The sequence below is a fragment of the Actinomyces haliotis genome (genome assembly GCF_015355765.1).
Lineage (GTDB): Bacteria > Actinomycetota > Actinomycetes > Actinomycetales > Actinomycetaceae > Actinomyces > Actinomyces haliotis.
The window spans coordinates 1-56,867 of sequence record NZ_JACWNA010000005.1 but is presented as its reverse complement, the minus strand read 5'-3'; the positions used below and the strand labels follow the sequence as shown (position 1 = coordinate 56,867).

At 71.0% G+C, this 56,867-nt stretch carries 50 protein-coding genes, 2 tRNA genes, 7 pseudogenes and 1 riboswitch (1 of these 60 running past the window's edge); of the genes and pseudogenes, 20 read left to right on the top strand and 39 right to left on the bottom strand.

Annotation, left to right across the window (positions count from 1 at the left end):
• The 8 genes from trpB to ribH form a co-directional block, all read left to right on the top strand.
• On the top strand, positions 1–2,209 hold the 3' portion of the coding sequence (trpB, locus tag IXW69_RS04125) for a tryptophan synthase subunit beta (protein WP_194785102.1). 131 nt of this gene lie to the left of the window's left edge; 2,209 of the gene's 2,340 nt are visible here — the last part of the coding sequence; the start codon falls outside the window, past its left edge; its stop codon occupies positions 2,207–2,209.
• Between the two features lie 3 nt (positions 2,210–2,212).
• Positions 2,213–3,064, top strand: coding sequence for a tryptophan synthase subunit alpha (trpA, locus tag IXW69_RS04120; protein ID WP_194785101.1), 852 nt, complete (start codon positions 2,213–2,215; stop codon positions 3,062–3,064).
• A 151-nt stretch (positions 3,065–3,215) separates the two neighbouring features.
• Positions 3,216–3,935 carry a type II toxin-antitoxin system PemK/MazF family toxin gene (locus IXW69_RS04115; protein ID WP_194785100.1) on the top strand — a complete coding sequence of 240 codons (720 nt, stop codon included), beginning with the start codon at positions 3,216–3,218 and terminating at the stop codon, positions 3,933–3,935.
• A 230-nt stretch (positions 3,936–4,165) separates the two neighbouring features.
• Positions 4,166–4,426, top strand: coding sequence for a 30S ribosomal protein S20 (gene rpsT / locus IXW69_RS04110; RefSeq protein ID WP_194785099.1), 261 nt, complete (start codon positions 4,166–4,168; stop codon positions 4,424–4,426).
• Positions 4,427–4,609: 183 nt separating this feature from the next.
• Positions 4,610–4,738, top strand: a riboswitch (FMN riboswitch).
• Between the two features lie 100 nt (positions 4,739–4,838).
• Positions 4,839–5,912 (top strand): bifunctional diaminohydroxyphosphoribosylaminopyrimidine deaminase/5-amino-6-(5-phosphoribosylamino)uracil reductase RibD, encoded by a 1,074-nt coding sequence (gene ribD, locus IXW69_RS04105; protein ID WP_323745163.1) that lies wholly within the window; start codon positions 4,839–4,841, stop codon positions 5,910–5,912.
• Between the two features lie 14 nt (positions 5,913–5,926).
• Positions 5,927–6,586 (top strand): riboflavin synthase, encoded by a 660-nt coding sequence (locus IXW69_RS04100; RefSeq protein ID WP_194785098.1) that lies wholly within the window; start codon positions 5,927–5,929, stop codon positions 6,584–6,586.
• Entirely contained in the window at positions 6,583–7,842 is a 1,260-nt protein-coding gene (gene ribB / locus IXW69_RS04095; protein ID WP_194785097.1) for a 3,4-dihydroxy-2-butanone-4-phosphate synthase, read from the top strand. Before IXW69_RS04100 ends, ribB begins: the two co-directional genes overlap by 4 nt.
• Positions 7,839–8,327: a 6,7-dimethyl-8-ribityllumazine synthase gene (ribH, locus tag IXW69_RS04090; RefSeq protein WP_194785096.1), complete on the top strand. Its 489-nt coding sequence runs from the start codon at positions 7,839–7,841 to the stop codon at positions 8,325–8,327. Before ribB ends, ribH begins: the two co-directional genes overlap by 4 nt.
• Positions 8,328–8,364: 37 nt before the next feature.
• Here ribH and holA read toward each other — a convergent pair whose 3' ends face one another.
• From holA to IXW69_RS04070, 4 genes are all read right to left on the bottom strand, one after another.
• Positions 8,365–9,423 carry a DNA polymerase III subunit delta gene (holA, locus tag IXW69_RS04085; RefSeq protein ID WP_194785095.1) on the bottom strand — a complete coding sequence of 353 codons (1,059 nt, stop codon included), beginning with the start codon at positions 9,421–9,423 and terminating at the stop codon, positions 8,365–8,367.
• Between the two features lie 78 nt (positions 9,424–9,501).
• On the bottom strand, positions 9,502–11,223 hold the full coding sequence (locus IXW69_RS04080; RefSeq protein WP_194785094.1) for a ComEC/Rec2 family competence protein: 1,722 nt from the start codon (positions 11,221–11,223) through the stop codon (positions 9,502–9,504).
• Entirely contained in the window at positions 11,220–12,107 is an 888-nt protein-coding gene (locus IXW69_RS04075) for a helix-hairpin-helix domain-containing protein (protein WP_228524727.1), read from the bottom strand. Before IXW69_RS04075 ends, IXW69_RS04080 begins: the two co-directional genes overlap by 4 nt.
• 173 nt (positions 12,108–12,280) lie before the next feature.
• Positions 12,281–13,144: a DegV family protein gene (locus IXW69_RS04070; protein ID WP_194785093.1), complete on the bottom strand. Its 864-nt coding sequence runs from the start codon at positions 13,142–13,144 to the stop codon at positions 12,281–12,283.
• Positions 13,145–13,220: 76 nt separating this feature from the next.
• On the opposite strand from IXW69_RS04070, the gene IXW69_RS04065 reads away from it, so the two are divergent.
• Both IXW69_RS04065 and IXW69_RS04060 read left to right on the top strand, forming a co-directional pair.
• On the top strand, positions 13,221–15,194 hold the full coding sequence (locus IXW69_RS04065) for a helicase HerA-like domain-containing protein (RefSeq protein ID WP_194785092.1): 1,974 nt from the start codon (positions 13,221–13,223) through the stop codon (positions 15,192–15,194).
• Between the two features lie 39 nt (positions 15,195–15,233).
• A complete protein-coding gene (locus IXW69_RS04060) occupies positions 15,234–15,779 on the top strand; it encodes a DUF1648 domain-containing protein (RefSeq protein WP_194785091.1) in 546 nt (181 codons plus the stop codon).
• 316 nt (positions 15,780–16,095) lie between these two features.
• Here the strand turns inward: IXW69_RS04060 and IXW69_RS04055 are convergent, their stop codons facing one another.
• A complete protein-coding gene (locus IXW69_RS04055; protein ID WP_194785090.1) occupies positions 16,096–19,074 on the bottom strand; it encodes a leucine--tRNA ligase in 2,979 nt (992 codons plus the stop codon).
• A gap of 309 nt (positions 19,075–19,383) precedes the next feature.
• On the opposite strand from IXW69_RS04055, the gene nhaA reads away from it, so the two are divergent.
• A complete protein-coding gene (gene nhaA, locus IXW69_RS04050; protein WP_194785089.1) occupies positions 19,384–20,634 on the top strand; it encodes a Na+/H+ antiporter NhaA in 1,251 nt (416 codons plus the stop codon).
• A 104-nt stretch (positions 20,635–20,738) separates the two neighbouring features.
• On the opposite strand, the gene IXW69_RS04045 is transcribed toward nhaA, so the two are convergent.
• The 6 genes from IXW69_RS04045 to IXW69_RS04020 form a co-directional block, all read right to left on the bottom strand.
• Complete coding sequence (locus IXW69_RS04045; RefSeq protein WP_194785088.1) at positions 20,739–21,206, bottom strand: HIT family protein; 468 nt, start codon at positions 21,204–21,206, stop codon at positions 20,739–20,741.
• Positions 21,207–21,247: 41 nt separating this feature from the next.
• Positions 21,248–22,018 (bottom strand): metal-dependent transcriptional regulator, encoded by a 771-nt coding sequence (locus IXW69_RS04040; protein WP_194785087.1) that lies wholly within the window; start codon positions 22,016–22,018, stop codon positions 21,248–21,250.
• A 119-nt stretch (positions 22,019–22,137) separates the two neighbouring features.
• A complete protein-coding gene (locus IXW69_RS04035; RefSeq protein WP_194785086.1) occupies positions 22,138–23,898 on the bottom strand; it encodes a metallophosphoesterase family protein in 1,761 nt (586 codons plus the stop codon).
• Between the two features lie 191 nt (positions 23,899–24,089).
• Positions 24,090–24,920, bottom strand: a complete 831-nt coding sequence (locus IXW69_RS04030; RefSeq protein WP_194785085.1) for an HAD hydrolase family protein — start codon at positions 24,918–24,920, stop codon at positions 24,090–24,092.
• Positions 24,921–25,029: 109 nt separating this feature from the next.
• The gene (locus tag IXW69_RS04025) at positions 25,030–25,203 is read right to left on the bottom strand and encodes a methionine/alanine import family NSS transporter small subunit (RefSeq protein WP_194785084.1); all 174 of its coding nucleotides are present in this window, start codon (positions 25,201–25,203) and stop codon (positions 25,030–25,032) included.
• A 1-nt stretch (position 25,204) separates the two neighbouring features.
• Complete coding sequence (locus IXW69_RS04020) at positions 25,205–26,779, bottom strand: sodium-dependent transporter (RefSeq protein ID WP_194785083.1); 1,575 nt, start codon at positions 26,777–26,779, stop codon at positions 25,205–25,207.
• Between the two features lie 292 nt (positions 26,780–27,071).
• Between IXW69_RS04020 and deoD the strand changes: the two genes are divergently transcribed.
• The gene (gene deoD / locus IXW69_RS04015; RefSeq protein WP_194785082.1) at positions 27,072–27,788 is read left to right on the top strand and encodes a purine-nucleoside phosphorylase; all 717 of its coding nucleotides are present in this window, start codon (positions 27,072–27,074) and stop codon (positions 27,786–27,788) included.
• Positions 27,789–27,928: 140 nt separating this feature from the next.
• Positions 27,929–29,140: an alpha/beta fold hydrolase gene (locus IXW69_RS04010; protein ID WP_228524725.1), complete on the top strand. Its 1,212-nt coding sequence runs from the start codon at positions 27,929–27,931 to the stop codon at positions 29,138–29,140.
• Between the two features lie 50 nt (positions 29,141–29,190).
• Here the strand turns inward: IXW69_RS04010 and IXW69_RS12000 are convergent, their stop codons facing one another.
• The 5 genes and pseudogenes from IXW69_RS12000 to IXW69_RS03985 all read right to left on the bottom strand — a co-directional run.
• Positions 29,191–30,135, bottom strand: coding sequence for an alpha/beta hydrolase (locus tag IXW69_RS12000; protein ID WP_194785081.1), 945 nt, complete (start codon positions 30,133–30,135; stop codon positions 29,191–29,193).
• Positions 30,136–30,217: 82 nt separating this feature from the next.
• The gene (gene ppgK, locus IXW69_RS04000) at positions 30,218–30,967 is read right to left on the bottom strand and encodes a polyphosphate--glucose phosphotransferase (protein ID WP_194785080.1); all 750 of its coding nucleotides are present in this window, start codon (positions 30,965–30,967) and stop codon (positions 30,218–30,220) included.
• A 291-nt stretch (positions 30,968–31,258) separates the two neighbouring features.
• On the bottom strand, positions 31,259–32,560 hold the full coding sequence (locus IXW69_RS03995; RefSeq protein WP_194785079.1) for an ISL3 family transposase: 1,302 nt from the start codon (positions 32,558–32,560) through the stop codon (positions 31,259–31,261).
• 131 nt (positions 32,561–32,691) lie between these two features.
• Positions 32,692–33,033: pseudogene (locus IXW69_RS03990) on the bottom strand (ISL3 family transposase); the annotation flags it as partial.
• Positions 33,034–33,162: 129 nt separating this feature from the next.
• Positions 33,163–33,504: pseudogene (locus IXW69_RS03985) on the bottom strand (LysR family transcriptional regulator); the annotation flags it as partial.
• An 84-nt stretch (positions 33,505–33,588) separates the two neighbouring features.
• Between IXW69_RS03985 and IXW69_RS03980 the strand changes: the two are divergent.
• The gene (locus tag IXW69_RS03980) at positions 33,589–33,960 is read left to right on the top strand and encodes a CBU_0592 family membrane protein (protein WP_228524723.1); all 372 of its coding nucleotides are present in this window, start codon (positions 33,589–33,591) and stop codon (positions 33,958–33,960) included.
• 174 nt (positions 33,961–34,134) lie between these two features.
• On the opposite strand, the gene IXW69_RS03975 is transcribed toward IXW69_RS03980, so the two are convergent.
• Together IXW69_RS03975 and IXW69_RS03970 are read right to left on the bottom strand one after the other, a co-directional pair.
• Complete coding sequence (locus IXW69_RS03975) at positions 34,135–34,560, bottom strand: hypothetical protein (RefSeq protein WP_194785077.1); 426 nt, start codon at positions 34,558–34,560, stop codon at positions 34,135–34,137.
• Between the two features lie 51 nt (positions 34,561–34,611).
• Positions 34,612–35,349 carry a hypothetical protein gene (locus IXW69_RS03970; protein WP_194785076.1) on the bottom strand — a complete coding sequence of 246 codons (738 nt, stop codon included), beginning with the start codon at positions 35,347–35,349 and terminating at the stop codon, positions 34,612–34,614.
• 241 nt (positions 35,350–35,590) lie between these two features.
• Between IXW69_RS03970 and IXW69_RS03965 the strand changes: the two genes are divergently transcribed.
• A complete protein-coding gene (locus IXW69_RS03965; RefSeq protein WP_194785075.1) occupies positions 35,591–36,901 on the top strand; it encodes an ISL3 family transposase in 1,311 nt (436 codons plus the stop codon).
• Here the strand turns inward: IXW69_RS03965 and IXW69_RS03960 are convergent.
• Positions 36,899–37,063: pseudogene (locus tag IXW69_RS03960) on the bottom strand (transposase); the annotation flags it as partial. The gene IXW69_RS03965 and the pseudogene IXW69_RS03960 sit on opposite strands and share 3 nt — an antisense overlap.
• 69 nt (positions 37,064–37,132) lie before the next feature.
• Here IXW69_RS03960 and IXW69_RS03955 point away from each other — a divergent pair.
• Positions 37,133–37,792, top strand: coding sequence for an ethanolamine ammonia-lyase light chain EutC (locus IXW69_RS03955; RefSeq protein WP_194785074.1), 660 nt, complete (start codon positions 37,133–37,135; stop codon positions 37,790–37,792).
• A gap of 33 nt (positions 37,793–37,825) precedes the next feature.
• Here IXW69_RS03955 and IXW69_RS03950 read toward each other — a convergent pair whose 3' ends face one another.
• From IXW69_RS03950 to IXW69_RS03935, 4 genes and pseudogenes are all read right to left on the bottom strand, one after another.
• Positions 37,826–38,830 (bottom strand): NADP-dependent oxidoreductase, encoded by a 1,005-nt coding sequence (locus IXW69_RS03950; protein ID WP_194785073.1) that lies wholly within the window; start codon positions 38,828–38,830, stop codon positions 37,826–37,828.
• Positions 38,831–38,857: 27 nt separating this feature from the next.
• Positions 38,858–39,541, bottom strand: a complete 684-nt coding sequence (locus IXW69_RS03945; protein WP_047310894.1) for a type 1 glutamine amidotransferase domain-containing protein — start codon at positions 39,539–39,541, stop codon at positions 38,858–38,860.
• Between the two features lie 74 nt (positions 39,542–39,615).
• Positions 39,616–41,004 (bottom strand): annotated as a pseudogene (locus IXW69_RS03940) (aldehyde dehydrogenase family protein).
• 90 nt (positions 41,005–41,094) lie between these two features.
• On the bottom strand, positions 41,095–41,523 hold the full coding sequence (locus tag IXW69_RS03935; protein WP_129665798.1) for an organic hydroperoxide resistance protein: 429 nt from the start codon (positions 41,521–41,523) through the stop codon (positions 41,095–41,097).
• Between the two features lie 114 nt (positions 41,524–41,637).
• Here IXW69_RS03935 and IXW69_RS03930 point away from each other — a divergent pair, with 114 nt between their 5' ends.
• Both IXW69_RS03930 and IXW69_RS03925 read left to right on the top strand, forming a co-directional pair.
• Positions 41,638–42,069: a MarR family winged helix-turn-helix transcriptional regulator gene (locus IXW69_RS03930; protein ID WP_047310897.1), complete on the top strand. Its 432-nt coding sequence runs from the start codon at positions 41,638–41,640 to the stop codon at positions 42,067–42,069.
• A gap of 27 nt (positions 42,070–42,096) precedes the next feature.
• Positions 42,097–42,492 carry a DoxX family protein gene (locus IXW69_RS03925; RefSeq protein ID WP_194785072.1) on the top strand — a complete coding sequence of 132 codons (396 nt, stop codon included), beginning with the start codon at positions 42,097–42,099 and terminating at the stop codon, positions 42,490–42,492.
• Between the two features lie 563 nt (positions 42,493–43,055).
• Here the strand turns inward: IXW69_RS03925 and IXW69_RS12170 are convergent.
• The 15 genes and pseudogenes from IXW69_RS12170 to aspA form a co-directional block, all read right to left on the bottom strand.
• Positions 43,056–43,286 carry an acetamidase/formamidase family protein gene (locus tag IXW69_RS12170; RefSeq protein ID WP_225911277.1) on the bottom strand — a complete coding sequence of 77 codons (231 nt, stop codon included), beginning with the start codon at positions 43,284–43,286 and terminating at the stop codon, positions 43,056–43,058.
• A gap of 813 nt (positions 43,287–44,099) precedes the next feature.
• Positions 44,100–45,364, bottom strand: a pseudogene (locus IXW69_RS03915) (IS3 family transposase).
• 35 nt (positions 45,365–45,399) lie between these two features.
• The gene (locus IXW69_RS03910) at positions 45,400–45,792 is read right to left on the bottom strand and encodes a hypothetical protein (protein WP_228524721.1); all 393 of its coding nucleotides are present in this window, start codon (positions 45,790–45,792) and stop codon (positions 45,400–45,402) included.
• Positions 45,793–45,826: 34 nt separating this feature from the next.
• Positions 45,827–45,899 (bottom strand) — tRNA-Ala (locus IXW69_RS03905).
• A gap of 39 nt (positions 45,900–45,938) precedes the next feature.
• Positions 45,939–46,011, bottom strand: a tRNA-Ala gene (locus IXW69_RS03900).
• 134 nt (positions 46,012–46,145) lie between these two features.
• A complete protein-coding gene (locus IXW69_RS03895; RefSeq protein WP_194785071.1) occupies positions 46,146–46,790 on the bottom strand; it encodes a histidine phosphatase family protein in 645 nt (214 codons plus the stop codon).
• A gap of 10 nt (positions 46,791–46,800) precedes the next feature.
• Complete coding sequence (rsfS, locus tag IXW69_RS03890) at positions 46,801–47,196, bottom strand: ribosome silencing factor (protein ID WP_194785070.1); 396 nt, start codon at positions 47,194–47,196, stop codon at positions 46,801–46,803.
• 49 nt (positions 47,197–47,245) lie between these two features.
• Positions 47,246–48,082 (bottom strand): hypothetical protein, encoded by an 837-nt coding sequence (locus IXW69_RS03885; RefSeq protein ID WP_194785069.1) that lies wholly within the window; start codon positions 48,080–48,082, stop codon positions 47,246–47,248.
• The gene (gene nadD, locus IXW69_RS03880; protein ID WP_323745161.1) at positions 48,079–48,792 is read right to left on the bottom strand and encodes a nicotinate-nucleotide adenylyltransferase; all 714 of its coding nucleotides are present in this window, start codon (positions 48,790–48,792) and stop codon (positions 48,079–48,081) included. The genes IXW69_RS03885 and nadD overlap by 4 nt, the downstream gene beginning before the upstream one ends.
• A gap of 125 nt (positions 48,793–48,917) precedes the next feature.
• Complete coding sequence (locus IXW69_RS03875; RefSeq protein ID WP_194785068.1) at positions 48,918–49,850, bottom strand: MFS transporter; 933 nt, start codon at positions 49,848–49,850, stop codon at positions 48,918–48,920.
• On the bottom strand, positions 49,847–50,149 hold the full coding sequence (locus IXW69_RS03870; protein WP_194785067.1) for an MFS transporter: 303 nt from the start codon (positions 50,147–50,149) through the stop codon (positions 49,847–49,849). The genes IXW69_RS03875 and IXW69_RS03870 overlap by 4 nt, the downstream gene beginning before the upstream one ends.
• Entirely contained in the window at positions 50,124–50,726 is a 603-nt protein-coding gene (locus tag IXW69_RS03865; protein WP_194785066.1) for a hypothetical protein, read from the bottom strand. Before IXW69_RS03865 ends, IXW69_RS03870 begins: the two co-directional genes overlap by 26 nt.
• Before the next feature lie 56 nt (positions 50,727–50,782).
• Positions 50,783–51,789: pseudogene (locus IXW69_RS03860) on the bottom strand (IS481 family transposase).
• Positions 51,790–52,171: 382 nt separating this feature from the next.
• The gene (locus IXW69_RS03855) at positions 52,172–53,464 is read right to left on the bottom strand and encodes an anaerobic C4-dicarboxylate transporter (protein ID WP_194785065.1); all 1,293 of its coding nucleotides are present in this window, start codon (positions 53,462–53,464) and stop codon (positions 52,172–52,174) included.
• A gap of 10 nt (positions 53,465–53,474) precedes the next feature.
• Positions 53,475–55,007 (bottom strand): aspartate ammonia-lyase, encoded by a 1,533-nt coding sequence (gene aspA / locus IXW69_RS03850; RefSeq protein ID WP_194785064.1) that lies wholly within the window; start codon positions 55,005–55,007, stop codon positions 53,475–53,477.
• A gap of 175 nt (positions 55,008–55,182) precedes the next feature.
• Here aspA and IXW69_RS03845 point away from each other — a divergent pair, with 175 nt between their 5' ends.
• Together IXW69_RS03845 and IXW69_RS03840 are read left to right on the top strand one after the other, a co-directional pair.
• On the top strand, positions 55,183–55,914 hold the full coding sequence (locus IXW69_RS03845) for a FadR/GntR family transcriptional regulator (RefSeq protein ID WP_194785063.1): 732 nt from the start codon (positions 55,183–55,185) through the stop codon (positions 55,912–55,914).
• Between the two features lie 117 nt (positions 55,915–56,031).
• Complete coding sequence (locus tag IXW69_RS03840) at positions 56,032–56,202, top strand: hypothetical protein (RefSeq protein ID WP_194785062.1); 171 nt, start codon at positions 56,032–56,034, stop codon at positions 56,200–56,202.
• Positions 56,203–56,546: 344 nt separating this feature from the next.
• Here IXW69_RS03840 and IXW69_RS03835 read toward each other — a convergent pair.
• A pseudogene (locus tag IXW69_RS03835) lies at positions 56,547–56,744 on the bottom strand (transposase); the annotation flags it as partial.
• Positions 56,745–56,867: the final 123 nt, after the last annotated feature.

The following is a 56,867-nucleotide window of genomic DNA, read 5'->3' as shown; positions in this document are numbered from 1 at the left end:
GCCGCAGGACCTGCCGCGCTCCGAGCGCTCCTTCTCCGCTGCCCTGCGCACCCGCAGCGGCGAGAGGGCGAGCCGGCAGCCGGCGCTCATTCTCGAGTGCAAGTCCGCGTCGCCCTCGCTCGGGACGATCCGCGGCCAGTACGACCCCGCTGAGCTGGCCGCCACCTACGCGCCGCACGCCGCCGCCGTCTCCGTGCTCACCGAGCCGGACCGTTTCAACGGCTCCTTCGAGGACCTCGAGGCCGTGCGCGCCGTCGTCGACGTGCCGGTCCTGTGCAAGGACTTCATCGTCGACCCCGTCCAGGTGCTCGCCGCCCGCTCGCTCGGCGCCGACGCCATCCTCCTCATGCTGAGCGTCGTCCCCGACGACGTCTACCGCGAGCTCGCCGAGCTGGCCGCCTCGCTGGGCATGGAGGTCCTCACCGAGGTGTCCACCCACGAGGAGATGGAGCGCGCCAAGGCCCTCGGTGCCGAGGTCGTCGGCATCAACAACCGCGACCTGCGCACGCTGGCCACGGACATCGCCCGCACCGAGGAGTACGCGCCCCTCGCCCCCGCCGGCGTCGTCCTCGTGGGCGAGTCCGGCGTCCAGTCCGCCGACGACGTGCGGCGCCTGGCCGGCCTCGTCGACGCGCTCCTCATCGGCTCGTCGCTGGCCGCGAGCGAGGACCCGAGCGCCGTCGCCGCATCCTTCGCGACCGCCGTCACCGATGGGGACTCCGGGGCCGGCCAGCCCGGCTCCTCCGCCTACTTCGAGGGCGGCCAGGACACGGGCGCCGGCGCTGCCGCGGACTTCGCGACGACGACGCCGGACCCGACCCACGCCGTCGCCCGCGGAGACGAGGCCGCGCAGGAGAGGCTCGAGACCGACGGCTCCCCCGTGTCCGCCGGCTCCCAGCCCGCGGGCCGTGAGCACGGTGACCACCATCACCCGCGCCTGTCCGCGTACTTCGGCCCCTACGGCGGCCAGTACGTGCCTGAGCTCCTCGTCCCCGCCCTCGACCAGCTCGAGGACGCCTTCATCGAGGCGCAGGACGACCCGTGCTTCCACACCGAGCTCGACGAGCTCATGACGAGGTACCTCGGGCGTCCCACCCCGGTCACCGAGCTGCGCAACCTGCCCCGCGAGGGCAACGCCCGCATCTTCATCAAGCGCGAGGACCTCCTCCACGGGGGCGCCCACAAGGGCAACCAGGTCCTCGGCCAGGCCCTGCTCGCCAAGCGCATGGGCAAGCACCGCATCATCGCGGAGACCGGCGCCGGCCAGCACGGCACCGCCACCGCCATGGTCTGCGCCCTGCTCGGTCTGGAGTGCACGATCTACATGGGCGCCACCGACGTCGTGCGGCAGGCCGCCAACGTCGAGCGCATGGAGCTCATGGGCGCGCACGTCGTCCCCGTGGCGTCGGGCGCCGGCACCCTCAAGGACGCCGTCAACGAGGCACTGCGCGACTGGACCGCCTCCTTCAAGGAGACGCACTACCTCCTCGGGACGGCCGCCGGACCGCACCCCTTCCCGACGATCGTCCACGAGTACCACCGCGTCATCTCCACCGAGGCCCGCGCCCAGATGCTCGAGATGACCGGCCGCCTCCCCGACACGGTCCTCGCGTGCGTGGGCGGCGGCTCCAACGCCATCGGCATGTTCTCCGAGTTCGTCGACGACGAGGACGTCGCGCTCGTTGGCGTCGAGCCCGCCGGCGAGGGCCTGGACACCCGGCACCACGGCGCCGCCATCAACGCCGGCAAGGTCGGCATCCTCCACGGCGCCCGCTCCTACCTCATGCGCACCGACGAGGGGCAGGTCGAGGAGTCCTTCTCCGTGTCCGCCGGCCTCGACTACCCGGGCGTCGGACCCGAGCACGCGTGGCTCTCCGACTCCGGGCGCGCCCAGTACGTCGGCATCACCGACGACGAGGCCGTCGACGCCTTCGTCCAGCTCTCCCGCTGGGAGGGCATCATCCCGGCCCTCGAGTCCTCGCACGCCCTGGCGCAAGCGCTCAAGATCGCCCGCGAGACCCCCGCCGACGCCCCCACCCCGCACCTGCTCGTGTGCCTGTCGGGCCGAGGCGACAAGGACCTCGACCAGATCCGCATGCGCCTGGGCGGCTCCTTCTCCGAGGACGGCGCCGTGGCCCGCGCCGCCCGGATGGTCGAGGAGATGGGCAAGCGCACCGAGTACCTGGGCCTGGCCCAGAAGGAGGCCTGAGACATGTCCCGCTACCCGAAGATGTTCGAGCGCCTCACCGGCGCGAAGGAGGGCGCCTTCGTCCCCTTCGTCATGGTCGGGGACCCGGATCCGGAGCTCTCCGAGGCCGTCATCGAGGCCCTCATCGCCGGCGGCGCCGACGCCCTCGAGCTCGGCGTCCCGTTCTCCGACCCGGTCGCGGACGGCCCCACGATCCAGCGCGCGCACCTGCGGGCTCTGGCGGCGGGCGTCGGCTTCCGCGGTGCCCTCGAGGTCGTGGCGCGCGTGCGGGCGAAGCACCCCGACCTGCCGATCGGCATGCTCATCTACGGCAACGTGCCCTTCGCCGTCGGTCTGGAGACCTTCTACTCCGAGTGCGCCGCCGCGGGGATCGACTCCGTGCTGCTGCCGGACATCCCGGTGCGCGAGGGCGAGCCCTTCTCGAAGGCTGCCGAGCCGGTCGGGATCGACGCCGTCTACATCGCCCCGCCGTCGGCCAGCGAGGAGACCCTCGACGACGTCGCCCGCACGTCCCGCGGCTACGTCTACGCGGTGTCGCGCGCCGGAGTCACCGGCACCGAGACGGAGTCCTCGACCGTGGGCCTCGCCGAGTCGGTAGCTCGTCTGCGCGAGGACGCTGCCGCCCCGGTCATGCTGGGCTTCGGCATCTCCCGGCCCGAGCACGTCGCCGAGGCGATCGGGGCGGGCGCCGACGGCGCGATCTCGGGCTCCGCGACGGTGAAGATCATCGAGGCTCACGCCGCGGCGCTCCTGGCCACCGAGCCGGGTTCGACGGACCGGGAGCGCGAGGTGGCCGCCCTGAGCGAGGAGCTCGCCGCCTTCGTCGCCTCCATGAAGGACGCCACCCGGCGCTGACGCCGCGAGCCCCGCATCGCTGACTGGCGCTCTAGCCCGACCCCTCGCCGAGGCCGACACTTTCCCGCCCAGACGGACGTCCCAGGGGCCAGTCTCGGCGGGAAAGTGTTGGTCTCGGCGCCTGCGGGGTGCTGCCAGTAGGGTCAGTCGCATGGCCTCACTCCTGGACAGGATCCTTCGCGTCGTCGGCCGCTCCGCCCGCGACGCTGTGACCGACGTCGTCCGCGACGAGCTCGAGCAGCGCACCGGCACGAGTCGGAAGCGTTCCTCCAGTTCTCGCTCCACCAGCAAGGAGTCGGGCAGCTCAGCGGGCTCACGGTCCAGGAGCACCACGTCCGGATCGGCCTCGGCATCGCGCTCCAAAGGCGCGACCGGGCCCTCCACCTCTCCCTCCGGCTCAGCCTCGGGGCGCGACTCGGCCGGCCGGACCTCGCCGTCGAGCACCGGCGGGCACGCGCCGGTCGGCGTCTACGACGTCGCATCGCTCGGCCTGCCGCCCTTCCAGTACCAGCCCGACCCCGACGGCGACGCCGACCCCGGCGAGGTCGTGTGGACGTGGGTGCCATACCAAGAGGACGCTAGCAAGGGCAAGGACCGCCCCGTCCTCGTCCTGTCCCGCCAGGGCGGTGAGCTCGTCGTCGCCCAGCTCACCAGCAAGGACCACGACGTCGACGCCGAGCAGGAGGCCCGGTGGGGCCGCTACTGGCACGACGTCGGCACCGGCGCCTGGGACAAGCAGGGCCGCCACTCCGAGGTGCGCCTCGACCGGCTCCTCCTTGTGTCCCCAGCGGCGGTCAGGCGTGAGGGCGCGACGATGGACCGCTCGACCTTCAACGGCGTCGTCGCGGCACTGCGCGAGCACTGGTCCTGACGGGTCGGACCGCCCGGCCCGTGTTGACGCACCTCACGCCGTGGGCGCCGGGGCACCCCGGGACCTGCTAGGCGGTGGCTGGTAAAGTCCCTGCCTGGACCTCTGGCCTGGCCGGCTTCGGGGTCCGGCGACCGGGCCTCGCCGGGTGCTTCCACCACCTCACGTCAGCCCGTGGCGCGAACCCTCTTTCCGGCCATTGACCAATCACGATCGAGAAGGCAACTTTCACAGTGGCGAACATCAAGTCCCAGATCAAGCGCATCAAGACCAACGAAAAGGCCCGCCTGCGCAACAAGTCCGTCAAGTCCGAGCTCAAGACCTACGTGCGCCGCACGCGCCAGGCCGTTGAGGCCGGCGACAAGGCCGCCGCGGAGGAGGCCCTCAAGAAGGCCTCCCGCAAGCTGGACAAGGCCGTCTCCCGGGGCGTCATCCACAAGAACCAGGCCGCGAACCGCAAGTCGAAGCTGGCCAAGCGCGTCGCCTCCCTCTGAGACGACCGTTCGGACCCGACGAGGTCCGGACACGCACCACGCTGAGCGAGGGGCGCCTCCCGTTACGGGAGGCGCCCCTCGCCGCGTCTGCACGTCCGCGTCCGCCGGGCGCCCGTCCACGGCACGCCCGTCGAGGCCACATCGGCACGCCGGTCGGTGTACGGTGCTCGTGCAAGCAAGAGCTCGCGTGCTCTGGGGTCGGTGAAACTCCGAACCGGCGGTGAAAGTCCGCGACCCGGTCACATCGGTGGCCGGTTGACCAGGTGGAACTCCTGGACCGACGGTCAAAGTCCGGATGGGAAGCGCACGCGGGAGCTCGGCGTTCGTCGTCGGCCCACGGGTCGGCGCGAGCGCCGTCGTCCCGTGACCTCTCCGCCCCGGAACCGCACCGGCACGAGAGGCGGGACGGACCGTGGAACCCACGACGACGACGGAGCCGGTCACGGCGGCCGAGGCCGCGGCGATGCTCCTCGCGCTCGAGGCCGCACGCGCACCGGGCGTCCCACAGGGCCCCAACCCGCGCGTTGGCTGCACCATCCTCTCCCCCGGCGGAACGGTGGTCGCCGTCGGCCACCACCGCGGGGCAGGAACGCCCCACGCCGAGGTTGACGCGCTCGACCGGGTCGGCGACGCCGCCCACGGCGCCACCGCCGTCGTCACGCTCGAGCCCTGCGACCACACCGGCAGGACGGGCCCGTGCACCGAGGCGCTCCTGCGTGCGGGGGTCGCCCGCGTCGTGTACGCCCTGCCCGATCCCAACCCGGTCGCCGCCGGGGGCGCCCGGAGGCTGCGCGAGGCCGGCGTCGACGTCGTCGCCGGCCCGCACCAGGACGAGGCCCGTGACGTGAACCGGGGCTGGCTCTTCGGTCTCACCCACGACCGCCCGCTGGTCACGTGGAAGACCGCGACGACGCTCGACGGACGTGTCGCGGCGCGCGACGGCTCGAGCCAGTGGATCACCTCCGCGGTCGCGCGGCGGGACGGGCAGCGTCTGCGGCGCGAGTGCGACGCCGTCATGGTCGGCACGGGCACCGCCCTCAGGGACGACCCCTCGCTCACCGTCCGCGACGCCGAGGACCGCCCGGCCCCGCGCGAGCACCAGCCGCTGCGCGTGGTCGTCGGCTCGCGCGGAGTGCCCCAGGGGGCCCATCTGCGCGACGGCCGAGCCGAGCTCGTCCAGGTCACCGGCGACCTCATCGACGGCCTCGCCTCGCTCCACGACCGCGGGATCCGGCACGTCCTCCTCGAGGGCGGGCCGACGCTCGCCGCCTCGATGCTGCGCGCCGGGCTCGTGGACGAGGTCGTCGCCTACATCGCGCCGGCGCTCCTCGGGACCGGCCCGGGAGCGGTCGGCGACCTTGGCATCGGCTCCATCGACAGCATCCTCCGGCTCCACGACGCCGCCGTCGCGGTCCTCGGGGAGGGCCCCGAGCTCACGGTGCGCGTCACGGCCACTCTCCCCCACCAGCCCACCACCCAACGATGACCAGGAGGTCGCACATGTTCACAGGAATCATCGAGGAGCTCGGAGAGGTCGTCGCCACCCAGGTCGACGGCGACTCCGCACGGCTGACGATCCGCGGCGAGACCGTCACCGCGGGAGCCGCCACCGGCCAGTCGATCGCCGTCAACGGCTGCTGCCTCACGCTCACGACTCTCGACGACGGAGCCTTCACCGCGGACCTCATGGCAGAGACCCTGAGCAGGACGAGCCTGGGCGTGCTGCGTCCCGGGGACCCCGTCAATCTCGAGCGGGCCCTGCGCGCGGACGGCCGGCTCGACGGGCACGTCGTCCAAGGGCACGTCGACGGCACCGGGACCATCCTCGAGCGCCGTCACGAGCCTCGGTGGGACCTCGTGCGAGTCTCCGTCCCCGCACGGCTCCTGCGCTACGTCGCCGAGAAGGGCTCCATCGCCATCGACGGCACCTCGCTCACCGTCGTGGAGGTGCGCGACCCGGGGTCGTCGGCGGGATCGGAGGGAAGCCTCACCGTCTCGCTCATCCCGGAGACCCTCGCCCGCACCGTCCTCGGCACCAAGAGCGTCGGCGACCCCGTCAACCTCGAGGTCGACGTCATCGCTAAGTACCTCGAGCGCCTCACCTCGAGCCGTGCCACGGACGAGGCAGCCATCACCACGACGACGGAGGAGAACCGATGAGCACGATCACGACGAGCAGGCCCAGCTCGACGACCAGCCCGATCGACAGGGCGCTGGCGGCGCTCAGGTCCGGAGGGATGGTCGTCGTCGCCGACGACGCCACGCGTGAGAACGAGGCCGACCTCATCTGGTCCGCGGCGACGGCGACGACGGAGCAGCTCGCCCTCGCCATCCGCTACTCCTCCGGCCTCATCTGCGTCCCCATGCGCGCCTCGCGCCTCGACGCCCTTGGGATCCCCATGATGACGGCGACGAACACGGATCCGCACGAGACGGCCTTCACGGTGAGCACGGACGCGCGCGAGGGCGTGACGACGGGCATCTGCGCGGCGGACCGCACCCGCACGATCCGGCTCCTCGCCGACGCCCGGACGCGTCCCGGCGACCTCGTCCACCCCGGCCACGTCTTCCCCCTCCGTGCCCGCGAGGAGGGGGTCCTCGTGCGTCGCGGTCACACCGAGGCGGCCGTCGACCTCATGCGGCTCGCCGGTCTGCCGGAGGTCGGCGTGCTCGTCGAGCTCGTCAATGATGACGGGACCATGAAGCGCGGCTCCCAGGTGATCGACTTCGCCTCCGAGCACGACCTGCCGGTCATCTCCATCAGCGACATCGCGGCGCTGCGCTGGCGCCAGGAGCAGCTCGTCGAGGAGGTCGCGACGACGACTCTGCCGACCCGCTACGGCGTCTTCACCGCCCACGCCTTCCGCGACGTCCTCGGCACCGAGCTCGTCGTTCTCACGGTCGGTGAGGTTGACGGCACGGACGTCGTCACCCGCGTCCACTCCGGGTGCGTCACGGGTGACGTCCTGGGCTCTCTTCGCTGCGACTGCGGCTTCCAGCTCGACACGGCGCTCCAGCTCCTCCAGGACGAGGGACGCGGCGCCCTCGTCTATCTCCCGTCCCAGGAGGGCCGTGGCATCGGGCTCGCCTCCAAGCTCGAGGCCTACGCGCTCCAGGACGCAGGTCTTGACACCGTCGAGGCGAACCAGGAGCTCGGGCTGCCCGTGGACGCCCGCGACTACGGCGCAGCCTCGCAGGCGCTGCGGGCGCTCGGGGTGCGCTCGGTGCGGCTCCTCACCAACAACCCGGAGAAGGTGGAGGCGCTCGAGGCCCTGGGAGTGCCAGTGACGGAGCGTGTGGGTCGTGCGGCGCACGTGACGGAGGAGAACCGCCGGTACCTGTGCACCAAGCGCGATCGGATGGGCCACGATCTGCGCGGCCTCGAGGCCGTGGGCGCTGACGGGAGCCTCCGGTGAGCGGGGCCGGGGCACCGCGCGGTGCGCACGCGTCCGGCACCGTCGACGGGCGGCCGCTCGACGTCGTCGTCGTCGCCTCGACGTGGCACGAGACGGTCATGGGCGGTCTCATCGCGGGTGCCGAGCGCGCGCTCGACGAGGCGGGCGCCTCGCACCGGACGGTGCGCGCCGTCGGCTCCTTCGAGCTGCCGATCCTCGCTCAGGCCGCGGTGCGGTCGGGGGCCGACGCCGTCGTGGCGCTCGGCGTCGTCATCCGCGGTGGGACGCCGCACTTCGACTACGTGTGCCGAGCGGCCACGGACGGGATCAGCCGGGTCGCACTCGACTCCGGGGTTCCCGTGGGCTTCGGCCTGCTGACGTGCGATGACGAGGCGCAGGCGCTGGACAGGGCGGGGCTGCCGGGCTCGCACGAGGACAAGGGCTACGAGGCGGCGTGGGCGGCGATCGACACGACCGCGGCGCTGCGATCACTGGCGGGTCGCTGATCACCGGCCCCGTCGCCGCCGTGCCGGCGGCGGGGCCTCAGGCGCGTCGCGCGAGGGCGCCGCGCTGCGGAAGCCGTCCCCGGCGGGCGTTGCAGATCGTGAGGACGGCCCTCTCGACGGCGTGGACCGGGTCGCGGGACTCGCCCTTGACCTCGGCGTCAGCCCGGGCGACGGCCATGATGGCGACGGCGAGGGCGTCGTCGGACCAGCCGGACAGCTCGCGGCGGGCGCGGTCGACCTGCCACGGCGCCATGCCGAGGTCCTTGGCGGAGACGTTGCGGCGGCCTCCCATGGCCGCGACCCGGGCGAGCTGGCGGACCTTCATGGCGAGCGCCGCGACGATCGGCACCGGGTCGGTGCCGGTGGCGATCGCGTGGCGCAGCGCGGTGATGGCCTTGGCGACGTTCCCGGCGGCGGCGGCGTCCGCGACGGTGAATCCCGTGGCCTCGAAGCGGCCCGCGTAGTAGGTGTTGACCTGATCGAGGGTGATCGTGCCCTCGGTGTCGGCGACGAGCTGGGCGACGGCGCCCGTGAGCTCGCGCAGGTCGTTGCCGAGGGCGTCCACGAGGGCGCCGACCGCCTCCGGCTCGATGGAGCGTCCGGCGCGGCGGGCGTCCGCGGTGACGACGGCGGCCTTGTCCTTCGGGGACTTGACGGCCTCGACGGTGCACACGGGGTAGGGCGAGGCGGCGATCGCGTCGAGGAGCTTCTTGCCGCGCTGGCCGCTGTTGTGCCGGAGGATGACGGTGACGTCCGGGTCGGCGTGGTCGACGTAGGCGAGGAGGTCCGTCAGGAGCGCGTCCGTCATCTGCTCGAGGGCGGGGACGTGAACGAGCTTGGGCTCGCCGAACAGGGAGGGTGAGACGAGCGCGTCGAGCTGGTGCGCCTCGTAGGTGGAGGCCTCGAGCGTCGAGACCTCGGTGGTCGGGTCCTTCTTGCGCGCCTGCGCGATGAGGCGCGTGATGGCACGGTCCGCGAGGACCTCCTCCCCCGCGCGCACGAGCACGACGGGCGCGAGCTCGACCTTGTCCCAAGTGGGGCCGGTGGGCGCGGTGCGCCCGGACCGGGAGCCTCGGGAGGAGCGTGAGGGTGCCATGGCCCAAGACTGCCACGAGCCACCGACACGAACCGAGCCGGTACAGCTCCCGGTGGCTACGAGCACGACGGTCCCGGCTCACGGCACGGGCCCAGGACTGCCTGCGTGCATCCAGAGCCTGTGGCCCAGGAGCCGTGCGACCCGATGTCGAGCACGCCGCGAGCAGGCCACCACGAGGAGAACCTCGACGCCGGCCAGCAGGAGCGCGCCCCGGACGCCGCCCGGCCACGCGATCGTCGCACCCGGCAACCCTGCGAAGGTCCGGGCGACCATGACGAGCCACGCGCAGGACGCCGTCGCCGGCCACGCGACGACGCTCGCGACGCCGGGCCAGAGTGGCGCGAGCAGGGCCGCGACGAGTCCGCACACCGTCGCCACGGGCACGGGCGGCGCGGCGAGGACGTTCGCCGGCACCGCCCACAGGCCCACGACCGGCTGCAGGAGGATGAGGACGGGGGCGCACGCCGCCTGCGCGACGACGGGCAGCGCGAGCGTGACCGCGAGCCACCGCGGCACGTGCCGCGACAGCGCGACGGCGACCGGCCGAGAGCCGATCAGGATCCCGGCCGTCGCAGCGACCGACAGCGTGAAGCCGTAGTCGCGCGCCTGCCACGGGTCGATGAGCAGGAGCACGACGACTCCTGCGCACATGGCCGGGACAGAGGCGCTGCGGCGCCCGGCGGCGACGCCGGTGAGCATGACGGCGCCCATGGTCGCCGCTCTGAGCACGGAGCCTCCTGGTCGCACGAGGACCACGAGGGCCGTCAGCACGACGGCGCCGAGGACGGCGCGCACCCGCCGGGGCAGGACGCCGAGCCCGGTGAGGACGAGCCCGAGGACGATGGCGACGTGCTGCCCGGACACGGCCGTCAGGTGCGTCATGGAGACTGCGCGCATGTCGGCGCGGACGTCGGCGGGCAGGGCGTGGTCGTCGCCGAGCGCGACGCCAGGCACGAGGGCGCGCGTCCCCGCCGGCCATGCACCCGGTGACGTCGCCCCACCCGTCGGTTCCTCACCGACCGCGTCCGCGAGTGCCTCGCGCATGAGCGTCACGAGGCCGAGCAGGCCGTCCGGCTGGGAGATGACCCGCACGCTCGCCGCGGTGCCCACGAGGGCCCCCTCGCTCGCACCGGGCTCCGCCGGCTCGAGGGCGCCACGGACCCGGACTGTGGCGCCCATGGGTGCGTCGAGCCAGTCCTCGTTGCCGAGCACCGTGACTGACAGGCGCGAGCCGGCGCCGTCGACGGTGGTCACGTCGAGCTCCGTGAGGACGAGGGTCGAGCGCGCCGAGGCGAGGACCCGTGGCGTCGTCGTCACCGTTCCGACGAGCGTCACCGGCGTTCCCTCAGCGGAGGCGAGCGTGACGGGGTCCCGGGCGCGCTCGGCCACGCCGACCGCCGTCACGGCGAGGACGGCGGCGACCGTGAGCAGGCAGGCGAGCATCCCGGCGAGGACCGTTCCGACCGTCGAGGCGTCGGGGGCGTCGGCGCCGGGTCGGTCGTCCCGGCGGTGCCGTGGGAGGTGCTCGCGAAGGACGCGCGGAGCGAGCAGGAGCCCGGCACCGAGGCACGCGGCGGCCGCGGCTGCGGGCGTCTCCCAGCGCTGGGCCGCGACGGCGACGAGAGCCGCAGCCCACGCCGACAGCGCCGCCGGTGCGAGGCGCAGATCGAGCGCCTCAGGAGCCCGCTCCCGGGTCCCGTGGGCGCGCCGCCGAGCGGCCCTCCGCCGACGACGAGCCTTCCCGGCGTCCTCGGTAGCCGGAGTGCCGACGCGGTCCCACGGGGTCGGCGCTGCACTCATGACGCACCTCCGACGGTCGCTGAGTCCCGCAGGGCCTCGAGCTTGGCGTCGCCGATGCCGGGGACGTCGGTGAGGTCGTCGACGGAGGCGAAGGGGCCGTGCTCGTCGCGGTATGACACGATCCTCTCGGCGAGGGCGGGGCCGATGCCGGGCAGCTCCTCGAGCGCGGTCGCGTCGGCCGTGTTGAGGTCGATGAGCTCGCTCGTCCCGGCCCCACCAGCACCCGAGCCTTCGGACGCGTCTGAGCTCCCGTTAGCGCCCGTGCCGGTAGCTCCCCCGGCTGTGCCGTTCCCCTGAGTCCAGGTGGAGGCGTCGTCCCCCACGTGCGGCACGCGAACCTGCTCGCCGTCGGTGAGGACGCGGGCGAGGTTGAGCTGGTCCGGGTCGGAGTCCTCGAGCAGGCCGCCTGCGGCGTCAATGGCGTCGTCGACGCGGGCACCCGCGGGCAGGACGACGACGCCGGGTGCCCGCACCGCGCCGGCGACGTGAACCACGAGCTGCGTGCCCGCGCTCGACACGGTTCCCGGCCCCGCCGTGGCCGGCGCCGAGCGGGGATCGACTGGGGTGAGCGCGCCCGGCGCCTCAGTCGACCCTCCTGTGCCGACGTCCGCCGACGAGCCGGCGGTTGCTCCCGCAACAACGCCTGCGCTCGCGGTGCTCCGACTGCCGTGGAGGGCGTCGGACGACGGCGAGGCGAGCACCGAGCGGACTGCGAGGAGGACGGCGAGGACGATGAGCGCCGCGCCGAGCAGCATGGCGGCCCGCGGCGCGAGGGCGACCCGACGCGGACGACGCTCGGGCTCGAGCGGGTCGGTGGAGCAGGCGAGCCTCACGAGCTCGTCGAGGTTCCGCCTCCCCCGTGGGGCAGCCCTTCTGCCGGTCATGCCCGCGACGCTAGGCGAACGCGCTCACCTCCCGCCGTGCCTCAGGGACCGTCGGTGGACGTGCCCCGCAGGAGCGCGCCTGGGGAGCCGCGCCGTCGTCGACCCCGGGCCCGGGAGGCGCAGGCAGGCAAAACCTGGTGCCGCCCTGGACCGGCTCAGACAGCAGGAGCCTGCTAGACGGCCGGGGCCACGACGACGCCGAGCGCACCGGGGCCGACGTGGACGCGCAGGGCCTCATCGATCGGTGAGCGCAGGATCGAGTCGATGACCGCACCGGTCGCCGCCAGGGCGTCGGCGAGCTCGTCCTCGAGCTCCTGCCCGTCCTGCGGGTCGTCGGCGTAGTGAACGGCAACGCGCACCGGTGACGCGGGCACGCGCGGCCCGTGCAGGGTCGTTCCTCCCGCGGCGAGGGCAGCCTGGGCGATGAGGGCGCGGCGTGCCCGGGCCGCGCCGCGAACCGTCTCGACGACGCCGACCCCGCGCGCGTCCGCCCGGAGGATCGGTCGGATGCCGAGCGCGCCGCCGAGGATCGCCGTCGACCGGTCGACCCGACCGCCGCGGCGCAGCTCGGTGAGCGAGTCGACGACGAAGAAGAGGTACGAGCGCGCCGCGGACTCGCGGGCCAGCCCGGCGCCCCGGCGCAGGTCGTCGGCGCGCGAGGCGGCGAGCGCCGCGAGACCGAGTGCACCGGCCGAGACGCCGGAGTCGAGCACGAGGAGGCGGTCGCCGTCGGCCCCTCCAGTGGTCCCGTCAGCCGCTCCGTCCGCCTGGCCGAGCACCTGCGCGGCGGCGCGGCGCGCGTTCTCCACCGTTCCGGACAGGGCGCTCGTGAGGTGGAGGGCGAGCACCTGGTCGGCGCGTCCGAGGGCGGCCTCGTAGACCTCGGCCAGCGTCTCGACGCTCGGCCGCGACGTGGTGGCGGACGCGCCGCCGTCGTCGCCAGGCAGGACCGGCAGGGTGACGACGTCGATGCCGCGGTCCGCCGCGAGCGCGCGTGGCAGGCAGGCCGCAGAGTCGGTGACGACGGCGAGGGTCATGGGCACCAGCGTATCGCCGGGCTCGCGGTGCGGTTGCGCCCTCAGGATGCCGCGTTGCGCCCCTACGATGTGGGTCATGAGTGACTCCGCTGACATCGCCCGTCTCAAGGCCGAGGCGGCGCAGGCCGCCGCTGAGGCCGCCGCCGCGAAGGCCGCTGCTGCCCAGGCCGCACTGGACGCCGCACTCGCGGCGAGCGGTGGCTCCGACGCGGTGGCCGCCGCCTCACCGGACGGGGCACCCGCCAGCCCTGAGCCTGCTGCCACCGAGTCAGCCGCCTCTGCGCCCACCGGGTCCCCCGCACCCGCTGCATCCATCTCAGCGCCCTCGTCGTCGCCGAGCCTCTCGGCCGAGGTCACCGGCTACGCCGCCCAGGTCCAGTCCGGCTACGCCTTCTCCGGCGCGACGCTCCCCGTGGGCACCTACCTCGCCTACCCCACGGACGGGAAGGCGGCCACAGGAGACCCGGCCCCCGTCGCGGGCGTGCGCGTGGGGATCCCGCTCGGCCTCATGAACCGCCACGCCCTCGTCGCCGGCGCGACGGGCACCGGCAAGACCCGCACCCTCCAGCTGCTCGCCGAGGGCCTGTCCGCAGCCGGCGTGCCCGTCTTCCTCTCCGACGTCAAGGGCGATCTCACGGGCCTGGCGGAGGCCGGCACCTCCTCGGACCGTCTCGCCGCGCGCACGGCGCAGACCGGCCAGCCCTGGAAGGGCTCCTCCTTCCCCGTCGAGCTGCTCACCCTGGGCGGCCAGGGCACCGGCACCCCGATCCGCACGACCGTCACCGACTTCGGCCCGGTGCTGCTGGCTCGCGTCCTCGGCCTCAACGAGACGCAGACGAGCGCGCTCCAGCTCGTCTTCCACTGGGCCGACCAGCAGGGCCTCGCCCTCCTCGACCTCACGGACCTGCGCGCCGTCATCGAGCACCTCACCAACACCGACGACGGCAAGGAGGAGCTCAAGTCCATCGGCGGCGTCTCCGCGGCGACAGCCGGCGTCATCCTCCGCCAGCTCGCCACTCTCGAGTCCGAGGGCGGGGACCGGTTCTTCGGCGAGCCGGCCCTCGACGTGCACGATCTCCTGCGCACCGCTGCCGACGGGCGCGGCATCATCTCCTCCCTCGAGCTGGAGGACATCCAGTCCCAGGGCGTCCTGTTCTCCACCTTCCTCATGTGGTTGCTCGGCGAGCTCTTCGAGATCCTCCCCGAGGTCGGCGACCCGGAGGAGCCGACGATCGTCTTCTTCTTCGACGAGGCGCACCTGCTCTTCGCCGACGCCACCAAGGCCTTCCTCGAGGCCGTCACCCGCACCGTCCGGCTCATCCGCTCCAAGGGCGTCGGCATCGTCTTCATCACCCAGTCACCGACGGACGTGCCTGACGAGGTCCTCGCCCAGCTGGGCAGCCGCGTCCAGCACGCCTTGCGCGCCCACACCCCAGCCGACGCAGCGAGTCTCAAGAAGGCCGTCTCCACCTTCCCGACGTCGCCGCTGGACCTGTCCGAGGTGCTGACAAGCCTCGGGACCGGTCAGGCGGTCGTCTCCGTGCTCGACGAGAAGGGCCGTCCCGCACCGGTCGCCCCGGTCGTGGTGGACGCGCCCGCCTCCGTCATGGGGCCGGGTAGGCCGGAGACGGTGCAGGCGCTCGTCTCGGGCTCCGCGATCGCGGGCAAGTACGCGACCGCCGTCGACAACGAGTCCGCATACGAGCTCCTCGCGAAGCGCCTCACGGAGCAGAACGCCGCCGAGGCGGCCGCGAAGGCTCAGGCCGAGGCGGACGCTGCTGCCAAGGCCGCCGCGGAGGCGGACGCCAAGGACAAGGCGAAGGCCCAGGCGGCAGCGCAGAAGGCGGCGGAGAAGGCCGCCGCGGCCCAGCAGCGCGAGGCGGAGCGTCTCGAGCGGGAGGCCGCCAAGCGCGCCGAGGCCGAGGAGAAGGCCGAGGCCAAGGCTAAGGAGCGCCGCCAGCGGGAGATCGAGAAGACCATCGGGCAGGTCGGACGGCAGGTGACCCGTGAGATCACGCGGTCCCTGCTGGGCAACATCCTGCGCCGCTGACCGGCGGGGACCCGTGACCGCGACTGAGGGGGACACGCCATGCGCACGACTGAACACAGCGAGCCCATGAGCACGGCCAGGATCGACGGTCTCCGGACAGCGACGGCGCCGGTCGAGCCCGTGCGGTGGGTGTGGCACCTCGCCGCGTTCGCCGTCGTGCTCGGCGCAGCGGTACCCCTGATCCAGCGGTATGAGGCGCTGCCGGACCCCTACCCCATCCACTACGACCTCACGGGGACCGCGGACGGCTTCGCGCCGAAGAGCCTCGCGATGGTCCTGCTCCCTGTGCTCATCGGTGTCGCGACGACCGTGCTTTTCGCCGTCGTCGACGTCGCGCAGCGCCGTTCGGCCAGGCAGCGGCTCGCGCGGCCGCAGGGCAGGTACGACCACCTGGACTGGACCAGTCACCGTTCGGGACGGATCTTCCCGATGGGACCGGCGAGCCTGCTCTCCGCCGTGACGCTCGCGGGCGCCGCGCTCCCGACGGTCCTGGGGACGGCGGCTGCGATGACGCTCGTGTGGGGTGGCGTGGCCGGGCTCGTGGTGCTCGCCGTCGTCGGCGCGGTGCGCTCACGACGCTCCTGACGTCCGCCAGGCTCCGCACTCCAGGAGCTGGACCACGTCACTGATTCTGGACCACTCGAGCCACTGGCTCAGGTGGTCCGGACTCAGCCAGGTGGTCCACACCGCTGCTCGGGTCCGCACCCCGTGCTCCAGGACGACGGCGTCGTCCGCCACCCGCTTCTTGGTGGCGGCCGACGCCGTCGTGCTGCTGATGGGGCCAGCCCGTGAGAGCCGCACTGAACCGATCTCGAGGTCAGGACGTCCCGGTCTCGGCGAGACGGGGCCGGCAGTTCGGGGCCGGGCCGCGCTCAGCCTCGCGTGGCTCAGCTCGCGCCGGTCACTCGGGAACGATGCTGACCAGCTTCGGGGCGCGGACGATCACCTTGCGCACTCCCTTGCCGTTCAGGGTGCGGATGACGCCGGGCGCGGCCAGCGCGAGCCTCTCGAGCTCGGCGGGGTCGATGTCCGGGTCCACCTCGAGGCGGTCGCGGACCTTGCCCTTGACCTGGATGACGCAGGTGACCTTGTCCGCGGCGAGGAGCGACTCGTCGGTGACGGTCGGGAAGTCCTCGTGAGCCAGGGAGCCCTCGTGGCCGAGGCGCTTCCAGATCTCCTCCGCGATGTGCGGGGCGACCGGGGAGACCATGAGGGTGAGGGCCTCCATAGCCTCGCGCGGCACGGCGTCGAGTCCGGTGAGGTGGTTGTTGAGGACGATGAGCTTGGCGATGGCGGTGTTGACGCGCATGCCCTCGTAGTCGTCGCGGACGCCGACGATCGTCTGGGCGACGAGGCGGCGGGTGGCGTCGTCGGCCGGGGCGTCGGAGACCGTGGTCTCCCCCGTGGTCTCGTCGACGACGTTGCGCCACAGGCGCTGGAGGAAGCGCTGGGAGCCGGAGACGGCGCGCGTGTCCCAGGGGCGGTCCTGGTCGAGCGGGCCCATGGACATCTCGTAGACGCGGAAGGTGTCCGCGCCATAGGCCTCGTACATGTCGTCCGGGGTCACGATGTTCTTGAGGGACTTGCCCATCTTGCCGTACTCGCGGTTGACCGGCTGGCCCTGCCAGGTGAAGGTGCTGGTCCCGTCCTCGGCGACCGTCTCCTCGACCTCCTCGGCCGGGACGTACTGGCCGCGGGCGTCGGTGTAGGCGTAGGCCTGGACGTAGCCCTGGTTGAAGAGCTTGTGGTACGGCTCCGAGCTCGACACGACGCCGAGGTCGAAGAGGACCTTGTGCCAGAAGCGCGAGTAGAGCAGGTGGAGGACCGCGTGCTCGACGCCGCCGACGTACAGGTCGGTGCCACCGGAGGTGTTGCCAGCCTCGGGGCGCGGGCCCATCCAGTAGGCCTCGTTCTCCGGGGCGACCAGCTCGTTCTCGTCGGTCGGGTCGATGTAGCGCATCTCGTACCAGCACGAACCGGCCCACTGGGGCATCGTGTTCGTCTCGCGGTAGTACGTCTGGACGCCGTCGCCCCCGCCGAGATCGAGCTCGACCTTGACCCACTCCTCAGCCTTGCCGAGCGGGGGCTCAGGGGAGGAGCCGGCGTCGTCGGGGTCGTAGGACCGGGGCGAGTAGTCGGTGACCTCGGGAAGCTCGACGGGGAGCATGGACTCGGGGACGGCGTGGACGTGGCCCTCCTCGTCCCAGACGATCGGGAAGGGCTCGCCCCAGTAGCGCTGGCGGGAGAAGAGCCAGTCGCGCAGCCGGTAGGTGACGGCGCCGCGGCCGGTGCCCTCGGACTCGAGGAACGCGATCATCCTCGCCTTCGCCTCGTCCTTGGTGAGGCCGTTGACGTCGACGCGGTCGTTGGCGGAGTCGACGGCGACGCCGTCGCCGGTGTAGGCGCCCTGGGCGAGGTCGATGCCGTGCGGGTCGTCGGCCGGGCCGATGGTCTGGATGAGGTCGAGGTCGTACTTGGTGGCGAAGGCGTAGTCGCGGTCGTCGTGGGCGGGGACGGCCATGATGGCGCCGGTGCCGTAGCCCATGAGGACGTAGTCGGCGACGAAGATCGGCACACGCTTGCCGCTCACGGGGTTGACGCCGTAGAAGCCGGTGAAGACGCCGGTCTTGGTGCGGCCCTCGTCCGTGCGCTCGGCCTCCGTGGCGGCGGCGGCGTAGGCGCGGTAGGCGGCGACGGCCTCGGCCGGGGTGGCGTGGCCGTCCTTCCAGGCCTCGCGGGTGCCCTCGGGCCACTCGGCGGGGACGGTGAGCCCCTCGGCGCCGTCGACCTCGATGGAGCCCAGCAGCGGGTGCTCGGGGGCGACGACCATGAAGGTCGCGCCGAAGAGGGTGTCGGGGCGGGTCGTGTAGACGGTGAGGTCGGTGACCTCGGAGCCGGCCTGAGCGGCGCCGTCGACGGCGAAGGTGACCTCGGCGCCCTCGGAGCGGCCGATCCAGTTGCGCTGCATCGACTTGACCTTCTCGGGCCAGTCGACGGTGTCGAGGTCCTCGGCGAGGCGGTCGCCGTAGGCGGTGATGCGCATCATCCACTGGCGGAGGTTGCGCTTGAAGACGGGGTAGTTGCCGCGCTCGGAGCGGCCCTCGGAGGTGACCTCCTCGTTGGCGAGGACGGTGCCGAGGCCGGGGCACCAGTTGACGGGCGCGCTGGAGACGTAGGCGAGGCGGTGGGAGTCGACGACGTCGGCCTGCTCGGCCTTGGACAGCTCCGCCCAGGGGCGGCCGTCGGGGGTGGCGACCGTGCCTGCGGCGAGCTTCTCGATGAGCTCGGAGACGGGGCGGGCGGCGCCCTTCCCGCGGCCGTCGCGGCGCGGGGCCTCGGGGTCCATCCAGGAGTTGAAGACCTTGAGGAAGATCCACTGGGTCCACTTGACGTAGTCGACGTCGATGGTGGCCAGGGTGCGGCGCTTGTCGTGGGAGAGGCCGAGGCGGCGCAGCTGGCGGCGCATGTTGGCGATGTTGGCCTCGGTGGAGACGCGCGGGTGCTGGCCGGTCTGGACGGCGTACTGCTCGGCGGGCAGGCCGAAGGCGTCGTAGCCCATCGTGTAGAGGACGTTCTTGCCCGTCATGCGGGTGAAGCGGGCGACGACGTCGGTGGCGATGTAGCCCAGCGGGTGGCCGACGTGGAGGCCCTTGCCCGAGGGGTACGGGAACATGTCGAGGAGGAAGAACTTCTCCTTGGAGGCCTCCGGGCCCGCGAGCGCGCCGACGGGGTTGTCGGAGTAGAAGGTGCCCTCGGACTCCCAGCGGTCCTGCCAGGCGGTCTCGATGGTGTCGGCCAGCTGCGCCGTGTAGCGGTACGGCGTGGTCGACTGCGGGCTCCGGCCCGCGTTCTGCTCCGGGGTCTGCTGAGTCTGGCTCATCGACGGAGGGCTCTCTTCCTGCTCGTGGCGTGGTGGGAGCGCCGGGCCGCCGGGGTGAGGCGGAGACGCGCTCCTCGCTGAGGCCAGCCTATCGCCCGGAACGGCGCGGAACCGGCGCCGTCCGGCCCCCGGGCGGGCGACGCCGGTCACGTCGATGTCGCTCCTGTCAGCGTCCCCGCAGGCGTCCGCTCGCGGCGGGATCGCGCCGCGAGGCCGGTCGGCGCCACACCGCACCCAGGCCCCTCCCAGGAGGCTCCCGTAGCCTGCCCACTCTCCCGAACGCCCGATGACCGCCGACGAGAGGCCCTCATGACCCGCGCCGCCCGCCCGTCCCGCACGCGCAACCCCTTCGCCGCGCTCGCCCACCGCCTCGAGTCCGAGGTCTTCTCGGGCCTGCTCATGGTGACCGCCGCGCTCGCCGCCCTCGTCTGGGCGAACTCGCCGTGGCGCGACGCCTACGAGACGCTGTCGACCACCGTCGTCGGCCCCCACGCGCTTCACCTCGACCTCGACCTGGCCACCTGGGCCGCCGACGGCCTCCTCGCGATCTTCTTCTTCGTGGTGGGTCTCGAGCTCAAGCAGGAGCTCGTCGTCGGCTCCCTGCGCGACGTGCGCGAGGCCGCCCTGCCGATGCTGGCCGCCGTGTTCGGGATGATCGGCCCGGCGGCCGTGTACGTGTCCGTCCAGCTCGTCGGGGGCGGCGGCCTGAGCGGCTGGGCCGTCCCGACGGCGACCGACATCGCCTTCGCCGTCGCCGTCCTGTCGATCTTCGGCAAGGGCATGCCGCCGGCGGCCCGGACCTTCCTGCTCACCCTGGCGGTCGTCGACGACCTCCTCGCGATCGTCGTCATCGCGGCCTTCTACTCCTCGGGGCTCAACGCTCTCATGCTGCTCGGCGCGCTGGCGGTCATCGCCGTCTTCGGCCTGCTCGTCCAGCGCGGCGTCACGCACTGGTTCCTGCTCATCCCGCTGGGCGTCGTCGCCTGGTGGCTCATGCACTCCTCGGGCGTCCACGCCACCATCGCGGGTGTGCTGCTCGGACTCACCGTCCCCGCGCGGCCGACGCGCCGCGAGCCCACGGGCATGACGGCGCGCTTCACGCACCTCATCCACCCGGTCAGTGCCGGGCTGGCGCTGCCGCTCTTCGCTCTCATGGCCGCGGGGGTCAACATGGTCGACGCCGGTGGGCTCGGCCAGGTCCTCACCGACCCGGTCGCCGTCGGTGTGTACCTCGGGTTGCCGCTCGGCAAGGTCCTTGGGATCTGGGGCTCGGTCGTGCTCCTCACCCGCTTCACGGGGCTGCGCCTGGGGCACGGCGTCGACGCCCCGGACGTCCTGGCGCTCTCAGCGATCGCGGGGATCGGCTTCACGGTGTCGCTGCTCATCTCGAAGCTCGCCTTCGGGGCCGGCACGACGGCGGACCACGCGAGCGCCGCGGTCCTGCTCGGCACGGCCCTGTCCGCGGTGCTGGGCTCGGTTCTCCTGCAGCTGCGGGTGCGCACGCACCGGCGCGGAACGCCGTCGGCGCGCACCGGCACGATCCACGTGCACCGGCACTGAGCCGCCCTCACCTGCCACGGAGCCGGATGGCCGGAGGGCACGCTGGCACCGCTGAGGCCCCCACCGCGAGCGCGGTGGGGGCCTCAGCCGTGTCGGCGGACGAGTCAGACCAGGGCCGGCGAGCCGAGCTCGGAGGGCACGTTCGCGCCCCAGCCGTCCTCGGCGAGCGCGGTGCGCAGCTCGGTCATGGCGGCGTCGAGGTCGTCGGCAGGGGCAGCGGAGGCGCTGGAGGGGTTGACGTCGGAGGCGTCGTACAGCGGGAGGACGTGGACGTGGAGGTGGGGCACGTCGAGGCCGACGACGATGATTCCCGGGCGGACGGCGTCGAAGACACGGACCTGCGCGGCCGCGATCCGCTGCGCGACGACGGCGAGGTGCGCGACCGTCTCCTCGGGCGCGTCCACGTAGGACGCGATCTCCTCGCGCGGGACCACGAGGACGTGACCGCGGGTCTGGGGCTGGATGGTCGCGAAGGCGACGCACACGTCGTCGGCCCACACGAAGCGGCCGGGGATCTCCCCGTTGATGATCCTGGTGAAGACGGTCGGCTCGGTCGGCTCAGCGCTGCTCATGCCCTGAGCCTAGCGAGCAAGGCTGTGGTCGAACCGTCTCGTCAGCGGGCGCGCTCGTCGAGCACCCACACGGTGGCCGAGCCGACGATGGCGGTCTCGGTCTCGGGACGCCGCGCCCCGGCGGGGAGCACCGCCCGCAGGACGCTGGCACGCCGTCGCGCCGAGCGGCCGCCCCGGCGAGTGCTTTCTCCCTCGGGCCGAGCCGGCGCCGGCACCCGGTCGACGACGGTGACGGGCGTGTCGAGCCCGATCCCGGCCGCGGCGAGCTCGCGCAGCGTGTCGACGTCGTCGAGGATGCGTCCGACGACGCCGGTCTGCCCGACGCGCAGGGCATCGACGCTGCGAAGAGCGGGCTGGACGCAGGAGCCGTCCGGTGCGGGGACGGGGTCTCCGTGGGGGTCGCGCACGGGGTGGCCGAGCGCCTCGTCGAGCGCGGCGAGGAGGCGGTCGGAGACGGCGTGCTCGAGGACCTCGGCCTCGTCGTGGACCTCGTCCCAGCCGAGGCCCAGGCGCTCGACGAGGTAGGTCTCGAGGAGCCGATGGCGGCGCACGATGGAGGTCGCGAGCCCGCGCCCGTGCTCGGTGAGCGTGACCGCCTTGTAGGGCTCATGAAGGAGCAGCCCGGCCTCGACGAGCCGGGAGACGTTCTCCGAGGCGGTCGAGGGCGCGACGCCCATCCGGCGGGAGAGGCCCGTGATGGAGGCACCGGGTCCACCCCACTCGGAGGCGGACCAGACGGCCTTGAGGTAGTCCTGGGTGACGGTGGAGTCCCCGGCACCGGCAGGCGCGGGAGCGCGGGGGTCGACGGCCATGTCCCGTCCTCCTCGTGGTCGTGAGCGTGCGGGGCCATTGTGCACCTCGCGGCCGTCCGCGCAGCGGCCCGGGGCCGGCGCCGCCCCGGCAGCCCAGCGAGCCCCGCCGGCGGCCGCCGTCAGTCCGCCGAGGCGGAACCCGTCGCCGTCGTGGCGGCTCCCTCGCCGGCCGTCCCGACCGCGGGCACGGGCTCCCACGCCCCAACGGTCACCGAGGCGTCGGGGTGGACGACGATCGCGCACCAGGCGAGCAGGTCGCCGTCGGAGGAGAAGGACAGGACGTGGAGGTAGGCGTCCTGGGTGACGGCGCCCAGGGAGGTGCCGCCCTTGCCCGCCCCGCTGATGAGGCCGGCCACGGGGCCGTCCTTCCCCTGGGTGACGCTCATCCCCCGTTCCTGGTGGACGTGACCGGCCAGGAGGAGGGGCGTGCAGCCGGAGGCCTGCATGGGGTCGAAGGTGTACGGCTCGTGGATGAGCATGACGTCGACGCGGCGGCCGGCCGCGAGCGAGCGGCACGCGACGTCGTCGAGCCTCTCGCCGAGCTGCGCGACCGTCTCGTCGCCGCGCTGGCGGGTGCCGGAGGCGTCGGTGCGATCGGCGTCGACGTCGCCGAGGACGGTGAGGCCCGCGACCTTCTGGACGGTGCCGTCGGTGACGGTCCACCCCATGGCGCGAAGTCGGGCGGCGGTGTCGGCGGAGTCGTGGTTGCCGATCGTGGCGATCCGGGCGGTGCCGCTCGGGACCGCCCTGTTCAGCGCGTCGACGCAGACCTGCTCGGCTGAGGAGCCGGTCATCGTGAGGTCGCCGTCTTCCATGTGGACCGCGGCCCCGGCGACCTCGTCGAGGGTGCCGGCCAACGCGATCATGTCGAGGTTGCAGTGCAGGTCGGTGCTCATGACGGCGGTGACGGTGCCGTCCTGGGTCGTCGTGAGCGCCCCGGTGGTGCGCGGCGTCGAGCCCTGCGTCGCCGCGGCGGTCGAACCGGTGGAGGGCGTCGTACCGGATTCGTCGGTCGGCGCGGGCGAGACGACTTGGTCGGTGAGCCGCTCGCGCGCCAGGGCGGTGGCTGCCGCCGAGGCGACGGCGTCGTCGTCGACCGCGCCGTCCGCGGCGGTGACGGCAGTGGTGCCTCCGACAGCCTCGGAGGCGGACCAGGCGGCGCGCAGGTTGGCCTCGGCGGCCGTGTAGAAGCGCTCGTCCTTGTCGAGGAAGGTCTTGACGCGCGGTCCGTAGGCCTCGATGACGTCGGCGACGCGGCCCGACACCCGGGCGTCGGCGAGGGCGGTCCCCGACAGGACGTCGAGGGTGCTCTCCGCCGGGGTGGCGGTGGTCAGACGCGGAACGAGGAGCGCCGCGACGGCGACCGCGGTGGTGGAGGCGACGAGGGCGGAGGCCGGTCCGCGCGCCAGACCCGCCCGCACAGCGTCGCGCAGGCGCCCGGCCGTGGCCAGCCGCCCGGCTGCGACGAGGCACAGGACGACCGACTCGAGGAGCCCGGCGCGGCGCAGCGCGTCCGCGGCGAGCGCCCTCACCCCGGCCTCGATCGTGGGCTCGGGGTGGCTGACGAGGTTGACGTAGGCGGCGCCGTCCGAGGACAGGTCGATGCCGACGCTCTTCGAGGACACCGCGGAGGCGTCCGCCGCGGCCGGGATCTCGCCCAGGACGACGTCGACGCCGAGCGGTGCGACCGGCGAGTCCAGGGAGACCGATCCGAGAGGTCCGAGGTCGAGGGAGACCGAGGAGTCGAGCGTCGTCGACCACTCCGCCTGGTGCGGCCCGACCGGCGAGGAGGCGCTCGCCGTGACGACGCCGAGCAGGAGGCTGAGGACTCCGGTGACGACGAGCAGGACGGTGGTGCGCACCGTCCTGCGGAAGGTCACGGTGCGGGCCTCCCAGAACCGGGTGAGGGCACCGTGAAGCCGGGCGGCGCCGCCCCTCGTCGGACCCCCGCCGCCGCTCCCCTCAGCAGAGCACGTCGCACGGGCACGACGAGGCGACCCGGCGGCCGCCTCGGGGGCGGTCCGCCGCGTCGGGTACTCGTCTGAGCCGGGGGTCACCTGCTCGGTGCTCCTCAGTGGCGGGCCGCGGCGAGCCGAGCAGCGAGATCGGTGACGTACTCGGCGGTGTCCTCCCAGCCCGTGACGGCGTGGCAGGGGACGCCGAGCGCCTTGACCGGGTAGTCGTTGCCGGCCGGGTCGAGCCGGTCGCCGACGAAGAGCATGTCGTCCAGGGCGATGCCGGTGACCTCGGCGAGGCGACGCATGCCGTAGGCCTTGTCGACGCCCCTGAGGGTGATGTCGACGCTGGTCGAGCCGCCGGAGCGCACCTCGAGCTCGGGCAGGTAGGGGGCGACCGCGTCGCGCAGGGCGGACTTCTTCTCGCCCGTGGGGTCCCAGGCGCGCTTGGCGTCCACGGGGGCCTCCTGTCCGAGGGCGGAGAAGGTGATCTGGCTGCCGCGGTCCTCGAGGACGGGGCCCCAGGTCTCCGTCTCCCACAGGCCGAGCCGACGGGCCTCGCGCTCGACGATGGCGAAGCCCTCGGTGATCTGCTCGGGGGTGAGGTCGTTGGCGTACTCGAGGGTCCAGCCGGCGAGCGCGTCGTCGGAGGTCTCGGAGGCGGTGCCCTCGTAGCGGTAGTAGCGGGTGCCGCAGGTGGGCATGAGGTGGAGGCGCGTGAGCTCGGAGGGGCTCGCGCCGATGCGGGCGAGGACCTGGTCGCGGAACTGGTTGATCTGGCCGCCGGAGATGACGCAGACGGGCACGACGTCGAGGAGCGCCCGCAGCGCACGAGCCATCGGCTCGGGGACGGGCGACTTCGAGGGAGCGAGGGTGTCGTCCAGGTCGAAGGCGACGAGGGCGGGCGACGTCCGCTGGTCGGCGGGAGTGCTGGTCTGGTCGGTCATGGGCGTCATTCTGACGTACCCGGCCCGGACGGTGGGAGACCGTCCGGGCCGGGTACGTCACGTCGGGGCGCCCGACGCGGATGACCGTCCTCCTTGGAGGACGAGCGGGTCAGCTCGTGGGAGCACCCTCGTGCAGGTGGGCGTGCGCGGCCGCGGACGCGGCGGCACGCGCCTCACGGTCCTCCCGACGACCTCGCACGATGAGCGAGACCGCTGCGGCGGCGAGACCGCCCCAGATGATGACGATGGCGACGACCATGAGGGCGATGGCGGATCCGGTCACGTCAGTTCACCTCCTCGGAGGTCAGGCGCGGGTCCTCGAGGTCGAGCGGCGTGAAGTCATCGACGTCGAAGCGCCACGGGACGAGGGTGAGGACGACGGTGGCGACGGCGACGAGGAACAGCATGCCCCAGCCGAAGACGGCCTCGAAGCTGGTGGAGTAGCCGTATCCGTCGCGGGCGTAGGACCAGGCGGTCTGGACGAACATGACACCGAGCAGGATCGGGATGACGGCGGCGATCATGACGCGCCACCAGGTTCCGATGACACGCGTCTCGGAGACGACGTTGAGGTGGCGCTGGAGCTCCTTGAGACGACGCAGCACGAGGCCCACGCCGACGCAGGCGATGACGGCGGCGGAGACGACGCCGATGTTGTTGATGAAGGCGTCGACGACGTCGAGGTTGTACATGCCTGACGAGGAGCCGAAGAGGATGAAGGAGATGATCGCGGACGGGATGCCCGTGATGAGGGTGGCCTTGGGGGTGGACCAGGCGAACTTCTCGGAGAAGCCCGCGGCGACCACCTGGATGATCGAGATGAGGCTGGTCAGGCCCGCCATGAAGAACGACCCGAAGAAGAGGACGCCGAAGATCGCGCCGCCGGGCATCTGGCCGACGACCGTCGGGAAGGTGACGAAGGACAGGGAGACGCCCGCGATGTTGTCGAGGTCGGAGACCCCGACGCCCTGGGTGTGCGCCATGAAGCCGAGCGTGGCGAAGACGCCGATGCCGGCGAGGAGCTCGAAGGAGGAGTTCGCGAAGGCGGCGACGAGCCCGGTGCCCACGAGGTTGGAGCGCTTCCGCAGGTAGGACGCGTAGGTGAGCATGATGCCGAAGCCGATGGACAGGGAGAAGAAGATCTGGCCGAAGGCGGCCATCCACACGCGGGACTGACCCAGGTCGGACCAGTCCGGGGTGAACAGCGCGTTGAGCCCCTGAGCCGCGCCCGGGAGGAAGAGTGCCCGGATCACGAGCGCCGCGAACATGACGACGAGGAGCGGGAGGAAGAACTTGTTGGCCTTCTCGACGCCGTTGGCGACGCCGCGGGCGATGATGAACAGCGCGAGGATCCACACGATGACGAGCGGGATGATGACGCCGTGGACGGGCTCGTACGTGAGGGACGGGGTGCCGTCGGCGGAGAGCTCGGACAGCCCGATGAACTTGTTGAAGAAGCCTCCTGCGTCATCACCCCAGGCGGTGTTGACGGAGAAGAAGATGTACCGCAGCGACCAGGCGAGGATCACGGCGTAGTACGTCTGGATGACGAAGCAGATGAACACCTGGTACCAGCCGAGCCACTCGAAGCGTCGCGCGAGACGGCGGAAGACGGCCGGGGCCGAGCCGCGGAACCGGTGGCCGAGCGAGTAGTCCAGGAAGAGGAACGGCACGCCTGCCAGGAGCAGCGCGCAGATGTAGGGCACCATGAAGGCGCCCCCGCCGTTGGAGTAGGCGACGCCGGGGAAGCGCCAGATGTTGCCCAGGCCGACGGCGGAGCCGATGGCCGCCATGAGGAAGCCGAGCTGGCCGGACCACTGCTCGCGCCCGGTCTCGGACGTGCTGGGTGAGGTGGACATGGGGTGAACCTCTTGTGAGGGGTGGTCGTCGTACGCCGACCGAAGTGGTCGGGCGTCACTGACCTGCGCGGGCGCGCAGGGACGCTGATGGCTCGGGAAGGTAGTCGTGACCATGTGTCGTGCAGATGGTGTCCCATGATCCGAGACGCCTGTGCTGTGCGACACTGTGCCGGACTAAGGGTGCTCTTCCGGCACCCGACGCCGTCGCGCGTCCGCGCGCCCCGCAGGGCGCCCACGACGCCTCGGACGCCCCGCACCCCCGCGGGCGCCCCGCACCGCGAGAAGGAACCCCATGGCCACGCCCCACATTGCCGCCGAGCCCGGCGACTTCGCCCCCGCCGTCCTCATGCCCGGCGACCCCAAGCGCGCCCAGCGCATCGCCGATGCCGTCCTCGACGAGCCCCGTCTCGTCACCGACGTCCGCGGGATGCTCGGCTTCACCGGCACCCACGAGGGCAAGCCGCTCTCCGTCATGGGCTCCGGGATGGGCCAGCCCTCCTTCACCATCTACGCCACCGAGCTCTTCAGCCAGTTCGGCGTCCAGCGCATCATCCGCGTCGGGACGGCCGGCGGAATCAGCACGCACGTCCACGTCGGCGACGTCGTCATCGCCACCGGCGCCCACACCGACTCCGCGATGAACCAGCTGCGCGTCCCCGGCGTCAACTTCTCCGCCGTCGCCGACTTCCACCTCGCCCAGGCCGCCTGGGCCGAGGCCGAGGCCGCGGGCATGACGGACCGCGTCCACGCCGGGACGATCATCTCCCGCGACCACTTCTACTTCACGCCCGAGGGCCAGACCGAGGCCCTGGCCCGCTACGGCACCCTCGCCGTCGAGATGGAGGCCGCTGCCCTCTACGGCACCGCCGCCGAGCACGGCACCCAGGCCCTCGCCGTCCTCACCATCTCTGACCACCTCCTCGACCACTCCGGCGACATGTCCGCCGAGGACCGCGAGACCCGCTTCCAGGACTCCCTGCGCCTCGCCGTCGCAGCCGCGCTCAGCTGAGGCAGACGCCCACACCGAGCGACCAGGCAGGCCCTCGCGGAGCGCGACGCGCCGCAGGCAGGGCTCGGGGCGCGGCGTCGCGGCGAGCGTGGAGCGCGGCCGGCGCGCGGGTGCGCGCCCGGAGTCGTAGCCTGCGCTGCATGATCATGCGCCAGGTGCTGCCACGAGCGGCCGCCGCCCTCCCCGGTCAGGGGACGGTGCGACGGCCGCTCTCGCGCGCCCGCGCCCTCGACCTGCGCTACGTGCGCACGGGACCGGTCACCGACGAGCCGGTCCTCGTCATCCCGGGCGGTCCGGGCCTCGCCTCCGTGCTGCCCTACGCGGGCCTCCGCGCGAGGGCGGCGCGCCTCGGCACCGACGTCCTCATGGTCGAGCACCGGGGCGTGGGCCTCTCCCGCCGTGACACGACCGGGCACGACCTCCTCCCCGAGGACCTCACGGTGGACGCGGTCGTGGATGACCTCCTCGCGGTCCTCGACGCCGTCGGGGCACCGCGCGCCCTCGTCTACGGCTCCTCCTACGGCGCCTACCTGGCGGCCGCGCTCGGTGAGCGGGCGCCCGAGCGCGTCGCCGCCATGGTCCTCGACTCGCCGCTGCTCACCGCCCGGGCCCTGCGCGCCGAGCGGCGGGCCGTGCGCGCCGCCCTGTGGGACGGGTCCGTCCCGGGGACGTCCGTGCTCGCGGCCAGGGTCAGGTCCCTGTCCGGCGACGGCGTCCCCGACGACGAGCTCGTCGACGCTTTGCGAGCCGCCCACGAGCTCGGCGGCGCCGACCTCGCGCGCCGCGTCACGGCGGCGTGGCGCCGCGGGCGGGGACGCCTCGCCCGGGCCCTGCTGCTGGCGTGGGCGGGCCACGGCCCGGAGCCCGAGGGCGGCAGCTGGCCCGCCTTCTACGAGTACGACCTCGTCTCCGCCCTCGCCCGGCGCGAGCTCGACTTCTCCCCCGCGCCCGACGGCGCCCCGCTCGACGTCGCGCTCGCGTACGGGCGGGTCGCGGGTTCCGAGGCGCCGGACGCCCCCTTCGAGGGCGAGGAGCACGACCTGCCGCGGGCGCTGCGCCGCTTCACCTGGCCGACCGTCGTCGTCTCGGGGCGCCGCGACATGACGACCCCGCCGGAGGTGGCGCGCCGGGCGGCGGCCGGGCTCCCCCACGGCGTCCTCGTGACGATCGACGGCGGGCACTCGGCGCTCGAGAACCGTCCCGAGACGGCTCTCGCCGTCGTGAGGGCGATTCAGGCGGGCGCCTGGGAACGGTTGCCGGGGCTCGAGGACGCGCTCGACGCGCTCCCGCGGCTCGCCGTCGCCGCACGGCTCCCGGCGATCGTCCGAGCGTGCCTCGCGCTCCCCGTCTGAGCACGGTCCCGGTCCCGGCCCGGGTCGGCGCACTCCCGAGGGAACGACGCCTAGCGCGCGAGGCCGGAGAGCAGTGCCTGGGAGGCGGCGACGATCTGCTCCTGGGCGCTCGTGCAGCTCGTCGTCGGCTCTCCGTCTCCGTCCTGGGGCCCGTAGTCCCCGAAGTCAGCGTGGACGGCGCCGTCCACCTCCACGAAGCGGGTACCGGCGGGGAGCAGGTTCCGGGTGCCGGCCACCTTCGCGGGCGTGGTGAGCCCGTTAGCGCTCGCGGTGACCGAGGTGATGTCGAGGCCCTCCTCGTCCGCGACCCGGCTGGCGGGGTAGGCGGCCCACAGGAGGAGGCCGCGCACGGCCGGGGCGTCGACCTCGCGCGCGGCGACGACGCCACCGAGACTGTGTCCTCCGACGGCCCACGTGGTGACCTCGGGGTGGTGGGCGATGACGGCCTCGGCGGCGCCCGTGGCGAGGAAGGCGACCTGGAGCCGCTGCTTGACGATGACGACCTCGTAGCCGCCCGCGGCGACGTCCGAGGCGAGCGGCACGTACGCCTGGGGCGCGACGAGGGCGCCCGGTTGGAGCACGAGACCGGTCGTGGCCGTCCCGGTCGCGGGGCGCAGGACGATCTCGGTCGAGCTCTCAGCGACGGTGACGCCGTCGGCGATCCTCTCGCTCGTCGCGGCGGCGGGACGGAGCCAGGCGGTGGCCCCCGCCAGTGCGAGGAAGAGGACGGCGAGAAGTGCGCGCCCGACGCCCGCGAGGACACGGCGCCCGCTCCCTCTGCGCCCCGCCCGTGCATCGGGGAGTCCTCGCAGGCCTGAGACGAGGAGCCCGAGGCCGAGCAGCGTCACGACCGCGAGGAGGACGGCCGTCGCGGGGTGCAGGCCTCGGAGCACCGCGACAGCGACGCTGGCCGTCCAGCCGGCGGCGACGAGGCAGGCGAGTCCGAGAGCAGTCCGGAGGACAGGTCGTCCGGGCGGGAGCGGTGCGCAAGTCACCCGCCGGACGCTAGCCGACTCGCTCACGACCGCACCCTCACCTGCGGCCGGCAGGGAGAGACCCTGCGGGCCGGCTGCGGCGTCAGGCGCGGCGGGAGGCCTCGTAGGCGGCGCCCACGATGCCGGCGGTGTTGAGCAGCTGAGCCGGGACGATCTCGGTCTTGAGGTCGAGGAGCGGGAGGAACTTCTCGCTCTTCTTGGACACGCCGCCGCCGACGACGAAGAGGTCGGGGCTGAAGAGCATCTCGACGTGGGCGTAGTAGCGCTGGAGGCGCTTGGCCCACTTCTTCCAGGACAGCTCCTGGAGGTCCTTCTGCGCGGAGGAGGCGCGGGACTCGGCGTCGTGGCCGTCGATCTCGAGGTGGCCGAGCTCGGTGTTGGGGACGAGGGTGCCGTCGACGATGACGGCGGAGCCGATCCCGGTGCCGAGCGTCGTCACGATGACGGTGCCGGGCTGCCCCTTGGCGGCGCCGTAGGCGACCTCGGCGAGGCCGGCGGCGTCGGCGTCGTTGAGGACCGTGACGGGGCGGCCCAGGTGCTTGGCCATGAGGGCGGCGACGTTGACGCCGGCCCAGGACTGGTCGAGGTTGGCGATGAAGGGCGCGACGCCGTGGATGATCGGCGCGGGGAAGTCGACGCCGACGGGGACGTCCTCGCCGACCTCGAGGGCGAGGAGGATCTGCTTGCAGACCTCGGCGACGGCATCCGGGGTGGAGGGCTGGGGCGTGTCGATGCGGACGCGCTCACCGATGAACTCGCCGGTGGTGAGGTCGACGAGGGCGCCCTTGACGCCCGATCCGCCGATGTCGATGCCGCAGCCGACGTGTGCCATGCGAGTCCTCCAGGGGTCGTAGATGGTGGCCAGAGGCAGGCTACAGCAGCCGGGCGCAGAGCGTGCCCGCATCGTCGGGGCCGCGGACGAGGGCGGTGCCGCAGGGCCTTCGCGCAGGGAACGACGAAGGACCCCGCCGGCGGCGGGGTCCTTCCGAGGGTGGACCTAGCAGAAGGCTTGTCGAAGCTCGCCCCGCCAGTGATTCAGATGGTGCGAGCGCACCGGTCGATCCGCGGTCGCGCGGTGCGGCCTACCCAACGTGAGCCAGAACCGGTAAGTGGCTCTTCCCAATCAACGGTGTAGTTGCTGCTTGAAGCCGCCGGTCTCGAGGAGGCTGCGGGCGATGTAGTGGGTGAGGTTGCGGAAGCCCAACGCGATGCCGCGTAGGTGCTCGAGTCGTCCGTTGATGGCCTCGGTTGGCCCGTTGCTGGGGCCGGGTCTGTCGAAGTAGGCCAGCACGTCCGCGGCGCGCTTGTTCAGTGTCCGGCCCAGTCGAGCGACCTCGGCAAGACCGGCCGGAACACCACGGGCCACGGAGGCGATCAGCGCGCTCATGGTGGCCTTCCCGGCATTGCGGTCGGGGTCGCGGTAGGCGGCGATCATGCGCTGGTAGACGCTCCAGGTGGCCTCGACCGCGACATGACGCTCATCGGCGAACAAGTCAGCCAGCCGGACCTTCTGGCGGTCGGTGAGCAGGTCGGCGCCGGTGTGCAGAGTGCGTCGGGCCCTGTACAGCGGGTCACCGGCGCGGCCCCGTCGGCCGAAGATGTCCTGCTGAGCGCGTTGTCGGCATTCGTCCAAGGCGTCGGCGGCCAGGTGGATCACGTGGAAGGGATCCATCACGGCCGTGACGTGCGGGATCTCCTCGACCACGGCCGTCTTGAACCCGGTGAACCCATCCATCGCGACGACCTCGACCTGTTCCCGCCACGCCTGGTCGCGGCTGGCGAGCCACGTCTTGAAGGCGGCCTTGGAACGCCCTTCAATCATGTCCAACAGCCGCGCAGAACCGGTCCCATCCCGCACACCGGTGAGGTCGATGATGACGGTCACGTACTTGTCCCCGCGGCGAGTGTGACGCCAGACGTGTTCGTCCACGCCGAGCACCTTGACGCCATCGAAACGGGTGTTATCGCTGATCAGGCGCCTGCGTCCTTCGTCCAGGACGGCGGTGTTGGCGGTGTCCCACGCCACCCCGAGCGCTTGCGCTATGCGACTCATCGACAGGTGTGCCACCACGAGTCCTTCGAGCGCCCAGGCCAGAGCTGTCTTGGTGAGCTTGCACCGTGGCGCTGCCGCGGCGTTGATGTCTTGGCGCCACACGTGCCCGCAGCCAGTGCAGCGGCAGCGACGCAGCCGGACCTGCAGAATCGTCGGGCGCCATCCCAGCGGAGTATGAGCCAGTTCCCGCACCGCGCAGTCGCGCACGCGCCCTTCGCAACCGCACCGTCGGCACCAGCGGTCATCGGCGACGACGCGGCAGGCCAGCACTGCCTTGTGCGGAAACAAACACTGACCGACTGCTTGTAGGCCCAGGTCATCCAGGCCGGTGAAGGTGGTCAGGTCGGGGTCGCTGAAGGTAGCGTCGAACACGTCGAGGTCTTTCGGATGGCTGTGTGAGAACTTCCATCCTCGGAAGACCTCGACGCCTATCCCGGTAGCGACGCGCCCACCCCGGCCCGCTCAGGTGAACACGGCACCTACACCCTCATCTGGGAAGAGCCAGACAACTTGGCCCGGGGCTCGGCCGCGGCGGTGGTGTCCTGGCGCCACACATACCCGCAGCCGCTGCAGCGGTAACGGCGCACGACGACCTCCAGCGTCGTGGGCCGCCAGCCCAGTGGTTCGTGGGCAAGCCGTCGGACCACGGTGTCACGTGGTCTCCCTTCGCAGCCGCAGCGCCGGCACCACTGGTCGGGCTCGACCACCTGGCAGGCCAATACGGCACGATCCGGCTCGAGTCGCTGCCCGGTGACAACGAGGCCGAGTTCGTCGAGGCGGCAGAAGGCAGTCAGGTCGGGGCTGGCGAACGCATCAGCGCGCCCGCCGACGGTAGCGTCGTGCACGTCGAGGTCTTTCGGGCTGAGTGTGTAGGAGCTCTCATCCTCGGGAGACCTCGACCTCTATCCGGCCACCGACGCGCCGGCCCGCCGCGCGACGTGCGCTACACCCTCATCTGGGAAGAGCCTGATGACGGCGAGCATCGGGAGCAGCAGCGCGCGGATCGCGGTGGAGAAGGAGGCGATGACGACCCGTCCAGTGGGGGTGGAGTCGTCGATGCGCGCGAGCTCGCGACGGGCGGTGGCGAGCTCCTCCTCGATGCGCTCGGCGGCCTCGACGAGCACGCGTCCGGCGTCGGTGAGGAGGGCCCCTCGGGGTGTTCTGTCGATCACACGAGCGCGGGCCTCCTTCTCGAGCAGCTTGATCTGCTGAGAGACCGCGGAGGGCGACACGTGCTGGGATTCCGCGGCTGCGACGATCCCGCCGGCACGGTGCACGGCGAGCAGCACGCTGAGCCTGTGAGGTGAGACATCCACGGAAGGAGTAATTCAGATTTCCTTCACACCGGATGCAGAGACCTGCGATTGATGTGCACCTACCGGCGGGGAAGTATTTGAGCCATGAACGACGTGCTCGCAACCATCATCTCCATCGGCGGCTGGGTCGGCGCCGCAGAGTTCCTCCTCGGCTACTTCCTCATCTCGAGGAACCGCATCGCCGGAGACTCCCTCAAGTACCAGGCCCTCAACATCTCAGGCTCCGTCCTGCTCATGACCAACTGCGCCTGCACAAGCGCGTGGCCGAGCGCGATCTCCAACGTCTTCTACCTCTTCGTGGGCGTCACCATCCTGTTCACGGTCAAGCGCGCCTATATCGCGCAGCTGGCCCACAGGCGCCGCGAGGAGCTGGCCGCCCGCCGCGCCGCTGCCCGCTCCCGCCGCGGCGCCGTCGCCACGGCCGAGCTCGCCGAGCTCTCCCTCATCGAGGCCTGACGCTCCTCGCGGCGCTGCCGCGGGTGAGCACGTCACCGGCAGCAGCCGCGTACGAAGCAGGCACGGGGCCCGTCCACCGAGAAGGTGGGCGGGCCCCGTCGTCACAACCGGCCCCGCCCTAACTAACGACTCAGCCTCCAAGCCGCGAACCGTCACGACATCATCAATCGATCTCTACTGGATCGATTCGAACACAAACTCCCTACCCGAATCGGCAGACTCCTTGCACAGCACCAGCCGATCATCCTGATTCTGACTTATGGCCGGCTTACAGAGAATGTCCGCCGAGTCCGGCGCAACCCCAGAAGCCGCCGCCGAACTCTCGATTCGATCGAGCAGCTTGGAGCCCGCCTCTCCCAGGGCACCAAAGGCACCGCTAACCCATGCACCATCGCGCGAATCATCGGCTAAGACATAGACAGCGTCATGCTCACCATGAGGACCAGGATCGGAACTGTAGTAGGCAACTAACCTCACACCGTCGGGAACCGTCAAATTCCAGTTCGCTTCAAGGGCGCCGAGTTGCCAACTCAGATCGGTGCTCGCGCTGGAAGGACTTCCGGCACTACAGCCAGCCAACATCCCGATCGCAACGACCACCGCCAGAACCGTCCTCCCACGATATCCGGAGGAACAGCACACGGCCACCACTCACACCGCAATCCGAACATTGAACGTATAGATCGCATGCGTGCGCTGCGCAGCCGCCATCACGTTAACCATATTGTGCTGCAGCCCATCGTAATCGCCGCGCTTGAAGTCATAGACGTCAGTGATCACGATTCGCGAACCAGATCGCGACCAATTGAACAGGTGGATAGCGTAGTACAGATCATACCCAACAGAACCGCCAGCTTTTGTGAACGACCCAGACCCACTCTGCTTCTTGCTCCGTCGGATTGCGGCAACCACGGAGGAGCGACCCGCGATGCTTCCGTTCTTCGGCGCATACGTCGTTCCCGTCCGCGTGAGATTTAGCCCATGGAGTGCCAACTCGGCAGAAAGCTTGTACCCAGCCGCCAGGAAAGATGCGCCAATACCCGCGACAGCCTTGCGTAGGATTGAGCGCGTGCTGGATGCGCTCTGAGCAACAGCATCGCTACCTCCGGAGCCCACATCACTACTCGCCACCTCGTCAGCAAGATCCTCATAACCTGCCGCACGGAGCTCGTCGGCGATCGATGTCCCCTTGGCTTCCAAGTCGGCCGATACGGCATCTACGAGCTGGTAGGCCTGCGCAACATCAGACAGTTCAGCCGCATCCGCACGGCTTCCCCACTCGCTCAGACCAGCCACAAGGCCACCGACAACTACCGCTCCCCCGAGGAACTGGCGACGCCGCAACGAACTGGCCTTCAGATCATCAACGATCATCAACGTGCTCGACACTCATCGTTTTCCACTCCTAACCAACTCAACTGCACAGGATCCAGAAATGACCCTGCCTGTTTACGAGCATATTTCGAGACCTTCGCTTTGCCTACACCGCAATTCGTACCCCTCAAAGCGGCTCTTCCCAGATGAGAGTTTAACGCACGTCGCGCGGCGGGCCGACGTACTTGAGGCCGGATAGAGGTCGAGGTCTCCCGAGGATGAGAGCTCCTACACACTCAGCCCGAAAGACCTCGACGTGTCTGACGCTACCTTCGCTCGCCCTGAACTGACCACGTTCGCACGCCTGGACGACCTCGGCCTCGAAGTCATCGGGCAGCGGCTCGAGCCGGATCGCGCGGTCCTGGCATGCCGAGTCGTGGAGCCCGATGAGTGGTGCCGGCGCTGCGGCTGCGAGGGCGTCGCGCGTGACACCGTCACCCGTGAGCTCGCGCACGAGCCGCTGGGTTGGCGGCCCACGACGCTGCTGCTCACCGTGCGCCGCTACCGGTGCACCGGGTGCGGACATGTCTGGCGCCAAGACACCGGTGCCGCGGCCGAGCCGCGAGCCAAGCTCTCGCGCCGGGCTCTGCGGTGGGCGCTGGAGGGCATCGTGTGCCAGCACCTGAGCGTGGCCCGCATCGCCGAGGCGCTGGCGGTCTCGTGGGACACCGCCAACGCCGCGGTGCTGGCCGAAGGGCGCCGAGTCCTGATCGAGGACCCGACCCGGTTCGACGGCGTGAGGGCTATCGGTGTCGACGAACACGTGTGGCGCCACACCCGCCGCGGGGACAAGTACGTCACCGTCATCATCGACCTCACCGGCATCCGCGACGGGACCGGCCCCTCCCGGCTGCTCGACATGGTTGAGGGCCGCTCCAAGCAGGCGTTCAAGACCTGGCTCGCCGACCGCCCGCAGGCCTGGCGCGACGGCGTCGAAGTCGTCGCGATGGACGGCTTCACCGGGTTCAAGACGGCGACCGTCGAAGAGCTGCCCGAAGCCGTCGCGGTCATGGACCCCTTCCACGTCGTCCGCCTGGCCGGGGACGCTCTGGACCAGTGCCGCCGCCGCGTCCAGCAAGACATCCATGGCCACCGCGGCCGCAAGGGCGACCCGCTCTACGCCGCCCGCCGCACCCTGCACACCGGCGCCGACCTGCTCACCCAGAAGCAGACCACGCGGATCGAGGCGCTGTTCACCGGTGAGGACCACGTCCAAGTAGAGGCCACCTGGGCCGTCTACCAGCGCATGATCTCCGCCTACCGCGAGCCCGACCGGGCCAAAGCACGTGACCTGATGACCCGCCTGATCGACTCCCTCAGCGGCGGTGTCCCGGCGCCCATGACCGAGCTCCGCACCCTCGGCCGCACCCTCAAGCGTCGCGCCGCCGACGTCCTGGCCTACTTCGATCGCCCCGGCACGTCCAACGGCCCCACCGAAGCCATGAACGGACGCCTCGAACACCTACGCGGGTCCGCCCTCGGCTTCCGCAACCTCACCAACTACATCGCCCGATCACTCCTCGAGGTCGGCGGATTCAGACCTCGACTACACCCTGGATTCGGATGAGCCCGTTTTCTTCCCGGTCCCGTGAGTCTCCAGCCACTGCCGCAGCGTTCCCCGGACGATCCCGAGGTCCTCCGCGATACCGCGGAGCGTCGCTCCCGGAGTCGACTCATACAGGTCGACCGCCTGCCGGCGGAACTCCTCGGAGTAATTCTTTCTGGCCATCGTGCATGATCTCGCTTCCCCAGCCAATGCTGGAATCAGCGTGTCCACGAACAAGGGTCAGGCCCCAGCGTGGCCACGCCGGTGTTGGCCACGCAGGCGCGCGTGGCGCTCGGCGACCAGGTTGGCGAGCAGTTGGGCGTCGAGACGATGCTCGTCGTCATCGGCGAGCGTCCGGGCCTCAGCGCCGTCAACAGTCTGGGCATCTACATCACCCACCAGCCACGCCCCGGACGCCCCGGCGCGGAGCGCAACTGCATCAGCAACGTGCGGCCGCCGAGGGGCGTCGGCTACCAGCAGGCCGCCGTCACCACGCTGAGGCTGGTGCGCCGCATGCGGGAGCTCGGCCGTTCAGGCGTCGACGTGAAGGACGTCGCGGAGCCAGCCCCCTCACCAACCGACCAGCACCGGAGGTCCAGGCGAACAGTTCGCTGTAGGGTGACCGCGCTGATGAGGATGACGTCGCGGCCGTTGTGGCGCCGTGCAGGTGGGTCGAACTCGCCGTGGTCTCCGCCTCGGCCGGGATGGCAGGAAGCGCAGGGGCTTGCACCAGGCGTTGCGAGAGGTTGTGGAGCAATGCGTCCAGTCTACCGGGGGGCAGCGGCCATTCGAGACGACCCCCTGCCTGGCGGCCACCAGGCCTCGGGGCGCACCGGGGGGACCTCCGCAGGATCGTGGGCATGCCAACGCCCAGCCCATTCGGAGGTCCCCCCGGTCAACTGTCCGTGGTGATGTCACCGCGGACGAAGGCAGCCGATGACCTGCTCAGAGGTTCACGATCATCTTGCCGGTGTTGGCACCGTCCAGCAGATCGATGAAGGCCTGTGGGGCGGCGTCGAGACCGTCACGGGCGGTCTCGTCCCAGTGGATGGAGCCGTCGGCGATCCAACGGCCCATGTCCCGCTCGAAGTCCGCCCTCGCCTGCTCGGCGTACTTGGCGATCACGAACCCACGCAGCGTGAGCCGCTTGCCGATGGCCAGCGCCAGGTTGTGCGGGGCGGAGGCCGGCTCGGTGGAGTTGTACTGGCTGATGGCCCCGCACATCGCCACCCGGCCATCGGTGCGCAGGTTCGCGATCGCGGCCTCCAGGTGGTCACCGCCGACGTTGTCGAAGTACACGTCGATGCCCTCCGGGGCGGCCTTCGCGAGCTGCTCGGTCACGTCGCCGTCGTGGTAGTTGAAGGCAGCATCGAAGCCGAGCTCCTCCAGACGGGCGATCTTCTCGGGGGTGCCAGCCGAGCCGATCACCCGGGAAGCGCCCTTGAGCTTGGCAATCTGTCCGACGGCCGAGCCGACTGCTCCCGCCGCGCCGGAGACGAAGACGGCATCGCCCTCACGCATCTCGCCGGCCAGCAGCAAACCCGCGTAGGCGGTCAGGCCGGGCATGCCCAGTACGCCCAGGTAGGCGCTGTCCGGCACGTCCCGGGCTGTCAACGGTCGCACCGCATCACCGGCCAGGATGGCGTGTTCCCGCCACCCGAGGCCGTGGGTCACCTTGGTGCCCACGGGCAACTGCTCCACCCGTGACTCGATCACCGTGCCGACGGCGCCGCCGTCCAGCGGCTGGTCGATCTGGAAGGGGGGCACGTAGGACTCGACGTCGTTCATGCGGCCGCGCATGTACGGGTCCACCGACATGATGGTGTTGCGGACGAGGACCAGACCGTCATCGAGATCGGGCAGGTCGACCTCGACGGTGCGGAAATTGTCAAGGGTGGGCTTCCCGTCGGGGCGGGAGGCGAGGTGGATCTCGCGGGTGTGTGTGGTCATCCCTGTACTCCTGTGGGTGGGTGGTGGTCAGTGGGTCAGCAGGTCGAGGAGGCGGCGGGCGGCATCAGCCGACGAGGCCGGATTCTGCCCGGTGACCAGCGTGCCGTCCGTGACGACGTAGCTGTCACCGTCGGGGCCCTTGCTGTAGCGGGCGCCCGCTTCCCTGAGGGAGTCCTCGACCAGGAACGGGACGATGTCGGTCAGCCCGGCGGCCTCCTCCTCGCCATTGGTGAAGCCAGTCACCGAACGGTCGGTGATGAACGACGTCCCGTCCTGCTTCTTGATGGCATGCAGCACGCCGGGGGCGTGGCAGACCAGGCCCAGCGGCCTGCCGGCGGCGCCGCTGTCGAGGATGATCTGCTGCGAGGTGGGATCCTCCACGAGGTCCCACAGCGGGCCGTGGCCGCCCGGGTAGAAGACCGCGTCGAACTGGCTCACGTCAACCTCCGACAAAGGGGTGCTGGTCGTCAGGGCAGCCTTCGCCGCGTCGTCGGCCTCGAATCGACGGGTGGAGTCGGTCTGCATCTGCGGCAGCGTGCTGGTCGGGTCGACCGGCGGTCGCCCGCCCTTCGGCGAGGCCAGGGTGATGTCGTGTCCGGCATCGCGGAACACGTAGTAGGGAGCGGCGAACTCCTCGAGCCAAAAACCGGTCCTACGGTCGGTGTCACCGAGTTGGTCGTGGGATGTGAGGATCATCAGGATGCGGGACATGGCATCTTCCTTTCGATGTCTCGTGGAGTGGTTCCATGGTCAGGGGTGGCTGTGCCCCGGGTTGGGGGCGGGGTTCACTGCTCAGGACCCACGGGGTCGGAAACGCGGACCAGACGTTTGTTGACGAACTCGTCGACGCCGTAGTCGCCCAGTTCCCGGCCGAAGCCAGAGCGGCCGACGCCGCCGAAGGGCAGTCCGGCGAGGCTGGTGCCGTGCTCGTTGACGTAGGCCATGCCCACGTCGAGGCGGCGGGCGGTGGCCTCGGCGAGTTCGAGGTCGTCGGACCACACCGAGCCGCTCAGTCCGAAGTCGGTCTCGTTGGCCAGGGCAACGGCCTCGTCCACGTCCGCGGCGCGGCACACGACCGCGACCGGTCCGAACAGCTCCTCCGACCAGGCCCGCATGTCGCGGGTCACGTCGGTCAGTACGGTCGCCTCCATGAAGGCGCCGGCACCCTCGCGCGGGTAGCCGCCGACGAGGACGTGGGCGCCGTGGCCCACGGCATCGTCGACAAGCTCCATCAGCTCGTCGCGGGCATCGGTGCTCGACATGGGGCCCACGTCGGTGGCCCCATCCTGGGGGTCCCCGACGACCGCTGCGGAGAAGGCAGCCGACAGCTTGTCGACGAAGGTGTCGTAGAACTCGTCGAGCACGATCATCCGCTTGGGCGAGTTGCAGGCCTGGCCGGCGTTGCTCAACCGCGCCCGGGCGGCGGTGCTCGCCACCGCGTCGATGTCACCACCGAGGACGATCAACGGGTCGGAACCTCCGAGCTCCAGCACCACCTTCTTGAGGTGCTTGCCGGCTGCGGCGGCGACCGAGGCCCCCGCGCCCTCACTCCCGGTGAGGGAGACACCGCGCACGCGCGGGTCGGCGATGATGTCCTCGATCTGGGAGCTGTCCACGAGGAGCGTCTGGTGGACTCCCTTCGGCAGACCGGCCTGGTCGAGGAGCTTTTCCACCTTGAGGGCGGAAGCAGAGCAGATCGAGGCCGGCTTCAGCAGCAGCGTGTTGCCGAGCAGCAGGTTGGGTGCGATGAACCGGGCGATCTGGTAGTAGGGGAAGTTCCACGTCATCACGCCCAGCAGGACGCCCAGGGGCTGCTTCTCCACGCGGGAGGAGTTCGCCCCCTGGTCCGGCAGGACCTCGTCGGCCATCAGCTCGTCGGCGCGCTGGGCGTAGTAGTCGAAGATCTGGGCGACCAGCTACGCCTCGGCGATGCCCTGGGAGACGGGCTTTCCCATCTCGGAGGCCGCGATTCCGGCGAGCTCCTCCGCCCTCTGCTCGAACAGGTGCGCGGTCCGGGCCAGCACACCGGCGCGCTCCTCGACGCTCGTGCGCCGCCAGGAGGTGAAGGCCTCCTCGGCGGTGTCGATGGCCGTGCCCACCTCGCGTGGGTCGAGGGAGTCCCAGCTGCGGTCGACCTTGCCTGTCGAGGGGTTCTGTGTGCGGTAGGTGGTCATGGTTGCCTCCGTTGTGTCGATGGGTTGGGGCGGTGCAGGTGGCGCGGTGGGTGGGGCCCAACGTGTTGGTGTCGCGGCGAGGCGGGAGGGTCAGTCGTCGACGACGACGACGTCGACGCGGATGTTGCCGCGGGTGGCGTTCGAGTAGGGGCACACCTGGTGGGCTTGGTTGGCCAGCTGCTGCGCCTCGTCGTCGGGCAGGTCGGGGATGACGACCTCAAGGGTGACTGCCAGGCCGAACCCCTCACCGGCCTTGCCGATGCTCACCTGGGCACCCACCGACGAATCGCCGAGATCCTTGTGCGCGTGGCGGGCCACCATCTGCAGGGCGGAGTGGAAGCAGGCGGCGTAACCGGCGGCGAACAACTGTTCGGGGTTGGCGCCCTCACCGCTGCCGCCCATCTCCCGCGGGATGGCCAGGTCGAACGAGAGCCGGCCGTCGGCGGTCTGGACGTGGCCGTTGCGGCCTGCGCCGGTGGCGATGGCCTCGGTGGTGTAGACGGGCTCGATCTCGATCATGGTGCCTCCTGGGCGGCGTCTGTGCGAGGCCTCACCTGCCTCGCGATTGCAGAGACAACATAGCGCACAAGTGGATTGCGCACAATCAGATTGTGTCTGAGGTAGGCTTGGGGTGTGAGTGACCAGATCCCCGACCTCGACCACCAGCTCTGCTTCTCCCTGTACAGGGCCAGCAGGGCGGTGACGCGCGCCTACCGGCCACTGCTCGAGGACATCGGCCTCACCTATCCCCAATACCTCGTCATGCTCGTCCTGTGGCACGCTGACAAGCCCGTCGGTGTCAATGACATCGGAGCTCGGCTGCACCTCGACAGCGGCACCCTGACCCCCCTGCTGCGACGGCTGGAGCAGGCTGGTCTCGTCACCCGGTCGTGGAGTGGCAACGATGAACGGCGCCGCCTGATCAGCCTGACCCAGGAGGGGAGTTCGCTGCGGTGCAGGGCAACCGGAGTTCCCGCACAGATGCTCGCGCTCTACCCGGGCCCACCAGAAAAGCTCGTCCAGGTGAAGGCATTCCTGGACGACCTGTCCACCCAACTCGAGTGACAACCACCATCCAGGAGGATCATTTCCATGCCCATCACACACCGCTCCCAAGAACTCGCACGAATCGCGCTCGGAGCGTTCATGGTCTACGCCGGCGTCTCCCACCTGAGCTTCAAGCGCCAGGAGTTCCAGGCACAGGTGCCCGACTGGTTCCCCGGTGACAAGGATCCCGTGGTCATCGGCTCCGGCGTCGCCGAAGTCTTGGCCGGCAGCGCGATGCTGGCGCTGCCGCGTCATCGCATGCTGACCGGTGGTGCCCTGGCTGGGTTCTATGCCGCGGTCTTCCCCGGCAACATCGACCAGTATGCGGCGCGGCGAGACGGTTTTGGCCTCGACACCGATGGCAAGCGACTCGCGCGGTTGTTCGGCCAGCCCGCCCTGATCGCCGCGGCGCTGTGGTCGGCCGGCCTGCCCCGGTCGTAGCAGAAGACCGACCCCGGGCCCCACGCCCAGGGGCCGGGCGCAACCGGTCGGCATCGCGACGTGGAGGTGCACGCGCAGCGCACCTCCTGTCAGGACGGGGAGGTCTCGACCATGGCCGTCACGCCCAGCACACCGTGCTGGGCGTGGACGACGCGCAGGTGTGGAGAAGGAGGTCGAACGCGACGGGTGGCACCTCCCGGGCCCTGCGGAACCGGCTTCGCGGCCTTGACCGTCCAACCCGGGAGGCACGCTGGAGTGCCAGCCCTGGCATGCAGGCCGGCACCCCGTCGGAGCGCGACGGTGCCACCGGCCGCCATGAGCCCTGTCACGGCGGTCGGGCCCCGGTCTCAGCAGAAGTCGGACTTGCGGATCAGGCCGTGCACGCCGGTGGTCTTGTCGACGAACTGGCTGACGTAGAAGTCGCTGGCCGCCGAGAGGTAGGCGTAGGCGACAGCGCGGGGGATGCCCACGTCGACCTGCAGGTGGTCGAGCGCATTGATGACCGCCCTGCGCATCGCCCCACGTTCAGGTCGGTGTCGTCGCCGCCGACCAGGCCGTCAGGGTCACTGAGGCCGATCGGGATCCACGCGTCGCGGGTCTCGCCGAAGGGGTGGTGGAAGGCGACCGACGGGGCATCCCCAGACCCCTTCTTGCAGACCGACAGGCGGAAGGTGCCGCGCAGGGAACCCTCCATCGCAGTGAGTGCCCTCGCCCGGGCCCATCGCGTGGTGCGGGTCGCCGACGTAGAACAGGGCGCCCTCGGCCGCCACGGGCAGGTAGAAGGTGCTGTCCAGCCCGAGGTGGCGGATGTCGATGTTGCCGCCACCGAGGGGTGGGTAGGGACGGAGTGCGCGGACGGGTCGTTCAGCGTGGTCGCCTCCGAGCGGGCGACGCCCATCATCCCGAAGAACAGCTGCAGTGGGAAATGGACATGGCGCCGACCAGCGCGCATCCGGGCGCGGCCATCGACGATGTCGGCGAAGACCGAGACGTTGCCGTAACCGGTGGGGTCGTGGGTGGCTCGGCCGTCGGTGGCATGTGGCGGCATCACCTCGGCCAGGCTGATGCCGGCCGGGGGAGTGCCGTTGGGGGTGATGGCCAGGGTGCCCTTGCCGTGTCGGGAGCTGACCACGCCGTAGGGGACGCGGGTGCGCAGGTCGAGGGTCTCGATCTTGAGCACGTCACCCGGCTCGGCGCCCTCGACGAACACCGGGCCGGTGACCACGTGCGGGCCGTCGGCGTCGAAGTCGCGCCGGTGGCGGTCGTAGCGGGCGGCGACGTCTATGGCGTCGGCCAGGACGTGGTGGCGGCGGACGCCGTGCTCACCGAACCAGCTGATCGGGTCGCGGCCCTGGTCCTCCAACAGGCCCTCGTGGCTGAGTGCGTCGATGAGGATGGTCCGCCCCGACCGGACGCGGGCGGTGGGGGCGGCGTGGACGGTCGGCACGTAGCCCCATGTGACCTCGTCGGTGACCGACGGTAGGTAGATGTCACCGACGATCGACCCGGTGTGCGGCTGGAGGATTCCGTGCGAGATGTTCCTGCCGGCAACCGGCGTGCTGTGCGGGACGGGGGGCCTACCCCCGGTTCGTGGACACGGGGGTTGTTTACGCTGCGAGCGCCAGCGTAGCGGTGTAGGCGCGCTCGTAGGCGTTCGGGGAGAGGTAGCGGCACCAGGATTGGCGGTGCTTGGTGTTGTAGCGGGTCAGCCATCGGAACATCTTGCGGCGGCAGGACAGCTCGTCGGTGAAGCACGCGGCGTCCCGGAGAACCTCGCGCTTCAGCGTCGCGTTGAATGACTCTGCCATCGCGTTGTCGGCGCTGGTGCCGACGGCTCTCATCGACTGGATGACGCCGAGTTGCTGGCAGAGCTCGGCGTAGGCCTTGGAGGTGTAGACCGACCCGTGGTCGCTGTGGAAGATCGCTCCTGCCAGAGATCCACGGGTCGCGGCGGCGGCCTTGAGCGCGTCGGCGACGAGGTCGGTGCGCATGTGATCGGCGATGGCCCATCCCACCAGACGGCGGCTGTAGCAGTCGATCACGGTCGCCAGATATAGGTTCCCGCCGCCACTGGCCTCGGACAGCGGCAGGTAGGTGATGTCGCCGACGTAGCGCTGGTTCGGCGCCTCGGCGGTGAAATCCCGTTTCAGCAGGTCAGGAACGACCTGGTCGGCCGGTTCGGGCACCGTCGTGCGGTGCTTGCGCTTCTTGACCTACCCGCTGAGTCCGGCCTCCCGCATCACGCGGGCGACCCGCTTGTGGTTGACACGGTCCTCGGGCACGGCCCCGTCGTTGAGCTCGGCCGTGATCCGCGGGACGCCTTGGGCATCGCCCTCCGCGTGGATGATGCGGATCCCCTCGAGCAGCTCGCCATCGCAAGCGGCCCGCGCAAACCGAGCTGGGGTGCCTGTCTGCCAGGCGTAGTAGGAGGAGCGCTCGATCTCAACGAGCTCGCACAGTCGCTTCACCGGGTAGGTGGTGGAGTTCTCGGCGACGAACTGGAAGCGACTCACCAGCGCGTCTCCCCGGCAAAATACTTCGCGGCCTTCTGGAGGATCTCCCGCTCTGTGGTGAGCTTCGTCGTCTCGGCTCTCAGCTGGGCGTTCTCCGCCTCCAGCCGTGCCACGCGCTGCTCGAGCGGCTCATCACGATCCGATGTGGAAGCCGTCGGCGCGGACCGCAACGGGCTGTCTGTCAGCGTGCCGTCAGCCGCCGTTTTCTTCCCGGTCCCGTGAGTCTCCAGCCACTGCCGCAGCGTTCCCCGAACGATCCCGAGGTCCTCCGCGATACCGCGGAGCGTCGCTCCCGGAGTCGACTCATACAGGTCGACCGCCTGCCGGCGGAACTCCTCGGAGTAATTCTTTCTGGCCATGGTTCATGATCTCGCTCCCCCAGCCAATGCTGGAATCAGCGTGTCCACGAACAAGGGTCAGGCCCCAGCTCGTCCTGGCCCACTACGCCGACGCGATCCCCCTCGACCTCCTCAAGAGCGAACAAGACCGCATCCGCGCCAGCCTCGACCAGATCACTACCCGGCTCGACAACCTCACCGACACCTACGCCGAGGCCCGAACAGGCTTGGACCAGCTCACCGAACTCCTCGTCAACCTCGACGACCTCTACAACAAGTGCGAACCAGCCGAACGACGCATCCTCAACGGCGCCCTGTTCACCCGCATCACCATCGACGACGAAGAGAACACCATCTACACACCCGAGCAGACCACCGCCAGCGTCCTCGCCCACACCAGCATCGACGCCCCGGCGCACGTCACCGCAGAAACAAAACTGCCCCGCCATCAGGCGGGGCAAGCTTCGATTTTCTCATCTTACGTGGAGCTAGGGGGATTCGAACCCCCGACCTCTTCCATGCCATGGAAGCGCGCTACCAACTGCGCCATAGCCCCGAGTAACGGGCGTCCTCACCGGCGGACCGGATCGGATCGTGGAGCTAGGGGGATTCGAACCCCCGACCTCTTCCATGCCATGGAAGCGCGCTACCAACTGCGCCATAGCCCCGAGTAACGGGTGCCGCCCGCGGGCGACGCGGATAACCATAAGGAGTTCCGGCACCCGGGGGCAAATCGGCCGCACGTGCCGTACCTCACCGTCCCGGCGGCCGTCACCGCTGGGACCGCCCCTCGCCCGGGCGCTCAGGACACGAAGCCCGCCGGGGTGCCGGGCTCGGTGTCTCCCCCACCGGCGTTCCACTCGACGAGGACCCAGCCGGGCGCCCGGTCGGTGCGCCGCAGGGTCGCGTGGTGGCAGTTGTCGAGCCCGCGCAGGCCGAACCACCCCACAGGGTCGAGGCCGAGCAGGTGAGTGGTTCCCAGGGTGATGGCGGCACCGTGGGCGGCGACGACGACGGTGGCGTCCTCCGGGGCGTCGTCGGCGATGCGGGCCAGGGCCCCGCCGACGCGCTCGGCGGCGTGGGCGCGCGTCTCGACGCCGACGCCGGCCGGGTCTCCCCCGGCCCGCCACAGCGCGAACTCCTCGGGCCAGCCCTTCTCCATGGCGGCTCGGTCGAGCCCCTCCCACACGCCGAAGGACCGCTCGAGGAGCCCGTCATCGATGGTGACGGGCAGCCCCGTGAGGGCGCCGAGCTCGCGGGCGGTGCCGTGGGCGCGCTCGAGCGGGGAGGAGACGACGCGGCTCGGTCCGAGGGCGGCGAGCCCGGGCGCGGCGGCGGCGGCCTGCGCGCGCCCGGTGTCGTTGAGGGCGATGTCGACGCGCCCCTGGACCCGGCCGGCGAGGTTGTAGTCGGTCTGCCCGTGGCGCCACAGGACGAGGGTCGTCATGGGCGCGGTCTCAGGCCTGCTCGGGGGCCTCGGCGGCGACGCGCTCGAGGTCGTCCGGCAGCTCGACGGCGGGGCAGTCGGCCCACAGGCGCTCCAGTGCGTAGAACTCGCGGTCGTCGGCCTGCTGGACGTGGACGACGACGTCGCCGTAGTCGACGAGCACCCAGTGGCCCTCGTCGTAGCCCTCGCGCGTGCGGCGCTTGGCACCGGCCTTGATCATCGCCTCGTCGATGGAGTCGACGATGGCGCGGACCTGGCGGTCGGAGCGGCCCGAGACGACGAGGAAGACGTCGGACAGGGCGAGCCTGTCGGCGACGTCGATGGCGATGATCTCCTCAGCCTTGCGCTCGGCGGCGGCTCGGGCGGCGGCGTGGGTGAGGTCGATGGCGCGGGGGGTGGCGGGCACGGGGCTCCTCGGAGGGTTCGGTGGTCGGTGGTCGGATCAGGATGGTGCGTCAGGCGCCGGCGAGCCCGGGGAGCGCGGAGGCGGCGTGCTGGACGCCGGCGGCGGACGAGGAGCCCGCCTGGTGGATGACGAACCAGCACACGACGCCGACGGCGAGGACCGCGACGAGGACGAGCAGCGCGATGACGGCGCGGCGGCCCCGGCCCTCGTCCTCCTGCGAGGCCGCGGCCGCGACCTCCGTCAGCCGGGTGCCCGGCTCGTCGGGCAGGCCGGCGCCGGTGGTGCCGGCGGCGGGCTCGGGGGCGGAGTCCGGCGTCGACGCGACGGGAGGCTCCTCGCCGGGGGCCGGTGCGTCGGGGGCGATGGCCTGCCACTCGGGCGTCTCGATGCCGGCGAAGCCCTCGTCGACGGGCTCGATCGGGGAGATCTCACCGGTGGCGGCGTCGAGACGGCGCAGCCCCTGGGCGGCGGGGACGCGCAGGACGGCACGGCGGACGGGGGCGCTCGGGGCCTCCGTCGACTCGGCGGTCTCCACGGAGTCGGCGGTGGAGGCGTCTCCGGTGGAGGGGCCGTCCTCGGCAGCACCACCCTCGGTTGCGGCGGGGGCCGGGACGGCCCCTTCCTCGCCCTCGGCGGGCGCCGGGGCGAGGAGGGCGCCCCCGTTGAGGTACGGGTTCTGGAGGGCGCGGGCCTCCTCCTCGGTGATCTCGCCGGCGGCGATGGCGTTGCGCATGGCCTCGGCCTCGGCGCGCTGACGGCGGATCTCCTTGCGGGTGAGGATCGGCACCTGGCCTGTGCGCAGGAGCTCGCGCTCCACCTCGCGCTCGGCGTCGCGCCGGGCGCGGCGGCTCACGGGGCCGTCGGTCCTGGCGTCCTGGGGCGTCACGATGGGCTTCCTTCCTCGGGGGCGGCACCGTCGTCGGCACCGGGGTCGGGCTCGGAGGCGGCGCGGTCGGCGACTCGTGCCGTCATCGACGTCGTCTGGGCGTCGGGCGTGCTCATGCGGTAGAGGCCGTACTTGCGGATGTACTGGACGACGCCGTCGGGCACGAGGTACCACACCGGCGCGCCGCGGGCGACGCGCTCACGGCAGTCGGTCGAGGAGATCGCCATCGCAGGGACCTCGACGAGGGAGACGCCGTCGGAGGGCAGCCCCGAGTCGGACAGCACGTGACCGGGGCGCGTCACGCCGACGAGGTGGGCGAGGTCGAAGATCTCCTCGTTGTCCTTCCACGTGAGGATCTGGGCCAGCGCGTCCGCGCCGGTGATGAAGAAGAGCTCCGCGCCGGGGTACTCGGCGGCGATGTCGTGGAGGGTGTCGATTGTGTAGGTGGTGCCGCCGCGGTCGATGTCCACGCGCGAGGTCGTGAAGCGGTTGTTCGAGGCGGTCGCGATGACCGTCATGAGGTAGCGGTGCTCCGCCGGGGAGACGCGGCGGTCCTTCTTGAAGGGCTGCGCCCACGTCGGGACGAAGATGACCTCGTCCAGGTGGAAGACGTTCTGGACCTCACTGGCCGCCACGAGGTGGCCGTGGTGGATGGGGTCGAAGGTGCCGCCCATGATGCCGATGCGAAGCGGTCTCGTACCCTCGCTCACGCGCTCTCCCCTGGTCCGTCCGTGCGCCGTCGTGCGGCGCTCCGGCGCACCGCGTCGCGCACCGGGTCCGCTCGTGGGAGTCGGACGGGGACATCCTGCCACGCGGCCCCGGGCGCCGTCAGAGGTCACTCCTCTGCCGGCTCCCACAGGTCCGGCCGTGGTACGGCGCGCAGTGCAGGGGCGGTGAGGAGGAGCGGGACGGCGAGGGCCGACAGGAGCACGAGGACGATGAGCGTGAGGCGGAAGCCGACAGCCCCGAGCAGTGCTCCGGCCATCGCGGACCCGAGCCCGCCTGCACCGGCTCCGGCGAGCGAGCTCACCGAGAGCGCCCGGCCCAGGAGAGCGTCCGGGACGACGTGCATGAAGTAGGAGCCGAAGACGGCGTTCGTGACTGCTGTGCAGGCGGCCGCTCCCATCGCGGCGACGACGACGGCGTCCTGGGTGAGGACGAGCATCGGCAGGTAGGCGACGCAGGTGAGGGAGGCACCGAGGATCATCGCCCAGCCGCTCGGGACGCGCCGCGCGACGGCGGTGGCGACGAGGGCGCCGCACAGAGCGCCAGCACCCTCGGCGGTGCCGACGAGCCCGATGACGGGCGCGGGGGTCCCGCGGGCCTGGAGGTGGATGATGACGGCGCTCGCCACGCCTGCCATGCCCGCGCTCAGGGGCACGGAGACGGCCAGGAGTCGACGGACGACCCGATGACGGAGAACCCAGGTGACGCCCTCGCGCAGGGCGGTGAGCGGGTGGAGCTCCTCGCGTGAGGGGGCCTCATGCGGCCCCAGGTCCGCCTGGATGCCCGCGAGCGCGAGGAGCAGGACGAGGCTGGCGCCGAGCTCAACGAGGAACGGAAGGGCCGGGCTCACGGCGAACAGCACGCCGGCGAGGGGGCCGGAAGCCAGGAGCACCACCTGGTCGCGTGCTTGGTTCGCGCCGAAGGCCTCGGTGAGGTTCGCGTCGGGGACGACGGACTTCAGGACGATGTTCGTCACGTCACCGAACAGTCCGGCGCGCACGCCAGTGGCGACCGCGTAGACCATGACCCACCACGAGCTCACGGCCCCGAGGAGGCGAGGACGCCGAAGCTGCCGTGGACGAGCGCGCCGGTGACGGCGTACCACCGCATGAGCGCCCGCCGGTCATGCGTGTCGGCGAGGACGCCACCGAGGATGCTGAGCATAGCGGCGACGATCGCGGTCAGGCCCGTGGCGCCGCCCGCGAGCGCGGCAGAGCCCGTCGTGGCGTAGGCGATGAGCGGGATCGCGAAAAGCCGCATGGCGCCCGTGAGCGCCCCAGCGGTGTCACCGACGAGCCACGCCAGGTAGTCGCGGTCACGCCACAGCGCACGCGTCGCCATGACACTCCTTTCGCATTACCTCCATGAGCCCCTCAATGAGGCCAATCATGTACTCGCACGATGGTGCTTCCACCTGCATGATCACACCAGTTGAATCTACAAGAGATCCCGGACAAGCCCAGCAAGCGTCACGAATATCGCACTCCCGGCAGGAGTTGTACCGGCTCTTCGTCACGCGCTCAATCCTCATTCGTAACGAATCGGGCAGCGTCAGATCGCCACCGCCGGTCGGTTGCACGCACTCCCATTGCGAGTGACCGAGAAGCGTGTAGCATGGCGATATCTTCCCTGAAGCGTCAACAGTAACCGACCCTCGACCCATGTGACAGTAGGAGTCGGAGCCAGGTTGCAGCAATTGAGCAATCCAGTCATCAACCACAACTGAGCCACTTGCGTCCTCACCAGCTAAATCCGCCGTCAGGTAGACGCCATAGTCGCGGCCGGCCTCACGCAACGACGACGCCCACGCTGTGAGCGCATCGGCCGACAACGCCCCAGTCAAGTCAATCATTGGCACGATGACGACCGACCGCACGCCATATTCGTTCACGAAGAATTCATGAAGGTCCCGGGGCATAATTCCATGATCGACGTGCGAAGGGGTATACACGGCCTCGATGGCGACAGGTCTACCTAGCTGTATGAGGCCATGACGTTGGTGACGCGGGCGGGGACTCTCGTGGCGGGTGGCTGGTCGTGGCAGGCGGTGCGGGGGCGATGGTAGTTGTAGTGGTGGTTCCACACGGCGATTGCTGCCCGGGGCTGGTCCTGTGAGATGAGCTGGCTCGCGTCGAGGCACTCCTGGGACAGGATCCGGTTGTAGCGCTCGACCTTGCCGTTGTGGCGCGGTGTGTAGGGCCGGATCCGTTGGTGACGGACCGCCAGGCTCAGGATGGCTTTGGTGAAGCTCTTGGCTCGATAGTTCACGCCGTTGTCGGTGATCACGCGCACGAGCCTGGTGATGCCGTGGGAGGCGAAGAAGGCCCGGGCGCGGCAGAAGAAGCCGATGGTGGTCGCGGCCGTCTCGTCCGTCCAGCGCCTCCGTGTAGGCCAGGCGGGAGAAGCCGTCGATGGCGGTGTGCAGGTAGGTGTAGCCCACGCTCCTGCCCGCACCGCGCTTGGATGCCTTGGTCTTGTCGCTTCCTCGCCCGTGGGCTCGCCAGCCTCCACCCGGTGGGATCCTCCCGACTTTCTTGACGTCGAGGTGGACCATGTGGCCCGGGTAGCGCGCGTGGATCCTCCCAGTGACGCGGTTGGAGGCTGCGGTGGGGTCGATGTGGCGGCGCCGGTTCAGTCCGGCGCGGTCCAGCCAGCGGGTGACGGTTCGCACGCTGATCTGGGTACCCCGGGCATGGAGCTCGTGGGTGATGCGGCGGGCGGACAACTTGTGGGTGCGGCGCCAGGTTCTCGATGAGGTCGACGACCTCCGGCGGGGTCTGGGTGGGGCGGTGCCAGCGGGCGCTGGAGCGGTCCTGCAGGCCGGCCTCGCCATGGATCCGGTAGCGGGCCACCCACTTGGACACGGTGGCGCGCGCGATGCCGGCCTCGGCGGCGACGTGGGCGATGGGGCCGGCGGCCTGGACGCGCTCGATCAGGCGCAGGCGTCCTTCGGGCGTGAGTGGGGCGTTACGGTGGGTCATAGGCGGTGGGGACCTCTGAGTCAGATCGGATGCTTCAGTACCTCCCATCCTGACCCAGACGGACCCCCACCGTCCCATCAGGCCCCAGCGCCTACAACCTCATGGCCCACAACACCTAGGTCGATCGCGCGGTGCAGGCCCACGCGCAGGACGTCCGCCGGGCCGGGGTCGCCGCGCTCGATCGCCGTCGTCCTGTCCGGCACCTTCGTGTCGGACAGGACGAGGACGCGTGGGTGGGTCCTGGCCGTGCTCCGCGCCCAGCTCCTCGGCGAGGTTGACGAGGAACTGGCCCGTCGCCGCCGGCCCCATGCCCCCGACGACGCCGATGACGGCGTTGTCGAAGGTGTGGGGTGCGAACATGGAGGTCATGAGCCTGCGGCTCTCACAGGGCGACTGCGGTGACCGCGAAGCCCAGTAGGACCGCGACGACGACCGAGGTGACGCCCGGAAGGAGGAACGGGTGGTTGAAGACGTACTTCCCGATCCGGGTCGAGCCGGTGTCGTCCATCTCGATGGCGGCCACCGTCGTCGGGTAGGTCGGCAGGAGGTACAGGCCGGTGACGGCGGGGAAGGACGCGACCATGACTGCGCCGCTGACGCCCATCGCTGCGGCCACGGGCATGAAGGTCGTGGTCGTGGCGCCCTGGGAGTAGAGCAGGGCCGAGGCGAAGAACAGGACGACGGCCAGGAGCCACGGGTTGCCTTGGATGATCGAGGCTCCAGCGCCCGTGATGGTGTCGATGTTGGCGTTCACGAAGGTGTTTCCCAGCCAGGCGACGCCCAGGATGCACAGCGCGGCGCTCATCCCGCCCTTGAAGGTCGCCTGGTTCGAGACTCCAGCCAGGTCGACCTTGCACGTGACCTTGATGATCAGAGCAGCGGTCATCATGAAGGTCATGATCGCCGCGTTGCGACCGATCGGGAGGTCCACGGCCGAGGTGAGGGCGGCGTAACCCATGACCGCCGCCAGGGTCACGGCGAAGATCGCCACGGCTCGTCTGGCGTAGGGGTCGATGTCGTACTCGCCGGTGCCGCGCATGGCGATAGTGCCCGCAGCCTTGCGCTCTTGGTAGACGGGGTCGTCCTCCAGCTCGACGCCGAGCCTCGAGGCCACCAAGGCGCCCGCCATGCAACCCGCGAGACACACGACGATCGACACCCCCACCAGGGGGAGGTACCCGATGCCCTCAGGCTCCACGACGCTGGCCATCGCCACCATGGCGGCGGAGATCGGGGACGCGGCGATGCCGACCTGGGAGGCGACGACGGAGATTGACAAGGGCCGAGACGGCCGGATGCCTTGCTCCTTGGCGACCTCGGCGATGACGGGCAGGGTCGCGAAGGCGACGTGGCCGGTGCCGCAGAAGACGGTCATGAAGAAGGTGACGACCGGGGCGACGAAGGTCAGACGCCGCGGGTTGCGCCGCATCAGCTGCTCACTGACCTTGACCAGCAGGTCCAGCCCACCGCAGGCCTGGAGGACGGCGATGCAGGAGATAACCGCCATGATGATGCCCAGGACGTCCCAAGGGATGTCCTTCTCCGGGTCCACGGTGCAGCCGAGGAACCCCAGGACGATGACGCCGGCCGCCCCGGCGTAGGCGATGCCAATGCCTCCGAGGCGGGCGCCCAGGAAGATGAAAGCCAGGAGGACGACGAACTGGAGCCAGATCACGATCGGCGCCTCAGGCCGTCGCCGGCCGAGGAGCCCGCCGGCGCGCCGGAGGCTCAACTCCGGCCGGCAGTCCCCTATCGTCCGGGCCGTAGATGCGCCCCGCGTACCGCGGGCGCAGGAGGTTCTCCGTCGAGAGGATCGTGTCGAGGTCCTCCTCCGCGAGCAGACCCATCCGCAAGGCGACGTCTCGCACGGGCTCACCGGTGCGGGCGCACTCCTCGCCGATCACGTCGCCCGCGTGGTGGCCGATGACGTCGTTGAGGTAGGTGACGATCCCGATCGAACCCAGCACGTGCGCCCGGCAGACCTCGGGGTTGGCGGTGATCCCTTCCACGCACCGGCTGCGCAGGGTGTCCAGGGCGCGCGTGAGCAGGTGCAGGGACTCGAACATCGCCTGGGACAGCGCCGGCTCCATGACGTTCAGCTCGAGCTGGCCGGCCTCGGCGGCGAAGCACACGGTGACGTCGTTGCCGAAGACCTTGAAGCAGACCTGGTTGACGACCTCCGGGATGACCGGGTTGACCTTGGCGGGCATGATCGAGGACCCAGCCTGCATCCGGGGCAGGTTGATCTCGTTGAGTCCGGCACGGGGGCCGCTCGAGAGCAGGCGCAGGTCGTTGCAGATCTTCGAGACCTTCGCGGCGGTCCGCTTGATCGCTGAGTGCAGCGCGATGTAGGCGCCGTTGTCATAGCTGGACTCCAGGAGGTCCGGTGCCGAGACGATCTCGAGCCCAGTGACCTCCGCGAGGTGCCTGGCGGCGACCGCGGGAAAGTCTGGCGGGGTGTTGAGACCGGTCCCGATCGCTGTGCCTCCCAGGTTGACCTCGAGCAGCCTGCCGGCGGCACTCCGCACGCGCTCGACCTCCTCGGCCATGTTGTCCGCGTAGCCGTGGAACTCTCCGCCGAGGCTCATGGGAACGGCGTCCTGCAGTTGGGTGCGTCCCATCTTCAGGACGTCCTCGAACTCGTCGCCCTTCGCGTGCAGCGCGGACACGAGACCGTCGATCGCCCGGACCAGATCCTGCGCGAGGCTGTAGACCGCCAGCCGGAAGCCGGTCGGGTAGGCGTCGTTGGTCGACTGCGACTTGTTGACGTGATCGTTCGGGCTGATGACGTCGTACCGCCCCCGCTCCAGGCCGACCAGCTCGAGAGCCAGGTTCGCCACGACCTCGTTGGTGTTCATGTTGACCGAGGTGCCTGCGCCGCCCTGGAAGGAGTCGGTGGGAAACTGGTCCATGCACCGGCCGTCCTCCACGATGGCGTCGCACGCCGCGCAGATGGCGTCTGCGACGTCGGTCTGGATCGAGCCAAGCTCCCTGTTGGCCAGGGCGGTCGCCTTCTTGACCCGCACCATCGCACGGATGAACTCAGGCTCATCATTCATCGTGCCGTTGGAGAGCCGGAAGTTCTCCAACGCCCTCAGTGTGTGGATGCCGTAGTAGCTATCGGCGGGAATCTCCCGCTCTCCCAGGAGATCCTGCTCCGTCCGCGTCCTCACCGTGTCAGCTCCTTTGCCTCTCGGTCCTCGCGGTCGCCCAACCATTGGGCCAACCGACAACCGCCAGTGGTCCTACTGGTTGGACCACCAACCGTGCCGACGCTACGCCGGGAGGTGCGCGTTGTCCAACAGTTGGTCACCCCTCGTGTCACGCCCCGGTTCGGCGTGGACTATGCCCATGGCCATTGAGCAGCGACGTGCCGCCGGGGACAATGGCGTCATGACGGCGAAGACCGAGGTCCCTCCCCGCAAGTCCGAGCGGCTCGCGCGGGACCTGCTTGAGCTGCTGCGGTCCGGTCGTTGGCCCGTGGGCTCTCGACTCCCCTCGGAGCGGGAGCTCGCGCGACAGTTCAAGGTGAGCCGCACGGCGGTCCGAGAGGCGCTCAGGGCCCTCCAGCTGGCCGGCGAGATCGAGACCAGGCTGGGTGAGGGCAGCTTCGTCACCGGTTCCTGCCACGACGCCGAGGCGCAGGATGAGTTTGTGGGGGCCGGCGCCAAGATCGTCTGCTGCCTGTCCACCCGCAAGGCGCTCGAGATCGCCGCTGGCATCCTCGCGATCCGGGAGGCCAGTGAGTCCGACCGTCTCAAGCTCCGTGCCGCCTGCGTCGAGCTCAGCGAGGCGATCGCCGCCCACGACTACCGGTGGTATCTCAAGGTGACCTTCAACCTCCACGAGATGATCGCAAGGGCCTCGCACAACACCTACCTCAAGGAGCGCACCAAGGCCGTCGTCGCGCCCATGCGGGCCGACGAGTGGGTGCTCACCGCCAGCTACGACGCCGACATCGCCGCATACTCCCTGGCCGTCCACACGAGGATGATCGACGCCCTCCTTGACGGTGACTCCACCGCGCTGATCGAGGCGGTCTGCCAGCACTACGAGGACTATCCCGCCCTGCGTCATCCTGAGCTCAGCCGCCTGCGAGCTGGTCCGGAGGCGACCGAGCCATAGAGCCCTGGCGGTCATGGGCTCCTGAACGCACGGCGGAGGGACCGCGCCCGTCCTGCCACGTGCCACGGTGGACGATCGGCGCCGCGAGCAGGGCGCTGCTCCTTCGCGTCAGGGAGGATGGGCGCGACCCCGCTCTCTCTCGCACGGCCCAACGACGACACGGCGGCGGGCGAGCTCGTCATCACCTATCGAACTGCCGACCTTGACCAGGCGATCGACCCCGCCCGGATCGCGGCCGGTGACGTCGGCGCCCTCACTGGACGTGAGGTTCTGACCGCCCGGGCGTAGGACCACCACGAGGCCCGGCTGCCCGACGGCGTCGAGACCGTCGGCGTCACGCAGGCGGCGCGCCGCCGCGGTGTCTCCCGGCAGGCCCTGCGCGCGAGTTCAGCCACCGGATGCTTGCCAGGGGCAAGGCCTCTCGATCGTAAGTGTCATGCTGCTCTTCGCGGCCGTCCTCCTGGTGGTGGCGCTCCGAGGCACCGGCGCGAAGCTCGCGAGGGAGCAGGGGCGGCTTGCGGCCTGACCCGTCCCGCCGCGGTGGTTCTCTCATGCGACGATCAGGTCCTTGCGTGGGCCGGGGGCCACCGCGCCGTGGGCAGTTTCTAGGGGTGCTCGCAACACCTGACGGTTCAGGTGGTTAGTCGATCACGCAGGCGCTCGGCTGGGGTGACCCAGCCGAGCGTCTTGCGTGGTCGGCCGTTGAGGCGCTGGGCGACGAGCTCGAGGTCGACGGGTGTATGCACCGATAGGTCTTTGCCTTTGGGGAAGTACTGGCGCAGCAGCCCGTTGGTGTTCTCGTTGGTGCCGCGCTGCCACGGGCTGTGGGGGGTGCCCCTATGTTGTTGGTCAAGCGGCAGCGGGTAGCTGGTGGGTTGGTTGGGGGTCGTAGAGGGCGCCGTCTCGGATCATGGCGTGCAGGGTGAGGATGCGGCGGTGGGCCAGGGCGATGA

Bases quoted from the DNA above. Each gene is read 5' to 3' on its own strand.
- trpA (WP_194785101.1), top strand. From the start codon at position 2,213: ATGTCCCGCTACCCGAAGATGTTCGAGCGCCTCACCGGCGCGAAGGAG.
- IXW69_RS04115 (WP_194785100.1), top strand. From the start codon at position 3,216: ATGGCCTCACTCCTGGACAGGATCCTTCGCGTCGTCGGCCGCTCCGCC.
- IXW69_RS04100 (WP_194785098.1), top strand. From the start codon at position 5,927: ATGTTCACAGGAATCATCGAGGAGCTCGGAGAGGTCGTCGCCACCCAG.
- ribB (WP_194785097.1), top strand. From the start codon at position 6,583: ATGAGCACGATCACGACGAGCAGGCCCAGCTCGACGACCAGCCCGATC.
- holA (WP_194785095.1), bottom strand. From the start codon at position 9,423: ATGGCACCCTCACGCTCCTCCCGAGGCTCCCGGTCCGGGCGCACCGCG.
- IXW69_RS04080 (WP_194785094.1), bottom strand. From the start codon at position 11,223: ATGAGTGCAGCGCCGACCCCGTGGGACCGCGTCGGCACTCCGGCTACC.
- IXW69_RS04075 (WP_228524727.1), bottom strand. From the start codon at position 12,107: ATGACCGGCAGAAGGGCTGCCCCACGGGGGAGGCGGAACCTCGACGAG.
- IXW69_RS04070 (WP_194785093.1), bottom strand. From the start codon at position 13,144: ATGACCCTCGCCGTCGTCACCGACTCTGCGGCCTGCCTGCCACGCGCG.
- IXW69_RS04065 (WP_194785092.1), top strand. From the start codon at position 13,221: ATGAGTGACTCCGCTGACATCGCCCGTCTCAAGGCCGAGGCGGCGCAG.
- IXW69_RS04060 (WP_194785091.1), top strand. From the start codon at position 15,234: ATGCGCACGACTGAACACAGCGAGCCCATGAGCACGGCCAGGATCGAC.
- IXW69_RS04055 (WP_194785090.1), bottom strand. From the start codon at position 19,074: ATGAGCCAGACTCAGCAGACCCCGGAGCAGAACGCGGGCCGGAGCCCG.
- nhaA (WP_194785089.1), top strand. From the start codon at position 19,384: ATGACCCGCGCCGCCCGCCCGTCCCGCACGCGCAACCCCTTCGCCGCG.
- IXW69_RS04045 (WP_194785088.1), bottom strand. From the start codon at position 21,206: ATGAGCAGCGCTGAGCCGACCGAGCCGACCGTCTTCACCAGGATCATC.
- IXW69_RS04040 (WP_194785087.1), bottom strand. From the start codon at position 22,018: ATGGCCGTCGACCCCCGCGCTCCCGCGCCTGCCGGTGCCGGGGACTCC.
- IXW69_RS04030 (WP_194785085.1), bottom strand. From the start codon at position 24,920: ATGACCGACCAGACCAGCACTCCCGCCGACCAGCGGACGTCGCCCGCC.
- IXW69_RS04020 (WP_194785083.1), bottom strand. From the start codon at position 26,779: ATGTCCACCTCACCCAGCACGTCCGAGACCGGGCGCGAGCAGTGGTCC.
- deoD (WP_194785082.1), top strand. From the start codon at position 27,072: ATGGCCACGCCCCACATTGCCGCCGAGCCCGGCGACTTCGCCCCCGCC.
- IXW69_RS04010 (WP_228524725.1), top strand. From the start codon at position 27,929: ATGATCATGCGCCAGGTGCTGCCACGAGCGGCCGCCGCCCTCCCCGGT.
- ppgK (WP_194785080.1), bottom strand. From the start codon at position 30,967: ATGGCACACGTCGGCTGCGGCATCGACATCGGCGGATCGGGCGTCAAG.
- IXW69_RS03980 (WP_228524723.1), top strand. From the start codon at position 33,589: ATGAACGACGTGCTCGCAACCATCATCTCCATCGGCGGCTGGGTCGGC.
- IXW69_RS03950 (WP_194785073.1), bottom strand. From the start codon at position 38,830: ATGACCACACACACCCGCGAGATCCACCTCGCCTCCCGCCCCGACGGG.
- IXW69_RS03945 (WP_047310894.1), bottom strand. From the start codon at position 39,541: ATGTCCCGCATCCTGATGATCCTCACATCCCACGACCAACTCGGTGAC.
- IXW69_RS03935 (WP_129665798.1), bottom strand. From the start codon at position 41,523: ATGATCGAGATCGAGCCCGTCTACACCACCGAGGCCATCGCCACCGGC.
- IXW69_RS03925 (WP_194785072.1), top strand. From the start codon at position 42,097: ATGCCCATCACACACCGCTCCCAAGAACTCGCACGAATCGCGCTCGGA.
- IXW69_RS03910 (WP_228524721.1), bottom strand. From the start codon at position 45,792: ATGGCGGGGCAGTTTTGTTTCTGCGGTGACGTGCGCCGGGGCGTCGAT.
- IXW69_RS03895 (WP_194785071.1), bottom strand. From the start codon at position 46,790: ATGACGACCCTCGTCCTGTGGCGCCACGGGCAGACCGACTACAACCTC.
- IXW69_RS03870 (WP_194785067.1), bottom strand. From the start codon at position 50,149: ATGGCGACGCGTGCGCTGTGGCGTGACCGCGACTACCTGGCGTGGCTC.
- IXW69_RS03865 (WP_194785066.1), bottom strand. From the start codon at position 50,726: ATGCCCCGGGACCTTCATGAATTCTTCGTGAACGAATATGGCGTGCGG.
- aspA (WP_194785064.1), bottom strand. From the start codon at position 55,007: ATGGTTGGGCGACCGCGAGGACCGAGAGGCAAAGGAGCTGACACGGTG.
- IXW69_RS03845 (WP_194785063.1), top strand. From the start codon at position 55,183: ATGACGGCGAAGACCGAGGTCCCTCCCCGCAAGTCCGAGCGGCTCGCG.
- IXW69_RS03840 (WP_194785062.1), top strand. From the start codon at position 56,032: ATGGGCGCGACCCCGCTCTCTCTCGCACGGCCCAACGACGACACGGCG.